Here is a 53652-nt window from a genome sequence, read left to right on the forward strand (position 1 = left end):
CAAGTGGAAGGTCGTCGTCTTCGGCCAGAACCCCTATCCGCGGCCGGAGAGCGCCACCGGTATCGCCATGTTCGACAACACCTTCAACGACTGGAAGGACAGCCAGTTCGGCCGGGTCGTCAGCATCCGCTGCATCATCAAGGCGGCCGCGATGTGGAAGTACGGCATCGTCAAGAAGACCCCGATCGCCGACGTCCGCGCCCTGCTCAAGGAGCGGGACACGGTCCAGCCGCCGGAGTGGTTCCAGGCGATGCTCACCCAGGGCGTCCTCCTGCTGAACGCCGCGCTCACCGCCAGCGCCGACGGCGCGATGGGAGCCGACCGGCACACCGCCTTCTGGCGGCCCGTCGCCGAACGGATCGTCGAGGAGATCCTCAAGGCCAAGCAGGACGCCGACGAGGAGGACCGCAGTGTCGTCTTCGCCTGGTGGGGGGCGCACGCCCGCAGCCTGAAGAAGGTCGTCCTGCGCCTGCAGGAGAAGTACCCCGACGTCGAGGTCCGGCACATCGACCACGCCAACCCCGCGGCCCAGGGCGACATCTTCTGCGAGGGGGACCACTTCGCCACGGTGAACGACGCCCTCGCGTCCCTGGGCGCCGAGCCGGTCGACTGGCTGCCGAGCACCGGCTGGAACCAGGACGCCGCGGGCACCGCGTCCGAGGGCGCGGACGGCGACGTCGCGGCCCGCATGGGGGCCTTCATCGCCTCGACGATGGAACTGCACCAGCTGTACCTGGAGCGGCTCACCAGCGTCAAGGACGAGGGGCTGGTCCTCCCGGCGATCACCGGTGTGTTCGACACCCCGGCGGCGGACTTCCGGACGGCCCTCGCACCGGTCGCCGACGTGCTGCCGGGTCTCGGCAGGCACATCGACCGTTCCCACGAGTTCGGCAAGCGGCGGGCGGACGCGGCGGGCGGCGCGGGCCGCCCGTCCGCCGACGCGATCGCCGCGCTCTACCTCTACACCTGCGAGTCCGCCTTCTACCGGGAGATCAACGCCGTTCTGCGCTCCCCTGACCGCACCAGGCTGACGCCCTATCTCCCCTACCTCCGGCTGCTGTTCTCCGCGGTCTCGGAACTGCCCGCCCACACCCGGCCGCTGTGGCGCGGCGTGTCGCTGGACCTGCGCGCCCAGTACCCGGTCGGGGGGACGGTGACCTGGTGGGGCGTCTCCTCGTGCACCTCGGAGCTGAGCGTGGCCCGTTCCTTCCTGGGCAGCCGCGGCAAGCGGACCCTCTTCGAGGTGGCCCCCGCCCGCGCGGTGGGGATCCGCAGCTTCTCCGCCTTCACCGGCGAGGAGGAGTACATCCTCGCCCCCGGGACCCAGCTCAAGGTGACCGAGGTGAAGACCGAGCGCGGCGGGCTGTGCACGGTCAGGCTGACCGAGGCGGAGGCCGGCCCCCTCGTCTCCTGACCCCGCGGAAACCCGCTGTGCCCCGCGCGGAGGCGGCCCGTAGGGTTCCCGTATGACGGACGAGAACGAACGGGCCGTGCAGGCGGCCGTCGACGCGGAGCTGCGGCTGCTCGACCCCGGCGTACGGATGTCCCCGGACCGGGTCCTTGAGCTCCTGGACCCGGAGTTCAACGAGATCGGGGCCTCCGGACGACGCTGGGACGCCGAGACGATCCTCGCGGTGACGAGCGGCGGCTCGGTGACCCCGGAGTCCCCGGTGGAGGTCAGCGCCATGTCCGGGACCGTGCTGGCTCCGGGCGTCGTCCACCTGACCTACCTGTCCGACCAGCAGGGCCGCCGGGCCTGGCGCAGTTCGGTGTGGCGGCTGACGGAGACGGGCTGGCGGATGTACTTCCACCAGGGCACCCCGGCGGCCTGAGCCCCGGGAAGCCCGCCCGTCCCGGTCCGGGCGGCGGTCGAATGTCAGTGCGACCTCTTAACATCCCCGCATGCGCGGATACTTCACGGCGGACGAGCGGCGGCTGTCGTACCTGGACTTCGGCGGCCCGGGGGAGCCCCTCGTGGCGCTGCACGGGCACTACAACGAGGCCTCGGCCTTCGCCCCGCTCGCGCGGGCGCTGGCGCCACGGTGGCGGGTGGTCGCGCTCGACCAGCGCGGGCACGGAGAGTCCGACCCCGCCCCCCGCTACGGGCGGGACGACTACACGGCCGACCTCCTCGCCTTCCACCGGCATCTGGGGACCGGCCCGGTACCGGTCCTCGGCCACTCCCTGGGCGGGGTCAACGCCTACCAGTTCGCCGGCCGGCACCCCGACAGGGTCGCCAGACTGATCGTCGAGGACATCGGCGCGGTCGTGGACTGCGACTGGTCGTTCACCACGCGCCTTCCGGTCACCGCCCCGACGCGCCGGGCCCTGGCCGAGGCGCTGGGCGCGGCCGCGCCCTACCTGGAGTGCTCGTTCCGGCAACGGGAGCGGGACTGGGGCTTCTCGTTCCGCACGGAGGACACCGTGGCCTCCCAGAAGGCCCTGAACGGCGACCACTGGGCGGACTGGACGGCCGTGGCCTGCCCCACCCTCCTGGTCCGGGGCACGCGCAGCGACGAGCTGACGGCCGGCCACGCCCGGGACATGACCGCCCGCCGGGGCGGCCGGGTCCGCCTGGTGGAGCTGGCCGCCGGCCACGTCGTGCACCACGACGCGGCCGAGCCGTTCGCGGCCGAGGTCGCCGCCTTCCTGGCGGAGCCCGCCTGACCGCCCTGCCGACACCCTTGACAGATGGTCTGGACCAACTCACCGTGGAGCGCGTCACCCTCCCGGTCACTCCGGCCTGCCCGCCTGCCCGCCCACCCCGGCGGGGCGGGCGCGAAGGGAGCACACCCATGCCCCGTCGGACCATCCGCCTCCTCGGACTCGGACTCGCCCTCGCCGCGACCCTGCTGAGCCCGTTGCCGGCCGCGGCGGCCGCCCCGTCGCCCCCCGGCCCGCTCGCACCCGACACCTGCGCCCTCCGGCCGAAGCCCTCCGGCAAGGTCCTCCAGGGCTACTGGGAGAACTGGGACGGCGCCGCCAACGGCGTCCACCCGCCCCTCGGCTGGATCCCCCTCACCGACGCCCGCATCCGGAGCCACGGCTACAACGTGGTCAACGCGGCCTTCCCCGTGATCCGTTCGGACGGCACCGTCCTGTGGGAGGACGGGATGGACAGCACGGTCAAGGTCCCGACCCCCGCCGAGATGTGCCAGGCCAAACAGGACGGCCTCACCGTGCTGATGTCCATCGGCGGCGCCGCGGCCGGCATCGACCTCGGCTCCACCGCCGTCGCCGACCGGTTCGTGGAGACGATCGTCCCCCTCCTCAAGAAGTACAACTTCGACGGGATCGACATCGACATCGAGACCGGTCTCGTCGGGTCGGGGAGCATCACACAGCTCTCCCCGTCCCAGGCGAACCTGATCCGCATCATCGACGGCGTCCTCGCCCGGATGCCGGAGGGCTTCGGCCTCACGATGGCCCCCGAGACCGCCTACGTCACCGGCGGCAGCGTGGCGTACGGCTCCATCTGGGGCGCCTACCTGCCCGTCGTCAAGAAGTACGCGGACAACGGCCGCCTGTGGTGGCTGAACATGCAGTACTACAACGGCAGCATGTACGGCTGCCGCGGGGACTCCTACGAGGCGGGCACCGTCGCGGGCTTCAAGGCGCAGACGGACTGCCTCGACCGCGGGCTGGTCGTCCAGAACACAACGGTCCGGGTGCCCTACGACAAGCAGGTACCCGGACTTCCCGCCCAACCGGGCGCCGGCGGCGGCTACATGGCCCCCGCCCTCGTCTCCCAGGCGTGGAACTCCTACGGGGGCCGGCTCAAGGGCCTGATGACCTGGTCCCTCAACTGGGACGGCTCCCGCGGCTGGACGTTCGGCGACAACGTCAGGACCCTCCAGGGCCGCTGAACCGCCTTCCCGGTCCCGCGCCGGTCCGCCGGTGCGGGATCATGAGGGCTGGAACACCGGCCGGACAGGGAGGGACGCCTTGGCGGAGGGGGAGCACACGCCGCAGACCGCGACCGTCGCGGGGCTGCTCGCGGCGGCTGCCGAGGGGCAGGGCGGGGCGTTGTGGCGGCTGCGGGGGGCCGGGCGGCAGCTCGACGCCAACCTCGTGCGGCATCTGCCCGGGACCGGGGGGGCGCCCTCCACCGAGAACGCCGTCGACGTCGTGATGGTCGTCGTGGCGGGCACGGGCGTCCTGACCCTGGACGGTGAGCAGTCCCACCTCTCCCCGGGATTCCTGGGGCTGCTGCCGCGCGGCGCCGTCCGGGCGCTGCTGGCCGGCCCCCAGGGGCTGGTCGTGCTCACCGTCCACCGCAGGCGCCGGGGGATGAGCATCGCGCCAGCCGCCACGGCCCTCCCTGCCGAGCCCCCCGTGGCCGCCCTCGCCGAGCCGCCCCCGACGTGCGCCCTCCACCTCGTCTGCGCCCACTGCCACCGGCACGCGATCGAGGTCGACGCCCGCTTCTGCTCCGGTTGCGGCACCCCGCTGACCGGCGGGCCGGCCGGAGGCGGATGACCCCGGTCAGTCCGCCGGCGGGCCGTCGACCGGGACGCCCAGCCGGCCGGCCACCGTGGTCAGGGCCGCCCCGAGGGGCAGCGCGACCCGGGTGACCGCCTGCAGGTCGCCCCGGGTCCGGTCCCGGTTGACGATCAGCACCGGCTTCCCCGCCTCCGCCGCCTGCCGGACGAACCGGAGCCCCGACATCACCGTCAGCGAGGACCCCAGGACCAGCAGGGAGGCCGCCTCGCGGACCAGCGTGCGGCAGTGCTCGACGCGCCGCGGCGGCACGGACTCGCCGAAGAACACCACATCGGGCTTGAGGACGCCCCCGCAGGCCGCGCAGGGCACCACGCGGAAGTCCCCGACCTGCTCCCGGGTGAGGTCCGCGTCACCGTCCGGGTTGAGCCCGGCCGCCACGGGCTGGAAGCCGGCGTTGGCCTCCTCCAGCCGCCGCGCCAGCTCACGGCGCGGGCTGAGGGCGCCGCAGGAGAGGCAGACGACCCGCTCCAGGCTCCCGTGCAGCTCCACCACGTCCTGGCTGCCGGCCGCCTGGTGCAGGCCGTCGACGTTCTGGGTGATCACACCCGAGAGCAGGCCGTGGCGCGCGAACGCGGCGACGGCCCGGTGCCCGGCATTGGGCCGGGCCCGGCCGAAGGTGCGCCAGCCCAGGTGGCCGCGCGCCCAGTACCGCTGCCGGGCCCCGGCGTCGGCGGTGAACTCTTGGTACGTCATCGGCGTGTGCCGGCTCAGGCTCCCGCCCTCGCCGCGGTAGTCGGGGATGCCCGACTCGGTGGAGATCCCCGCCCCGCTGAGCACCAGCACACCGCCGGCGCGCAGGGCGTCGGTGACCGGCCGCAGGTCGGTGGTGCCCGGCGGAAGGTCCTCGGCGGGGGTCCAGTCCAGGGTGGGGCGCATGCGCATGCCTCCAGGGTACGAACCCCGGGCACGGGCACGGCGTGCCCCGGCCGGTTCGCCGGGGCACGCCGTGGTCGACCGGTGGCGCGGCCCGTGCGGGGGTGGGCCGGGCCGTGCCACCGGGAGCGGATCAGCCGTGGTGGTGGTGTCCGCGCCGGCCCCAGGACTCGGTGTCGACGACGTTGCCGCGGGCGTCGCGCAGGGTGGCGGTGTCGCGCTCGTCCCAGATCTGCCGGCGGCGGTTCTGGTAGACGTCGCGGTGGGAGTCGCGGCCCGAGCCGGTGTGGACCTTGACGCTGGAGCGGCCGTCCAGGCGCAGGTCGCCGAAGCGGTAGCGGTTGCCCTGCTTGTCGGTCAGCGTGTAGCCGCGCAGGTTGACGCCGTGGCGTCCGGTGTTCTTGACCTCGACCCACTCGCCGTTCAGGGCGCGGTTGTCCCGTCCGCGGCCGGCGTTCTCGACGTCGCCGATGACGACGGCGGAGTGCGCGCCGTGCCGGTCGTGCCGGTGGTCGTCGGCGGCGGCCGGCACCGTGGCGGCGCCGATCAGGGCGCCGACGGCCAGGAGGGCGGCGACGGTGCGGCGGGTGGCGAGGGAAGCGGACATACGGGTGGCTCCTTCAACGGTCGGCACGGCCGCACCCCTTACGGGCCGGACGGGCTCCGAACTGCTCCCGGCGCGGGCCGGGCAGGCCACACTCTGACGTTCCATCACCCCTGAAACCGGGAAGGACATTGCATATTGCCCAATCTAGACATTTCCATGACCCTCCCTTGTGGAGGGCGTGCGCGATGGTGTCGGACGGCGGACGGATAGGGTCGAGGAGGCCGCACGCCGCCGAGGTGGCGGCCGTCGCCCGACGTGCCGGGGCCTGACGCCCACCCCCTGAGCCTGGAGTCGAAACGAGATGTGCGGTCCGCTGTGTCCGAGGCCGGCCCGGACGTGAAGAACACGAACTCCGCCGTGGATCCCGGATGCCGGGCCGTCCCGCCCCTCACCCCACGGGGCGTCGTCGACCTGCGGGGCCGGGACGACGCGGGCATATCCCTGTCCTACCCGCGGGACGCGGTGGTCGTCATAGCCGGTCTCCCGGGCAGCGGCAAGAGCACCCTGCTGCGCGCCTGGGCCGGTCACGGAACCGTCCTGGACCCGCGGGCCACGCGCGCCGCCTGCGAGGCGCGCATGCCCGCCTGGCTCCCCTACGGCGCGTACCGCCCCCTGGCGCGGCTGCACCACATGCGCGGCATACGCAGGGCGATGCGCGACCCCGGCCCGCTGCTCCTCCACGACTGCGGCACCCGCACCTGGCTGCGCCGCTGGCTCGCCCACAGCGCCGGCCGGGCGGGGCGGCAGGCGCACATGGTCCTCCTCGACGTCGGGGCCCGAGAGGCCCTCTCGGGCCAGCGCGCCCGCCGGCGCCTGGCCTCCCCCCGTGTCTTCGCCACCCATGAACGGGGCCTGGCGGGCCTGCTGTCCGGGATCGAAGACGGCGGCCCGGCGCGAGCCGCGGGATTCACCTCCGTGGTCCTCCTCGACCGCCGGCTGCGCGACACCTCGCCCCGCGCCCGCTTCACGGAGCCGCCCACCCGGCCGTAGCGGCACCCCGAGTGGTCCGGGGCCCGCCCCAGGGCCGAGGATGACCCCCATGACCGAGGAACCCCCACCCCATGCGGCAGCCGGCACCGGCGGGACCGGCCCGCGGCACGGGGCGCTGCACCACGTCGAGATCTGGGTGCCCGACCTGGAACGGGCCGCGGGCTCCTTCGGATGGCTGCTGGAGGCCATGGGCTACGAGCCCTTCCAGAGCTGGGACGGCGGCCGGAGCTGGCGGCTCGGCACGGCCTACCTGGTCTTCGAACAGTCCCCCGCCCTCACCGCGGGGCGGCACGACCGCTGCCGGCCGGGGCTGAACCACCTGGCGTTCCACGTCACGGACCACCACGCCGTGGAGGACCTGGCCCGCCGGGCCGGGCGGCACGGCTGGACCCTGATGTTCCCCGAGCGCCACCCGCACGCCGGAGGCGAACGGACCTACGCCGCCTACCTGGAGAACGCCGACGGCTTCGAGGTCGAGCTCGTCGCCGTCACGGCTCCCGCGGGGCCGTGACAGGGTGCGCCGCACACCCCACAATCGACCTGGACCACGGGGTCGGTGGAGGCGCTGATGGGTCGGGCACTGAAGATCGGCATACCGGTGGGTTTCGTGGTCCTCGTGGCCGGCGCCCCGCTGTACGCCCCGTACTACAGCACCGTCCTGGTGTGGGAGCTGCGCAAGCTCCTCGCCTGGCTGGCCCTGCCGCTGCTGGCCGCGGCGTTCTTCGCGCTGGTGTGGTGCGTGCGGTGGCTCGTGCGCCGGCGGCGCGGCAAGGCCGCCGCCGGATCGGGCGGCGTGGCGGGGGCCCTCGGCTGCCTGGGGGCCGTCGCCGGGCTCGCGCTCGCCGTCGCCTGGCTGATCTACGGCGCGTACCTGCAGGACCGCTCCTACATGCAGGCGACGCGGGTGGTGACGGAAGCCGTGCCCGAACTGGCGCCCCGCTCGCCCTATCTCGTCGGGAAGGCGCAGGCCGCCCCGCACCTGGGCGACGTCACCGGTGAGATCGCCGACATCACCTACCTGCCGGACTCGGACCGGTTCGCCACCCTCGTCGAGCGCAGCGGCTGGCTGTCCGGGTACGAGGTGGGGCTCGTGCAGGACGTCCCGCTCGGCGGCACCAGCCGCTCGCAGCAGCGCTGTTCGTTCGACGTGGACGTGGCGGACGCCCGCATCAGCGGCTGGTTCGGCCACAACCTGGGCCGGAAGATCTCCGAACAGAAGCGCTGGGTCCGCTTCGAGGCCGACGACGCCTACGTGACCTGCTCGGGCGACACTCCCGTCGTGGTCGTGCCCCTCAAACGCCAGACCGGGCTCCTGGTCGTGACGGAACGCCCCGCCGGAGTCGCGCTCTACGACGGCCGCACGGGAAAGATCACCTTCACCACCGACACGGAGGAGGTCCCCGGCCCCTCCTACCCCCTGAGCCTCGCCGCCCGGCAGCGGGAATCGGTCGCCGCCGTCGGCGGCTTCGCCGACTGGTGGTTCGAACGCAGCGGCTGGGACGCCTCGGAGGACGGCGCGAACGACGGCAACGACTCGGAGTTCACCCTCCGCTACGGCGACTCCAGCGGACGCAGCGCCTACGTCACCCCCCTCACCCCCCAGGGCGAGGCCAGCTCCGTCGTCGCCGTCTCGACCGTGCCGGCCCGCCACGGGGGCACCGCCCTGGCCCCCCTGACCGTCCACCGGCTCGACCCGACCTGGTCCTCGCCGAAGGCGATCGTCGCGCTGATCAAAGCCGAGTACCGGGACGTCTGCTGCTACAACGACGACCAGGTCTTCGAGGTCGTCCCCACCGGCGGTACCACCTGGACCGCCACCATCGGCAGCGAACAGGACATCCGCTACCGGGTGGTGGGCCGGGGCCAGGTCGCGGGCCGCGAGGCGACCTGCCTGACGGCGGCGGACGGCGCACTGATCCGGTGCGCGTACGCGGCGCCCGGCTCGCCGGAGGAGCAGGAGCTCAAACGGCGCGAGGACCAGAAGCAGAAGGACAAACCCCGGGCCAACCCACCGGACCTCGGGGACCTCACCGCCTACACCCCCGAGCAGCTGGCCGAACTCAACCGCAAGATCGGCGAGGAGGTCAACCGCCGGCTCAAGGGCGGCTGACCGGGCCCGTGCGTCGCGCCGGCCACAGGACGGCGATGACCACCAGCGCGGCGACGGCCGACTCCACGAAGAGCAGAACCCGCGCCCACCGGCCCGCCCCGCTCCGCGCCGGCCTTCCCGCCGTGCCCGGGTCCGGGGGCTTACCGCGTACCCCGGCCCTCGCGTCCGGGGCGGTCCTCGGGTCCGGCGCGGGCCTCGGGGCGCGTCGCCTCCTGGGCCGCGCGCAGCAGCCGGGCCTGCCCGGTGAAGCCGCGCCGTACGGCGTGCTCGTACGCCGTCACCCCCGCGGAGTCCCCGAGCCACGGGTCCGCCCCGGCGCCCAGCAGCAGCCGGACGACCTCCTCGTGGCGGTCGCCGCCGTCGCCGAGGATGACCGCCTCCAGCAGCGCCGTCCAGCCGAGCCGGTTGACGTGGTCGACGTCGACGTCCGTCTCCGCCAGCACCGCCCGCACGTAGCCGACGTGCCCGCGTTCGGCGGCCGGGATCAGGCAGACCCCGCCGAACCGGTTGCGCCGCGTCAGGTCGGGCCCGGCCGGGAGCAGGGCCCGCATCATACGGACGCTCCCGGTCACGCCGGCGACCAGCCAGGGGCTGTCCTCGCGGGAGTCGGGGGCGTCGGGGTCGGCGCCGGCGGCCACCAGGACCTCGGCGACGGCGACGTGGTCGCCGAGCACCGCCAGCAGCAGTGGCGTACGGAGGTCCTCGTCACGGGTCTCGGGAGCGGCACCGGCGGCGAGCGCGGTACGCACCGCCTCCGTGTCCCCGGCCTCGGCGGCATCGAGCAGCAGTCGGTCGTGCGGGTTCATGACCCCATCCTGCTCCGGCCCGCCGGGCCGGGCGGTCCCCCCGCCGTCCCTCCCTCGCCGCACGCCCGGCGGACCCGCCCGTCATCCGATCGGACGATCCGCCCCGTCCCGGGAGCCGCTACCGCACCCCCCGGTCAACCGGGCGCGGGCGCCGCGCCCACCCCGGGGTGAACCGCCCCCGAAGCCCGCCCGGCGGCCCCGCGGGCCCGGCCAGACTGGTCCCGCCCGGCCCCGGGCCTCCGGGGCCCGTGACGGAAGGCGGACGGAACCCATGGCGAACGGCACGGTGTTGCTGGCACTGCGTGAGGACCCCCTCGGCGGCGGGGTGAGCGCGGAGCAACTGCGCCGGATCGGCAAGGAACTGGAGGAACGCGGACTGGAACTGCGCCGGGCGGCCGACTCCCGGGACGCCCGTGCGACGCTCCAGACGGAGGCGGGCATCGCCGCCGCCGTGGTGGCCTGGGACCTGCCCCGCCCCTCCGCCGGCGCCCGCACGGCCGACGCACCCTCCCCGTCCGGGAACGCGCACCTGCCGACCGGCGGCGCCGAGGTCCTGGACCGGATCCGGCACCGCTTCAAGGACCTCCCCGTCTTCCTCCTGATGACCGACAGCTCCGACCACGACCTCGAACACCTGCCGCTGTGGGTCTCGGAGACGGTCGTCGGCTACATCTGGCCGCTGGAGGACACCCCCGCCTTCATCGCCGGCCGGGTCGCGGCCGCCGCGCACACCTACATGAAGGAGATCCTGCCGCCGTTCTTCCGCGCCCTGCGCCGCTTCGACGACGCCCACGAGTACTCCTGGCACACCCCGGCCCACTCCGGCGGCGTCGCGTTCCTGAAGTCCCCGGCGGGACGGGTCTTCTTCGACTACTACGGCGAACGGCTGTTCCGCACCGACCTGTCCATCTCCGTGGGCGAACTGGGATCCCTCTACGAGCACACGGGCCCCATCGGCGAGGCCGAACGCAACGCCGCCCGGGTCTTCGGCGCCGAACGCACCTATTTCGTCCTGCACGGCGACTCCACCTGCAACCGCATGGTGGGCCACTTCAGCGTCACCTCCGACGAGATCGCCCTGGTCGACCGCAACTGCCACAAGTCCGTCCTGCACGGCCTGGTCGTCTCCGGCGCCCGCCCCGTCTACCTCGTGCCCACCCGCAACGGCTACGGACTGGCCGGCCCCGTACCGCCCACCGCGACCGCCCCGGACGCGGTCGCGGCCCGGATCGCCGCCAACCCCCTCACGGCCGGTGCCGTATCGCCCCGGGCCCAGTACGCGGTCCTCACCAACTCCACCTACGACGGCCTGTGCTACGACACCCTCGCCGCCGCCCGCGCCCTCGCGCCGAGCACCCCCCGCCTGCACTTCGACGAGGCCTGGTTCGCCTACGCCCGCTTCCACCCCCTCTACCAGGGGCGTTACGGCATGGCCGTGGGCCCGGACACCTTCGAGGGCGCCGACCGGCCGACGGTCTTCGCCACCCACTCCACGCACAAGCTGCTCGCCGCGCTCTCCCAGTGCGCCATGGTCCACGTACGGCCCGCGCCCCGGGCGCCCGTCCAGCACGACCGCTTCAACGAGGCGTTCATGATGCACGGCACCACCTCCGCCTTCTACCCGGCCATCGCCTCCCTCGACGTGGCGACGGCGATGATGGACGGGCCCCAGGGCCGGTGGCTGATCGACGAGGCCGTCACCGAGGCGGTCCGGTTCCGCCAGGCCGTCGTCCGCACCGGCCGCCGCATCGCCGCCGCGGGGGACCGGCCCGACTGGTTCTTCGGCGTCTGGCAGCCCGACGAGGTCACCGACCCCGCCACCGGCACCCGGATCCCCTTCGCCGACGCGCCGGCCGCCCTGCTGGCCGCCGAACCCTCCTGCTGGCAGCTCGAACCCGGCGCCGCCTGGCACGGCTTCCCGGACCTGACCGACGGCTACGGCCTCCTGGACCCCGTCAAGGTCACCCTCACCTGCCCCGGCGTCACGGCCACCGGCGAGACCCGGCCCTGGGGGATCCCCGCCCGGATCCTCACCGAGTACCTCGCCACCCGCGGCATCGTGGTCGAGAAGACCGACAGCTACACCACCCTGATCCTCTTCTCGATGGGCATCACCAAGGGCAAGTGGGGCACCCTCATGGACGCCCTGATGGACTTCAAGGCCCTCTACGACTCCGACGCCCCGCTCGACCGCGTCCTGCCCGCCCTCACCGCCCGCCACCCCGTCCGCTACCGCGACACCACGCTGCGAGAACTGTGCGCCCGGATGCACGGGCACCTCACCCGCGGCGCCTTCATCGACGCCCTGGACGAGGCCTTCCGCGACCTCCCCGAACCGGTCCACCCGCCCCGCCACTGCTACCAGCAGCTGATCCGCGGCGGGACCGAGCGCGTGCCCCTGGCCGACGCCGCCCACCGGGTCGCGGCCGCGATGGTGGCCGTCACCCCGCCGGGCATCCCCGTCCTGATGCCCGGCGAATCCCTCGGCGCCCCGGACGGCCCCCTGCTGCGCTACCTCGGTGCCCTGGAGGCCTTCGACCGCGCCTTCCCCGGCTTCGGCAGCGAGGCCCACGGGGTCACCGTGGACCCGGAGACGGGCGCCTACCTGATCGAATGCCTCCGCACCACGCCGTAGCGAGTTCCCGGCGGGGGAGCGCGCCCTGACCGGATCCGGGCGCTCCGCCCGGCGGCGTGGGAACGGGTGTCCGCGGCGTACGAGCGTCTTTGCTGGGCACGTGACACCCGACGGGTGTACGGAGCCGGCGAAAGGAACGTGACGGGCAATGCGCAGCGTAGGCGTGGAGGAGGAACTGCTGCTGGTCGACGCCAGGACGGGCGAGCCGCTCGCCCTGTCGGCCGCGGTGATGTCGGCCGCCTCCCGGGAGGGCAACGGCAGCCACCGCCCCGAGGAGGGGGCGCTCGAATCGGAGCTCAAGTGCGAGCAGGTGGAGTTCGCCACCCGGCCCGTCCTGCGGATGGGGGAGCTGGCCGACGAGATCGTCCGCTGGCGTGCCGAGGCGGCCCGGCACGCCGCCGACGCCGGCGGGGCCCTCGCCGCGCTGGCCACCTCCCCGCTGCCGGTGCGGCCGTCCACGATGCCCGGCGAGCGCTACCGCTGGGTGACCCGGCAGTTCGGCCTGACCGCCCAGGAGCAGCTCACCTGCGGCTGCCACGTCCACGTCTCCGTGGCCTCGGACGACGAGGGCGTGGCCGTCCTCGACCGCATCCGCCCCTGGCTGCCGGTGCTGACCGCCCTCAGCGCCAATTCTCCCTTCTGGCAGGGCCAGGACAGCGCGTACGGCAGCTACCGCAGCCGGGTCTGGAACCGGCTCCCGTCCGCCGGGCCGACCGAGGTCTTCGGGAGTGCGGAGCGCTACCACCAGCAGGTGCGCGACATGATCGCCACCGGTGTCCTGCGCGACGACGGCATGATCTACTTCGACGCCCGCCTCTCCGCCGGCTACCCCACGGTCGAGATCCGGGTGGCCGACGTCTGCCTCGAACCCGGCACCCCCGTCCTCCTCGCCGCCCTGGCCCGCGCCCTGGTGGAGACCGCCGCCCGCGACTGGCGCGCCGGGCGGCCCCCGGCCCGCGTCGGCGTCGGCCTGCTGCGGCTCGCCGCCTGGCAGGCGGCCAAGTCGGGCCTGGACGGGCCCCTGCTCGACCCCCGCAGCATGAGCCCGGCACCGCCCGAGGCGGTCCTCGACGTGCTGGTGGAGCACGTACGGGACGCGCTGGAGGACACCGGCGACCTGGAACGCGTCCGCGAGGGCCTCGCTCGCCTCCTGGAACGGGGCAACGGAGCCCGCGTCCAGCGCCGCCTCCTGCGCACCACCGGCGACCTGGGCGCGGTGGTCGCCGAATGCGCCCGCCTCACGACGGCCTCCGCCGGGTAGGCCGTGCCGCCCCGGCCGGGCCGGCCGCGGCGGACCCGCCCGCGGCGCGCACGCTCGCGGAGAGCGGGACGGCCACGTCCTCGAGCGGGCGCCGTTCGGCGTCGACCCCCCAGCGGAACGCGGTCAGCCCGCCCAGGACCATCAGCACGCCGCCGGCCGCGTACCCGGCGAACACCCGCCACGGGTCGTGGCCGGCGCCGATGAGGGTGGCGAACAGCCAGGGGGCCACGACCCCGCCGAACAGCATGGACAGGGCGAAGAAGAAGGAGATGGCCTGGGCCCGCATCTCCACCGGGAAGATCTCGCTGACCGTCAGATAGGCGGAGGAGGCCGCCGCGGAGGCGATGAAGAAGATCACGCACCACAGGAGGGTCTGGGTCACCGCGCTGAGCATTCCTTCGGCGAACAGCCAGCCGGTGACCAGGAGCAGGGTGCCGGAGAGGCAGTAGGTCGTGCCGATCATCCGGCGCCGGCCCAGGGTGTCGAAGGACCGGCCGAGCAGCAGGGGCCCGGCCAGGTTGCCCAGGGCGAAGGGGAAGATGAAGTACGCGACCGCGCCGCCGCGGATGCCGTAGAACTCGGCGAGGATCAGCGCGTAGGTGAAGAAGATCGCGTTGTACAGGAACGACTGGGTCACCATCAGCATGAACCCCAGGACCGAGCGGCGCCGGTAGTCGCGGAACAGGATCCGGGCGAGTTCCCGGTACCCGACGGCCGGCCGTTGCCGGTACTCCGCCGCCAGGCTGTCCGGGACGGGCTCCAGCCGGGTTCCGGTGCGCTCGACATCCCGCTCGATCCCGGCGACGACCCGCTCGGCCTCCTCGGGCCTGCCGTGGGTGAGCAGCCAGCGGGGGCTCTCCGGCAGGTTGCGCCGCAGTCCCCAGATCGCCGCGCCGATCGCGGGTCCGACCAGCAGGCCGAGGCGCCAGCCGGTGTCGAGCCCGAACAGGTCGGGGTTGAGGAAGAGCAGGTTGGAGGCCGCGCCGATCATCGCGCCGAGCCAGTAGGTGGCGTTGACGGCCAGGTCGGCGTGGCCGCGGTGCCGGCTGGGGATCAGCTCGTCGATGGCCGAGTTCAGCGCCGCGTACTCGCCGCCGATGCCGGTGCCGGCGATGAATCGGGTGACGGCGAAGAAGGCGAAGGCGGGGGACAGGGCCGTCAGCGCGTTGCCCAGCAGGTAGATCCCGAGGGTGACGATGAACAGCCTGCGCCGGCCCAGCCGGTCGGCGAGCCGGCCGAAGACGAGGGCTCCGACGACCTCCCCGAGCAGGTAGATGCTGGCCGTCAGGCCCACCTGGGAGGAGGAGAGCCCGAGCGTGTGCTGGTCCCTGAGCCGGTCGGCGATCGAACCGGCGATGGTGATCTCGATCCCGTCCAGCACCCAGGTGATGCCCAGGGCGGTCACCACGCGCCAGTGGAACCCGCTCCAGGGCAGCCGGTCCAGCCGTTGCGGCACGGTGCTCCGCACCGTCCCGGCCCCCGGTGGCACGGCCTCCGCTCCCACCGCCATGGCAACCTCCCCGCAGTCCGCACGGCCGGCCGTGACCCCACCGTCACGGGGCCGAGACCCTGCGTGTGCCCCGGGTGCCCGCCGTCAACCCCTCCCTCCCCCGGACGGCCGCGCCGCCTGACGGCCGAGGGGCGGCAACGGCCGCCGCCACCAGGGCAGCCGCGGATGCGGTCGGGCGGAAGGAGGGGGAGGCTGGGAGGGACGTAGGACGTCCAGGTCCGAAGGAGGACACCATGTCGATCGTCGACAAGCTCAAGGAAATGCTCGGTCAGAACCCGGACAAGGCCAAGAAGGGCGTGGAACGCGGGGGCGACATGCTCGACGAGCGCACGGGCGGCAAATACGCCGACAAGGTCGACATGGCCCAGGAGAAGGCCAACGAGTACATCGACCGCGACCGGCCGCAGCAGCCTTGATTCCCGGGGTCCGGCCCCCAACTCCCATAGAAATTCTGCAAAAATCCTTTTGGAAAGCCTTCGCGGCGCCTAGCCTGCCGTCATGGTCAGCGACGAACAGCGGCGCGTCCTCGATCCCGAGCGCGACGCCGCGGCCCTGAAGGCCCTCACCCACCCCCTGCGCATCCGGCTCCTCGGCCTGCTCCGCCAGGACGGCCCCGCCACCGCCAGTGAACTCGCGGTCAGGACCGGGGAGTCGTCCGCCTCCACCAGCTACCACCTCCGCGTCCTGGCGAAGTACGCCTTCGTCGCGGAGGCCCGGCACCGCGACGGCAGGGAGCGCCGCTGGCGGGCGGCGCACGCGGCGTCCGCGTGGAGCGGCGGCGCGATGGCGGCCACGGCGGAGAGCCGCGCCTACGTCGGGCTTTCGCGCCGGGTCCAGATCGAGCACCTGGAGACCTCGCTCGCCCGGCACGAGGCCGACATGGCCGCCGGGCGGCTGGGGGAGGAGTGGGCGGGGGCGGCCGGGATCAGCGACCTGCTGCCGCGTCTGACCCCCGAGTCGCTCGGTGAACTCTGGGACGCGCTCCACCTCAAGCTCGAGGAACTGACCGCCCGCGACGCGGCGGACCCGCGCGCGGCGCAGGTCGTCCTGGTGACCGCCGGGCTGCCCCTGGCCCCGCACACCCCCGGGGCGGACCCCGAGGCCGGCGCTCGGCCGGACAACGTCCTTCCCGGCGCCGGGAGTTCCTCGTGACCAGGCCGCCGTCGTTCCCGCCGGCCGCCGCCCTCCGCCGCTACGTCGGCCTCTGCGCCCTCTTCTGGCTGCCGTTGGGCCTGACCATCGCCCCCCTGATCCTGCTGTTCACCGGGCGCGGCCTGTCCATGGCGGCCGTCGCCGGCCTGTTCGCCGTGCACTCGGTCACCGCCGCGGCACTGGAACTGCCCACCGGAGGCCTGTCCGACGTGCTGGGACGCCGCGCCGTCCTGGCCACCGCCGGTCTGCTGAACCTGGCCGCCCTGACCCTCCTGGCGCTGGGCACCGCGCTCTGGCCGCTCGTGCTGGGCATGGTCCTCATGGGCACGGGCCGCGCCCTGTCCAGCGGGCCGGCCGAAGCCTGGTACGTCGACACCGTCCGGGCCCACTCCGGCCCCGGCGCCGACCTGCGCACCGGGCTGGCCCGCGGCTCCGCCGTGACCTCCGCGGCGCTCGCCGCCGGGACACTGCTCGGCGGCGCCCTCCCGTGGCTGACCGGACTCGTCCCGGGCCTCGGGGCACGGCTCCGCGAAGCCACCGCCGGGCTCGTGGTGCCGCTCTCCCTCCCGCTGCTGCTGGGCGCGGCCGTCGAGGCGGCCTTCGTGCTGTACGCCGTGGTGTCGCTGCCCGAACCGCCCCGGCCCGGGGCCACGGCGCGCCAGGTCCTGCGGGACGTGCCGGCCACCGTCGCGGCCGGGCTGCGCCTGGGGGGCCGCGACGCGCTGGTCCGCCGGGTGCTCCTCAGCGCGGCGGCCGCCGGCGGCGCCGTGGCCACGCTCGAACTGCTCACCCCGGGCCGCGCCGCCCTCCTCACCGGCACGCCGGAGTCGGGGGCCGTGCTCTTCGCCGCGCTGGCCTGTGCCGGGTTCCTGTGCGCGGCTCTCGGCAGCCACCTCGCACCCCTGGCCGCCCGGATCGCGGGCAGCGGAGAGCGCGCCGTCCTGCTGGGCCTCGGCACCGGCGCGAGCGGCGTGCTCCTGCTCGGCGCCACCTCGGCGGCCACCGGAGCGGTGGCCACGGTCGGCGCGGCCACCGGCTACGGCCTGGTCTACCTCGGGCTCGGCGCGGCGGGCCCGAGCGAGAACGACGTCCTGCACCGCCGTGTCTCCGACCGGGGCAGGGCCACGGCACTGTCGGTCCAGTCCCTCGCGGCCCAACTGGCCGGAGCCCTCGCCGGTCTGATCGTCGGACACCTGCCGCCGGGTCCGCTGCCCTGGCTGGTGGGCGGCGCCGCCCTCCTGACCGGAGCCCTCCTGTGGACCCCCCGACCCGGCCGGCCCGCTCCCGCCGCCGCGAAGGAGGAGGCGTCCGCTGAACCGAGCGGCTCCCTGACCCCCCGGTAAACCGTTTCCGCAACGGTGTCCCCGGCCCTAGGGTGCGGACGTGGAGACCACCTTCGAGCCCTTCGAACCGGGCCAGGCGCAGCAACTGGTCGAGTTCCTCTCCGGCGACACCTGGCCCTTCCACGGCACGGCCGTCGTGGATCCCGCGCAGGCCCGCCGGTGGATCGAGGAGGGCCGCTTCGACGACGAGGACCACCGCTCCTTCTGGATCGACCGGGGCGGCGAGCGGGCCGGGCTCGTCCGGCTGACCGACCTGCGCGACCCCACCCCGCTGTTCGACCTGCGGATCCGCTCCGGGCACCGGGGGCGGGGCCTCGGTACCGCGGCGGTGGCCTGGCTCACCGCCTACGTGTTCGAGGGGTTCCCCGCCGTCCGGCGGATCGAGGCCGCCACCCGGCAGGACAACGCGGCCATGCGCCGCGCGCTCCTGCGGAACGGATACGTGAAGGAGGCGCACCACCGCGACGCCTGGCCGACCCCCGACGGCGGGGTGCGCGACGCCGTCGGGTACGCGATCCTGCGCCGCGACTGGCTGACGGGCACGACGACCCTCCCCGCCTGGGACGACGAGCCCGCCGCCCCGGCCGGCTGAGGGCGGGGCGGCCGCGGCCCGGAAGCGGTTTCCGGCGCGGCGATGAGTTGCGGGGGCGGCGTCGGTCTATCCCTTGACGGAGACGACCGAGCCACCGGGAGCACACCATGGGCCTCATCGACATCGAGATGTTCGCGACCCTCGACCTGGTCGGGCAGGCGCCCGGCGGTCCCGACGAGGACCCGGTGGGGTTCCCGTTCGGCGGCTGGCAGGCGCCCCTGATCGACGAGGCCGTCGGGGCGCAGATCGCCGCCGCGTACGAGGGGACCGACGCCCTCCTGCTCGGCCGGCGGACCTACGAGATCTTCGCCGCCTACTGGCCGCACCAGAAGGGCGGGCAGGACGGCGACATCGCCTCGCTGTTCAACGACGTCCCCAAGTACGTGGCCTCGCGCGGCCGGCCCGACCTCTCCTGGGCGGGGTCCTCCCAGCTCGGCCCGGACCTCGCGGAGGCGGTGCGCGAGGTCCGGGAGCGGCACGAGCACGTGAAGGTGGTGGGGAGCCTGAACCTCGTGCAGACCCTCCTGCGGGAGAGGCTGTTCGACCGGCTCGACCTCTGGCTGCACCCGGTCGTGCTCGGCGTCGGCAAGAAGGTGTTCGACGGCGGCGAGGTGCCCGCCAACCTCACGCTCCTCCAGCCGCCGGAGGCGAGTGCCAAGGGGACCGTGTTCCTCCGGTACGGGCTCGCCGACGGCACGCCCGCCACCGGAGACATGAGCGCACCCGGCCGCGGCGCGGGGGACGAGGGGCGCTGACACGGGCGGACGGGCGGACGGGCGGGCCGGGGCGGCCGGATGCGGGCGATGGTGATCGAGTGCTATAGCGTGCCCACGTCAAAACGACGTAAAGCCCGATCATCGAGGGAATCCCGTATGACCTATCCGCCGCAGCAGGGCCCCGGCCCCTACGGCCAGCCCGGCCCGTACGCACAGCAGCCGCAGGGGTACCCGCCCCAGCCGGGGTACGCGTACCCGCCGCAGCAGGCCCAGCCGCCGTACGGCGCGGCGCCGCAGCAGCAGATGTACCCGAACCAGCCCGGGATGCCCATGCAGCCGGCGCCCCCGCAGCAGTGGTCCGCCCCGCCCGCCCCGCCCGCGCGCAGCGGCGGGGTCGGCGTCATGAAGATCCTCAAGGGCGTCGGCATCGTGGTCGTCCTCATCGCGGCCGCGGTGGGCTACTTCCTCAGCCAGGACGACGCCGACCACGCCAAGGCCGGCGACTGCCTGAAGAACAACGGCACCACGGCGGCGAGCCTGGACCTCCAGGTGGTGGACTGCGGGAGCACCGGCGCCGCCTACAAGGTGGTCGAGGTGATATCCGGCACGCTGGACACCAACCGCTGCGAGGGCAAGTCGGACCTGGGCTACTACGAGCAGACCAGGGGCGGCCGGCGCAGCTCGGGCAAGCAGTTCGTGCTCTGCCTGAACCAGGTCAAGAAGTAGTCCTGCCGCCGGATCCGGCGCCCGCCGTCCCGGGTGCCGGATCCCCGGTCCGCCACGCGGCCATCTGCTCGCGGAACTTCGGACACCGGACGATGTCCTCCTCCCCGCACCTGAGCGCGTGCGTCAGCAGCTGGTGCGCGTGTTCGAGAGCGACCATCCGCTGCTCGATCTCGCCGATCTTCGCGCGGATCATCGTCTCCCTGCGCGACTGCTCCCGCTGGAACTCCGCGATCTCGACCAGGGTCAGCCCGGCCTGCTGGCAGGTGCGCAGCACCGTGATCCGTTCGGCGGCCTCCGGGGGATAGCGCCGCTGCCCGCTCTGGCGCTCGGGCGCGGGCAGCAGGCCGTGCCGCTCCCAGTACCGGATGGCCGAAGCCGGCACGCCGGTGAGCTCCGAGAGCCGGCCGATCGTCATGAGCACGGTCCGCTCCTCCTGTTCCCCGCCCCGCCGTTCAGGCGGCTTGACTTGAACCTTAGTTCAAGTTGAAGAGTGGTCCGCAGGAGGACGGCGGCGGACGAGCCGCCGTCGACGAGGCAGGGGAGATGCCGTCATGAGTGACGCGTACGAACGCGACGAGCGGGCCGGCCGGCTGGTGGCGGCCACGGAGCAGCTGTTCGCGGCGGGGGTGATGTCCCATTCCGGACACGCCAACCTGAGTGCCCGGCTCGACGGGGAGCGCCTGCTGCTGACGCCCGGGCACGTCCGGGGTCTGCGGGCCGGACAGCTCGCGACCGTCGGGTTCGACGGAGAGGTCCTGGAAGGCGAGCTCCGGTCCGTCAGCGCCGAGATCATCGCCATGCACACCGCCGTCTACCGGGCCCGGCCCGGCGTCGGCACGGTCATCCACACCCACTCGCCCTCCGCGACCGCCTTCGCCCTGGCCCACCGGCCGCTGCCCTGCCGCACCGAGCCGATGCTGCGCTTCGGGCAGGCCGAGGACGTCCCCGTGGTCCCCTGGGGCCCCCGCGGATCGGACGTCTCGGTGCGCGGCATCGCCGAGGTGCTCCACCGGCGCCCCACGACCTCCGCGGTCCTGCTGGCCAACCACGGTCTCCTGGTGTTCGGCCCCGACCCGGAGGCCACAGCGCACCTGGTGGTGGCGATCGAGGAGAGCGCCGAAGCGGAGATCGCCGCCGCCGCCATCGGCGGGGCCGTGGACTTCCCGCCCGGCGCCCAGGAGGCCGTGCGCGCCGCGATCGCCGAGGCCGCACGATGACGGACCGCGCCGCCTCGTCCGCCGCCCGCACCGAGGCCGTGCGCGAGCGCTACCGCTCCACCCTCGGAACCGTCCCGGCCGGGGTGCAGGAGCGGCTCAGGCTGGCCGAGCGGTCCGGCCGGCTCGCGACCGAGGAGGCGCTCGCCGCGCTGCGCCACCTCGTACTGACGGACAGCCCGCTGGGTGCGCGGGTGCAACAGCTGGTCCACTTCGGGCAGTTGCTGGCCCTCGGCCGCGCCGAGCCCGCCCGGATCCACGCCCTGGGCGCGCTCCACGCCGGAGCGGGGATCGCCGATCTGGTCGGCGTCGCCGAGACCGCGCTCATCACCGCGGGCGTCCCGGCGTACGCACTCGGCACCGAGATCGTCGCCGGACTCCTGCCGCCCGCGGACGACGGCGAACGGCCGCCCCCGGCCCGTCCGGAGGACGCCCCGGTCCTCCCGCACTGAACCGGAACGCACCCGCGACGCAGCCGGAATGCGCCCGGAATCGGCCCTACCGCTTCATCGGGCCGAGGTGTCCCCCGCGCCGTCCGGGCCGCACCTGCGGAGCGTGGCACGGGTGCGGCCGCCCGCGCCGGGGTCCGGCGGGGCGCCGGGCTTCGGCCACGCCCGCCCGGGTGCCGCGGACGGGGACGTTCCTACCGCCTGGTTGCTGGGCACCCGCTTGGTGCCCATCGACCACCAGCTAGGAGAGCCCCCGATGACCAAGGTCCTCGTCCTGCACAGCGTCAGCCTCGTGAGGTCGGCGCTCGGCGCCCTGCTCAGATCCGAGGGCGGCTTCGACGTGACCTGCGCGGGCTGGCGGTCCGCCGCCCGCGAGGCGGAGTCCTTACGGCCGGACGTGACCGTCGTCGACCTCGACTGTCCGGGCGCCTCCGCCACGCTCGGGCTTCCGGGAGGCACCGCCCGCCCGCTCGCCGATCCGGCCGCCCCGCTGCTGGTGCTCGCCACCTCGGGGGCGCCCGGCGCGCTGCACCGCGGGGTGCGGGCCGAGGCCCGCGGCTACGTGGACAAGGACGGATCCCCCGGCCGGCTGGTGCGGGCCGTCCGCAAGCTCGCCGCCGGGGAGCGGTTCGTCGACCCCTCCCTGGCCTCGGCCCTGCTGGAGTCCGAGCCGATTCCGCTCAGCCCGCGCGAACTGAGCGTGCTGGCGCGGGCCGCGGAAGGCGACTCCATCGCGGAGATCGCGCACGCCCTGCACCTGGCCAGCGGCACCGTACGCAACTACATGGCCGCCGTGACCCGCAAGACCGGCGCCCGCAACCGGATCGATGCCATCCGGATATCCCGGAGGGCGGGCTGGGTCTGAGACCGGCCCCCGCGCCCCCGGTTCCCGCCCGCCCGGCTCCCTCACACCCGGGCGTCCCACACCCCCACCAGCTCCCGGTACAGGGCGGACCTGGCCGGGAGGTCGGCGTGCGTTCCGACGACCGCCCGGCTCCCGTCGAGCACGAGGACCCGGTCGGCCCGGGCTGCGGAGGAGATGCGGTGGGCCACCACGACCAACGTGCCGGGCCGGTCGGCGAGGGCCCGCTCGGCGCGTTCCTCGGCCGCCGGATCGAGGTGGCAGGTGGCCTCGTCCAGCAGCAGCAGGGGAGCGGGGGACAGGTAGGCGGCCACGAGGGCCAGCTGCTGCCGCTCGCCCTGGGAGAGCGCCGCCGGGTCGACCGGCGCGTCCGGCCCGCCCAGCCGGTCCACGAGGGCCCGCGCCCCGAGGGCCGCGACGGCCCGCTCCAGCTGTGCCCCGGGTACCGGCCCGGGGCACAGGTGGGTGAGGTTCTCGCGGACGGAGCCCGTGAACACGTAGGCCTGCTGCGGCAGCAGGGTCCGCCGTGGATCGGGGCCGTGGGCGGGGCCGGGGCGGCGGGCCGGGGAACCGGCCAGCAGCACGGTCCCGCCGCTCGGCGTGAGGAGGCCGGCCAGCAGGGCGGTGAGCGTGGACTTGCCGATGCCGCTCGGGCCCACGACGGCCAGGTGCTCCCCCTCGTACAGGTCCAGGTCGAGCCCGTCGAGGACCGGCTGGGCGTGGACGCCGTACGCGAACCGCACCCGGCGCAGCTGGGCCGCGACACCCCCCGGCCGGGCGGGACCGCACCCGGGCACTCCTTCCCCCGACGCCCCGCCGCCCGACTGCGGCGAAACCGCACCGGGAGCGGCGGGGGCGCCGGGGGCGCCGGGCGTGAGGGCCGTACCGGACCCGCCCGCCGCGTCAGAGGCGCCGGCCGCACCGGGCGTGTCGGCCGTGCGGGGCGTGCCGGACATGCGGGGCGCACCGGCCGCGTCGGAGGCCGTGGCCGGCGGCCCGGCGTGCGGGGGCCGCTCCGGTGGGCAGAAGCGGTCCAGGACCACCAGGAGCCGGGTGCCCGACGACCCGAGGGCTCCCATGAGCGCGTCGAGCGCCGGGAGCAGGGACTGCACCAGGTAGGTGAGCGCGGCGGCCAGCGCCCCCGCGCTCAGCCCGCGGTCGAGCAGCCAGGGCGCGCCCAGGAGCAGCGCGACGACCGGCAGCCGGCCCGCGACGCCCAGTGCCAGCGTGCGCAGGGCGGCCCACCGGGCGAGCAGGCGCATCAGCCGCTCCTGCGCGGCGATCAGCTCCCGCAGCCCGGCCCCGGCCCGCGCACCGCCCCCGCAGGCGACCACGTCGCGCAGGCCGGCCGCCAGTTCCCCGGTCCGCGCGGCCAGCGCCTCGTCGGCGTCGAGCGCCTCCCGCTGCACCCGGGCGACGGGACGGAGGGTCAGCAGGAAGCCGGCCGTCCCCAGGAGCAGCGGCGGCAGCACGAACAGCAGCAGGACGGGTGCCAGCGCCGCCATCCCGGCCAGCGCGCCGGCCGCGGTGAAGACGAAGGAGCGGGCGACGAGCACCAGCCCCGCAAAGGAGTCCCGGGCCATCTCGGTCTGCTGGGCCAGCCGCGACACCGCCCCGTCCCGGCCGGCCCGCGCCGGATCGGCGACCGCCCGCTCCAGGGCCTGGCGCACGGCCCGCCGCACCAGCCCGTCGCGCAGCGGTTCCACCAGGTCCGCGAGCCCGCCGAAGACCCCCCGCAGGGCGAGCCCGCCGAGGACGGCGCCGGCCCCCGCCACCGCCAGCCAGGCGGCGCCGGTGCCGGGGCGGGCGGCGAGGAAGCCGTCGTCGAGGGCGCGGGCCACGGCGTACCCGCCGAGGAAGGTGTGGGCGGACTCCAGCAGCGACCACAGGGCGAGGGTGCGCAGCGTCCGCGTCCGGCCGCGCAGGAAGCGCCGCCCCTCGCCGCCCACCCGCCGCCAGGAGCCGGCGCCGTCCCCGCTCATCGGCCGTCCCCGCCCGGGTCCGGCCCGTCGCCGGGGCCGTGCCCCTCCCCGCCGAACAGCGCGCGGTAGCCGGGCTCGCGCCACAGCTCCGAGTGCGTACCGGTGGCGCGGACCGTGCCGTCCTCCAGCCAGACCACGAGGTCGGCGCGGGCGGCCGTGGCCGCGCGGTGGGTCACCACGAGGCGGGTGCGGGCCCGTACCCCGTGGGCCAGGGCGTGCTCCACCTGCCGGGCGGTGACGGTGTCCAGGCTGGAGGTGGCGTCGTCGAGCACGAGCACCCGCCCCGCCCCGCAGAACGCCCGCGCCAGGCCCAGGCGTTGCAGCTCCCCGCCCGACAGGGGCGCCTCGGCGAGCGGGGTTCCGTAGCCCTCGGGCAGGCGGCGTACGAAGGCGTCGGCCCCCGCCGCCCGGGCCGCCGCGCGCACGGCGTGCCCGCCGGGCTCGCACCGGGTCCCGAAGGCGATGGCCGCGCCGACGCTCTCCCCGAACAGCGCGGGCCGTTCGAAGGCGTGGCCGACCTCCCGGCGCAGCGCCCCGGCGGAGAGCTCCTCCAGCGGGATGCCGTCCAGCAGCACCCGGCCGCCGTCGCAGCCGGTGAGGCGTCCGGCGACGGCGGCCAGCAGGCTCTTGCCGGAGCCCGAGCGGCCCACGACCGCGGTGGTGGTGCCGCCCGGCAGGCACAGGTCCACGTCCCTCAGGACGGTCCGCCCGGCCCGCTCGACGCGGACCGCGCGCAGCTCCAGCGTGCCGGGTCCGTCGGCGGTGTACGCGCGGGCCCCCTGGCGGAGTTCGGGCAGTGCGAGGAGGGCGGCCGTGCGGCGTGCGGCGGCCCGGCCGCGCACCACCGCCGCGAGCCGGCCCGTGACGGCCCCGGCGCCGGCGGCGAGTCCGGCGTACCGGACGGCGGCGAGCAGGCCGCCGACCCCGAGCGCCCCGGCGGCGAGGCGCAGGCCGGCCACGCCGAGGACCACGTACAGCAGGAGCGGCATCAGGGCGCTGGTCCGGGCCATGGTGCCCCCGTAGATCCGCCACGTCTCCCGCCCCTCGCGGCCCAGTTCGGGCAGCGGGGCGAGGACGCGGGCGGCCTCCCGCCGCAGGGTGCCGGCCGCGGCGATGGTGCGGGCACCGGCCAGGGCCTCGGCCAGCCGTCCGGCGAGCGCGAGTTGCACCCGCTGGTAGCGGCCCACACTGGCGCCCGACGCACGGGCGAAGGTCCGTAGCAGCACCACCAGTACGGGCACCCCGGCCAGGAAGGCGAGGCCGGTCCACACGTCGACGAGGAACAGGGCGGCGAGCCCCCCGACGGGCGGCAGCAGCGCCGTGACGGCCGTCGCCGCGGCCGCGGGGACCGTCCCCGCCCCGGCGGCGTGGGCCGTGAGCCGGGCGGAGAGCTCGCCGGGCGAGTGCCGGGCCGCCTGGTGCGGTGCGGTGCGCAGCAGCGCGGTCAGTGCGCGCCGGCGCAGCCACGCGGTGGAACGGGCGTCGACTCCGCCCGTGAGCCGGACGGTCGCCGCGTCCAGCAGCACCTCGGCGGCGGTCAGCGCCGCGCACCCCAGGGCCCACCGGGTCCCCGAGGGGTCGCGGCGCAGCAGCAGGTCGAGGGCGTGGCCGAGCACGGCCGGTTCGGCGAGCGCCGCGCACGCGGCGGCCAGGGAGCAGCCGGCCACGGCGGCGGTGCGGCCGGCGCTGTGCCGGGCGGCCCCCCTCAGCGCCCGGTCGGCATCGGCCGGCGCCGTCTCACCGGGGACGTCGGGCGGGGTCATCGGCGGCGGCTCCTCGTCTGTCCCGGGCCGGAACGGGACGTCCCGGGGATGTGGTGCGGGCCCGGGCGACGTGTCGTCGCCCGGGCCCGAAGTGACCCGATCAGTTACAGGTCGTGACGCTCAGGCTGCTGTCACCGCACAGGAGCAGGCTGGCGCGGCTGCCGCCGCCGTTGAGGTGCGCGGCCTCGGTGTTCTCTTCCTTCGGGGTCTCCATGGACTGCAGGTCGAGGAGCGTCATGGCAGTTTCCTTTCCTTCGGGGTTGTGTCGTGCCCGGTCACGGCCCCCCGGTGGGGGACCGGCTCTGGGGCCGCCGCGGTGCGCGGCGGCGGGAGGAACGGCAGGTGCGCGCGGCCGTCGGTCGCGGCGCTGCCGAGGGCGAGGAGGGCGCCCGCGGTCCCGGTGGACAGGTCCATGGACAGGCGCATCATCTGCTCGCCGGGGAAGGCGAGGTGGCCCTGGTACGGGAGCGCGTGGCGGGCCAGGGCCTCGATCTGCCGGGCGACGTCCTCGGCGCGGCTGCCGGGCCCGGGGGTGGTGGTCCGCGACAGGTGCAGGATCATTCCGGCGGCGCCGCGGAAGAGGCCGGGCTGGGCGTAGAAGGTCGCCTGGGCGGCCCGGACGATCTGGACCCGGGCCTCCTCGAACCGCTCGTCGCGGGCGTGCCGGGCGTGGTCGTCGAGGACCATGCCGATGCCCACGCTGCCCGCCCCGAGGTACGGCATGGTCCGCCACCCCTCGTCCACCTGGAGGGTGCCGAAGGCGCTGGTCACGCAGTGGTCCAGGTCGCGGTGGAGGAAGCGGCCGGCCCGCAGGAGCAGTTCGGGGTCCCCGGTGCGCTCGTACAGGCGCAGGTGCAGCAGGGCGATCCCGCTGTGGCCGTGGAGGAGTCCCGTCCGGGTCAGGGCGGGGGCTGCGGCGTGGGCGAGGTCGGCGCAGCGCAGGGCCGCGTCGTGCAGGGAGCGCTCGCCGGTGGCCGTGCCGAGGGAGTCCAGGGCGAGCCCGATGCCGGCCAGGCCGCCGTTCAGGTCGGGGCCCGCGGACTGCCAGGGCTCGTCCAGGAGGCGCTCCGCCAGGGCGAGCGCGCGGTCGTGGTGGCCGAGCCGGTGGTGGGTCCAGGCCAGTCCGGCGAGGCCGTCGTAGAAGCCGAGCGGGGTGCCCGACGCCGGTTCCTTGGTCCGGGCGAGCAGCCATTCCTCGGCCTCGGGCCAGGGCGCGCATCCCGTCTCGGCGAGGGCGTACAGCACGCCGGCGGCCCCGTGGCCGAAGGCGGTCCCGCCGCCGGCGGTGGCGAACTGGGCCGGGTCCCCGGGGAAGAGGCGGTCCTCGCGGTCCGGGGTGGCGGCGGCGTGGAGGGCCGCGGTCAAGGAGGCACGGGCGGCGGGCCAGTCCTCCGGAGCGGCCGGCAGGTACGGCCCGGCGGGGGCGGGCGGCGGCCCGCCGGGGGCGGCGCCCTCCGGTCCGGCGAGGATCTCCCGTACCGCCGCGTCGAGGAACTCCCGGGGGACGGGGAACTGGGCGGCGGCGATGTCCGCCAGGTGCGCGGCCTTGCCCCGGTCCATCACGAGCAGGCTCGTCAGCGGCAGGAACAGGGCGAGGCGCAGACAGGCCAGGGCGTAGCGGTCGACGGCGAAGCCGCGCCGGTCGGGCGGGGCGACGAAGGCCGGGTTGGCCACCGTCTGGCGCAGGCCCTCGTCGACGGGGGCGGCGGCCTCGAAGTCCAGCAGCGCGACGGAGGGTTCACCCGTGTCCGGGTCCTCCGCGACCATGATGTTGAAGAGGTGCAGGTCGTTGAAGACGATTCCGCGGGAGTGGACCGCGTCGACGGCTTCCGTCACCCGGGCGTGGATCTTCAGGGCCCAGTCGGTGTAGGCGGCGAGCTCGGCGGGGTCGGGGTCTGCCTCGATCAGGGGGTGGCGGCGGGCGAAGTAGGTGTTGAGGGGCTTGCCTTCGAGGTACTGCAGGGCCAGGAAGTGGTGGTCCCCGACGGTGAAGGTGCCGCGGACGGCGGGGACGCAGTCCAGCCCGTCCAGGCGTTCCAGAGCCCTGCGCTCCCGGTGCAGCCGGGCCACCGCGTCCGCCTCGTCGGCGGCGAGCCCGGCGAAGGGGCGGGCCTCCTTGAGGACCACCGCCTCGCCGGTGCGGGTGTCGCGGCCCGCGTACACCCCGCCGCCGTTGGAGAAGTGCAGGGCCCGCTCCACGGTGTAGGGGACGCCCTCCAGGGTGACGGCGGCGCGCCGCTCCAGGTGCGGCCGCAGGAACGCGGGCGGCTCGGCCCAGGCGGGCGGCTGGAACACGGGGCCGCGGGCGTCCGGCACCAGGCGCCCGTCGGGCGTCTCGATCGCGGGGACCAGCTCGCCGCGCTCGTCGTAGCAGTGCCGCAGGGTGAAGCTGCCGTAGCGCAGGTGGACCGGGCCGTCGTTCCAGCGCAGGTCGCTCAGGATGTACGGGCCGGGCTCGCCGGCCAGCAGGGCGTCCAGGTCCTCGGCGATCCGCCGGCAGGCCTCGGTGTCGGCCGGGTAGACGGTGACGAACTTGCCGCTCGCCGCGCGGTCCGCGTACTTGGCGTTGCGCAGGTGCAGCAGGTAGCGGCTGGGCACGAACTTGAAGGCGATCCGCCGCTCCACGCAGTGGGCGTGGACCCGGTCGAGGACGCGCTCCGCGTTGTCGAGGCCGGCCGAGACGTGGATCTTCCAGCCCTGGGAGGGAAGTTCGAGGCCGACGGGACGCAGCGCCAGCCAGTCGCCGCTGCGGTGCGAAGTCCACCCCTCGGGTACGGGGGCGACGGCCGCCGCGAAGCTCTCCCCGGCGCGCCGGTACGGTGCGTCGTAGAACCAGCGGTCGGCGTCGCAGAAGGCCGCGTGCCCGTTGTTCACACCTGCTCCCTCGGTCCTCGGTCGGTGACGGGAGCAAAGGTGGCACGTCGCGGCGAGCCCGCGACAGTCGTGTTTGTCACCAGCCCGGTGTGCGCTCCGCACGGGTCACCGCAGCGATCCGGTCAGCCTGGGCGGGCCGTCCGCACGGCCCGCCGGGGTACGTCGGGGTCGCGACCGGGCGGAACTCCGCTCTCCGATATGCGGACCGGGTGTCCGTAAGCCGATCGTCCATGTGCGGCTGGCCTTCGGATCTGGAAGGCTCGCTCCTGTCCGGGTGCTGGACAGAAGCTCCGGAGCCAGTCAACGCCTGCGATTCGAAGGGAAATTGATCATGCGTCACCGCTTGGCCGCAGTTTCCGCCGCCGCCCTCCTCTGCCTCGGCGGCACCGCGGGCGTCGCCCGGGCCGAGCCCGCGGGCCCCTCCGCCCCGTCCGCACTGGTCCTCACCATCGCCCAGGGGAACGGCGCCGCCGAGGGCACCGTCGTGCGGGCCGCAGTCCTCAGCTGCGCCTACACCGCCGAGGGTACGCACCCGGCTCCCCGGGCCGCGTGCGACGCCGTGAACGCCACCGGCGGCGACCTCGGCCGACTGCTGACCGCGCCGGCGCCCGGCCGCGCGTGCCCGAAGCACTACGACCCCGTCACGATCACCGCGGACGGCGTCCTGCGCGGCGAACGCCTCGCGTGGAAGCACACCTTCCCCAACGCCTGCATGATGTCCGCGGCGCTGCGGGACGACCCGGTCTTCACGTTCTGATCCCCGGACCGGACACCGCACCTCCTAGGGGTGGCCCGGGCGCCCGCCCAGGGCCCTCGCCACCAGGTCGTGGACGAGGTACTCGCCCGGGGCCCGGTTCTCCTTCAGTCGCGGGAGGTCCTCGGGTCCGAACCAGCCGTAGGCGGTGTGCCCGGACCACTCCAGAGCGGGGTGGTCCAGGTCGCCGTCGACCTCCACGAGGAAGTCGGCCTCGTGCCGCGTACCGCCCCCGTCGTCCCCGGTCCACGTCGTGACCCCGAACAGGCTCCGTACGCGGCGCAGCCGCCAGCCGGTCTCCTCCTCCACCTCCCGCGCGAGGGCTTCGAGGAGGCCCTCGCCGGGCTCGACGTGCCCGCCGACGACGTCCCAGCAGTCGGGGAAGAGCCGGCGGCCGGGAGCGCGCTTCTGGGCGAACGCCCGACCCCGGGCGTCGAGGATGACGGCCCCGACCGTCCAGACCTCGCCCTCGGCGGGGACCGGTACCTCGACGCCCTCGTCCAGGGTCACTTCGTGTCGTGAGTCGGTCATGGCCCCACTGTAGGGACGGTCGGCGACAGGCGTCCGTCGGGCCGGTGACACGGGCGCCGGCTTACGGGCGGCCGGCTTCCGGGCGGTAGGGTCCGTGGTGTGCCGTTCCCCTGGAAGACGCGTGGACCGGGCTCCGTACGGGGCCTGCCGTGAGCACGTTCGTGCTGATCCACGGGGCCGGCGACGGCGGCTGGTACTGGCACCTGGTCGCGGCCGAGCTCAGGGCGCGCGGGCACGGCGTTGTGGCCCCAGACCTTCCGGGCGGCGACGGCGCGCCGACGCTCGACGACTACGCCGACGCCGTCTGCCGGGCGGTCGGCGACCGCCGCGAACTGGTCGTCGTGGGGCAGTCGTTCGGCGCGTTCACCGCCCCGCTGGTCGCCGCCCGCCGTCCGGTCGCCGCGCTGGTCCTGGTCGCCGGTATGGTGCCCGCGCCGAGCGAGTCACCGGACCGGTGGTGGGGCGGGACCGGCTACGCCGAGGCCGTGCGGGTCCAGGCCCGCCGGGACGGGGGCCTGACCGGCAGCGCGGACCCGTACGTCGCCTTCTACCACGACGTGCCCCGCGACCTGGCCGAGGAGGCGATGCGCCGGGAACGGGCCCATCCCTCGCCGGCGGCGACCGCGCAGCCGTGGCCCCTGGAGGCCTGGCCGGACGTGCCGACGAGGTTCGTGCTGTGCACCGAGGACCGCTTCCTGCCCCCCGGCTTCCTGCGCCGGCTGGTGCGGGAACGGCTCGGAGTGGTCCCGGAGGAGCTCGCCGCCGGCCACTGCGCCGCGCTCAGCCGCCCCGCCGCACTGGCGGCCCTCCTGGACCGGCCGGGCGGGCAGTGACGGGGCGGGCAGGGGCGGGGCGGGGAGTGGGGGGAGCGGCTCAGTCGAGGCAGAACTCGTTGCCCTCGACGTCCCGCATCACGAGGCACGACTCGTCGAAGCCGTCGGCGCGCAGCAGCTGTACGGGGCTCGCGCCCAGCGCGACCAGCCGGGCGCATTCGGCCTCCAGTGCGGCCACGCGCTCGTCCCCGACCAGGCCCGTGCCGACCCGGACGTCGAGGTGGAGCCGGTTCTTGCCGGCCTTGCCCTCGGGAACGCGCTGGAAGAACAGCCGCGGACCCACACCCGAGGGGTCGACGCAGGCGAACGCCGAGCCCTGCCGTTCGGCCGGCAGCGAGCGGTCGAACTCGCCCCAGTCGGCGAAGCCCTTCGGCGGCGGCGGGACGACGTACCCCAGCACCTCGCACCAGAAGCGGGCGACGCGCTCCGGGTCGGCGCAGTCGAAGGTCACCTGGAACTGTCGGATCGAAGTCACCGGGCCACCGTAGCAGGGCGGTCACCTCGCTCAACTGGTTTGTTCCGCAGGCCCGTTGACGGGGCGCGGCCCCGGGTCTCAGGTGCTGTCCAGGCCGTCGACCAGGCGGTCGAGGAAGCGGGCGAAGGTCTCGTCGGGGGTGGCGGGGGAACCGGCGGAAGCGAGGGCTTCGGCGAGCTCCGGGTGGTGGCCGTCGGCGGCGACGGCGGCCAGGTAGCGGCCCTGGGCCTCGGCCCGGCCGGGCGGCCGTGCGGCCCGCGCCTGCGCGATCTCGTAGCCGACGTGGCCCGCCACGAAGCCCGTGACCTGGGCGAACACCTCCAGCCTCGCGGCGCCGGCCAGCCCGCTCGGCCGCAGGACGCCGAGCACGTGTTCCAGGAAGGCCAGGGTGTGGGGGCCCGGGGAGCGGGGGGTGGCCAGGGCCGCCGGCAGCCAGGGGTGGCGCAGCATGTGGGCGCGCTGGAGGCGGGCGACGGCCTTCAGGTCGGCGCGCCAGTCGCCGGACGGCGGATCCTCGACCGTCAGTTCGGCGCTCACGTGGTCGACCATCAGCTCCAGCAGGGTCTCCTTGTCGGGGGCGTAGCTGTAGAGCGACATCACCCCGGCGCCGACCTCGGCGGCCACCCGCCGCATGGTGACGGCCTCCAGTCCTTCGGCGTCCGCCACCGCGACGGCCGCGACCGTGATCGCCTCCCGGGTGAAGGAGGGGCGGCGGCCCCTGCGGGGCTCGGCCGGGCGCAGCCAGAGGTGTTCCGGGTCGACGCCGGCGCCGCCGGACTTTCCCTCGCCGGGCATGGTCTCGCACTCCCTGTCGGTCGCTGGTCTTCGGGGCGGATGTCGCCAGGTCATCCAAGCATGATCTATTCTCGTACAACGTACGGGAATAGATGGAGGAGAGGCAGACATGCCAGCACGCACCCCCCGCGCCGCATCCGCCGCAGCCGCCGGACCGGTCTGGACCCCGCCGGCGGCCAAGCCGCCGCTGTCCTCCCGCCTGATGAGGGCGACCTGGCGGGGACTGCCGGCCGGACGGCACGCGGTCGGCTGGGAACCGGGACGGGAGGTCCCGGCCGCCGACGGCAGCCCCCTGGTCACCGACCACTACTTCCCCCGGGCAGAAGGCGACTTCCCCACCCTCCTGGTCCGCTCGCCCTACGGCCGGGGCATCCCCTGGGGCCCCATGTACGGGCTCCTCTTCGCCGAACACGGCTTCCACGTGGTCGTGCAGAGCTGCCGGGGAACCGGCGGCTCGGGCGGTACGTTCCACCTGTGGCGCAACGAGGCGGCCGACGGTCAGGCCACGCTCGCCTGGCTGCGCGAACAGCCCTGGTTCGACGGCAGGCTCGGGACGGTCGGCCCCAGTTACCTCGGCTACGTGCAGTGGGCCCTCGCCCTCGACCCGCCGCCGGAGCTGAAGGCCATGGTCGTGCAGGTGGGCCTCCACGACCCCCACGCCTTCCTCCACGCGGACGGCGCGCTGCACCTGGAGAACGCCCTCGTCATGGGCCTCGGCATGACCTACCAGCACCAGGGCGCCCGGCCCTTCCTCAAGGCCACCCTGCGCCTGCGGCGCCGCCTGCGCGAGGCCACCACGGCCCAGCCCCTGCGCGGCGGACACGTGCGCGCCCTCGGCGGCGAAGTCCCCTGGCTGGACGAGGCGATGGCGCACCCCGACGCCTCCGACCCCTACTGGGACGGCGCCTCGCTCGCCGGGGCGGCGGAGCGGCTGCGGGTGCCCACCGCCCTGATCACCGGTTGGCACGACGCACTCGCCGGCCAGACCCTCGACCAGTACGCCCGGCTGCGGCGCGCCGGCTGCGACACCACCCTGCTCGTCGGCCCCTGGACCCACCACTCCGCCCTCCAGCGGGGCTGGCCCGAGGTGTTCGGCGAAAGCCTCGCCTGGCTGCGCGCCCACCTCTGCGCGGAAGCCCCCGCCCCCCGCCCCGCACCCGTGCGGGTCCACACCGGTGGCGACACCGGCGGCGAAGACCCCTGGCGGGACCTGGCGGCCTGGCCGCCGCCCGGGACCGACGCCACCTGGTACGCCGCCCCGGGCGGCCACCTGATCGAGCGGGCCCCCACGGACTCCGCGCCGCTGGCCGCCTTCCGCCACGACCCCGCCACCCCCACCCCCTCCCTCGGCGGGCCGCTGCTCTCCCGCACCGCCGGGCCGCGCGACAACGCCGCCCTGGAGGCCCGTGACGACGTCCTGACCTTCACCGGGCCGCCCCTGGCGGAGCCGCTGGACGTCATGGGGCCGGTCTCCGCGCGGCTGACGGTCTCCACGGACACCGGGCACACCGACGTCTTCACCCGGCTGTGCGACGTGGACCCCCAGGGACGCTCCGTCAACGTCTGCGACGGACTGGGCCGGGTCCGCGCGGAGGCGGGGAAGGAGGCGCGGATCTCCGTCCCGATGGGCTCCACCGCCCACCGCTTCGCCGCCGGCCAGCGCATACGCTGGCAGATCAGCGCGGGCGCCCACCCCCGCTACGCCCGCAACCCCGGGACCGGCGAACTCCCCCTGGACGCCACGGCCTTCACCCCGGTCCGCGTCACCCTCCACGCCGACTCGGCCCTGACCGCGCGGCGGACGGGGTCCCCCGAAGGGTGAACCCGCCGCTACGATGCGGGGCGTCGGCAGAGCGGGACGAGACGGGCGGGACGGGGCAGGATGAGCGGATACCACGGCGGCGGTCACGGGGTCCCGGGAGGCGATCCACCCCCGGGCGGACGGCCCGCCCACGGCACCCCGCCGCCGCAGGGGCCCCCGAACCCGCCCTGGGGGAACCCCTACGCGCAGCCCGTCCCGCCGCAGGGGAACCCCTACGCGCAGCCCGTCCCGCCGCAGCCGGGCCCCTACCCTCCGGGCTCCTACCCCCCGTACTCCGGACACCCGGTGCCGCCCCCGCCCGCCTGGCCCCCGCCCGTCGGGCCCTCGCGCGCCGCCAGGATCCTGCGCGGGATCCGCAACCCCCTCCACGCCGCCCAGCGCACCTTCCGCCCCTCGCGGGAGGGGATCGTGCACGACCCCCAGGTCCGCACGCTCCAGCTGTGGCGGACCGTGCTGGGCCTGGTCGCCTGGGTGGGGCTGACGCTCACCTACAAGGCCGTCGTGAGCGCCGCCGACATCAAGGCCGCGGCGGACGACCGCCTCGACCAGAGCTGGTCCGGCGTCCTCGTCCTCGTCTGCACCTTCCCCGTGGTCGTCGGCGCCTTCGTGGCCGCCGCACGCGGCCCCCTGCGCCGCGTCTACCTGCGCCGGGCCCTGCGCCCGCTCGGCGCGGTCCTGGCCGTCATGGCCTCGATGGCCACCTTCCCCCTGGCGATGGCACCTGAGCTCGCGGGCGTGCGCGACGCCGTCGGGCTGCCGGGGAAGGTCCTCATCGGCGTCCTCTGCCTCTGGTCGCTCGGCTTCGCCCTGTACGGCATCGGCCTCTCCCTCGTCCACGTCTTCCGCACCGCCGACATCCACGAGGTCCTGCCACCGGTCCTCGCCGGCGTCCTGGTGTGGGAGATGGCGGTGCTGGACGTGGTCACGGGCGCCTACCCCCAGGTCCCGACGGCGGTCCGGGCGGTCTTCATCCTCGGCGCCCCCGTCACGGTCACGGCGCTGTCCTGGTGGGAGCTGCGCCGCCTGGCCCGCCACCACGGGCTGACGGTCCGCGGCGCGCTCGGCCGCTGACGCCCCCGCGGGACCTCACACCCCGTCGGCGCGGTGCGTCGGGCGGCCGGGCGCGGAACCCCGGCGCGAGCCGGCCGGCCTCGTGCTCGGCGCCCGCCGCGCAGGTCGGGGCCGTGGTCATCCCGCCAACTGGTTCAGCCCGCTGTTCCTGCTCGCCCTGGTCCTCGGCACGGTCTCCGCCAACGCCCTCACCGCCTACAGCGCGGGCCTCGCCCTCCAGGCCGTCGGCCTGCGCGTGCGCCGCTCCGTCAGCGTGCTCCTCGACGGAGCCGTGGCCGTCGCCCTGACCCTGTACGGGCTGCTCGCTTCGCGCTTCCTCGACACCGTCGGCAACGCCCTTCAGGTCATCGTGGTCCTGATCGGCCCCCTCATGGCCGTCTACGCCACCGACGTCATGCTGCGGCGCGGGCGTTACGACGGCGCGGCCCTCTGCGACGAGACCCCCGGCAGCCCCTTCTGGTACACGGGGGGCTTCACCCGGGCCGGCGCCCTCGCCCTCCTGGCCGGTGTCGGCGCGGCCGCCCTCTGCGCCGACACCCTCTACACCGGTCCGGTCGCCGCGGCGCTCGGCGGCGTCGACCTCTCCCTCCCGGCCGGCATGCTCGTCTCCGCCGCGCTCTACGCGGCCCTGATGCGGGGAGACGACGGGGTGCGCGCCGCCCGGGCGGAAGGCTGGCCGGGCGGCGCGCGGGAGGTCAGCCGGTCTGCGTGGAGAGGCTCACCCCGCTGAAGTCCTGGGTGGCGGCGAGGCTGAAGTAGACCCACCCGGCGGGCGGGTTGTCGATGGTCAGGGTCTCGTCGTTGCCGGCGGTGGCGGACTTGGCCTGGTAGCTGCCGGCGGTGGCCCAGGTGGGGCCGTTGTAGTAGAGGTCGGCGTTGCCGGTGCCGCCGCTGCTGGTGACGGTCAGCTTCTTGACGCCGGCCGGCAGGTACACGAAGTGGTGGCTGTAGTTGCCGGCGGTGGCCGCGAGGCCGTCGCGGCGGCAGTTGCCGTCGAACTGGCGGGAGTCCGGGAGGGTGCACGCCGGGGTGGACGGGGCCTGCGGCAGGGGGCCGCAGTCGGCGCTCGCGCAGGTGGTCGCCAGCCAGGTGGCGAACCCGGCGTCGTAGCGGGTGCCGATGGTCTGCTTCAGGAAGGCGCGGGCGCCGTTCCAGTCACCCGTGCGGTATTTGGCGAGCACGGTGTCGACGTCCGGTCGGTGCGCCTGGAGCATGTAGCGGACCGCGAGGTAGCCCCAGCGGTAGATCCGGTTCGAGTTGACGTCGGGGTTCGGGTCCTGGTTGTAGACCGTGTCGAACAGGTCGCTGAGCTTGTACGTCCCCTTCGCGGCCTCGTTGACCGCGTCGGCGTTGCGCTCGCCCCGGTAGCCGTAGGAGATGTTCTCGGCGATGCCCTCCACCCACCAGATGGTCGGGGTGGTCATGCCGGCCTCGAAGTCACCCGCCATGTCGAAGCGGCCGTCGAGGTAGTGGGTGTACTCGTGGTTGAGGTTCCAGATCTGGAAGGACGGCCGCAGCCAGTCGGCCTCGTGGGCGATGAAGCGGGCCTGGTTGCCGGGGACGGCCGGGTTGCCCTCCTCGTACATCCCGCCGTTGTCCACGTCGATGTCGTAGATGGCCCACGCGTACAGCGAGTACTGGCTGTAGTCGTCGAAGACGACGACCTCCAGGTTGGTGTTGAGGTCGCCGGGTATCGCGCCCTTGTCGCCGATGACCCGGTGGAAGTAGGCGTCCTCGTTGACCAGGCTGGTACACGTGGAGGCCAGCTGGCCGGGGGACATGTCCTGGGCGCGGATCTTCAGGCCCGGGGTGCACGTCTGCTGGATCGGCAGGACCGACGGCAGGACGCGGGCGCCCAGGTCGCAGATGGCGTACGCCGCGCAGTTGCCCTTGTCGTACGCGCGCGTGTACCAGCCCAGGTTCATGGTGATCGGGCCGGTGGGGCCGACGTTCGGGTAGCGGTTGATCAGGTCCTTCAGCAGGGGCCGGACGCGGTCCCTGAGCTCGGGGACGTCGAGCGCGTAGCCGAGGTAGCGGCCCACGTTGCTGACCACGTCCAGCCGGTTGAGCTGCGCGCCGTTGCGGGTGATGAAGCCGGCCCAGGTGTCGAGGACGGACGGGTCGGCCTTGAGGGCGGCCCGCCAGCCGCGGTCGTCGTTCTTGGCCTTGAAGCCGTTCTGCACGACCCACTCGACGTGCTGCATGGCCAGGTCCATCTGGGCCGGCCAGGTGCCGTCGTAGCCGCCGAGCATCCACTTGACGACGCCCGCGTACCGGCCGGCCGTGTGGCTGCTGTCGATCAGGGTGACGGCCTCGTTGAATATCTCGCCGTTGGCGTCGGTGACGTCCTTGCTGTGCGGGGCCGCGAAGAAGGCGTCCAGCGCGCCGCGCGCCGCGCCGTCCAGCGCCGGGCCGTAGGCGCCGACCGCGGCCGCGTTGTTCTCCTGCACGTAGTAGCCGGCCCGCAGGAACATCACCAGCTGCCCGACGGAGGCCCTGTTGTCGCCCGCGTAGGACGCGGAGGCGTCGCGCAGGGCGTTGGCCACGGTCACCATCTGGGGCTCGCGGAAGGCCTTGCGGGCGTTGTCCCCGGTGAGGTTGAACAGCGGGTAGGTGCAGTTGATCCGGGGGAGGGCCGTGAGCTGCTGCACGAGCGCCGGGCCCGTGGCGTTGACCACGCCGGAGAGGTCGTCGCAGTCGGCCGCGGTGGCGGACGGGGACTGCCGCAGGGACGTGGCGGTCCCGGCCTGCCCGGCCGCGGGTGCGGGGGCCGGGGCCGACACCTCGGGGCTGTCCTGCGCGGAGATCCGCAGACGGGGCGCGTTGCGCTGCGCGTCGGGGGACTTGGGGACCGGGATGGCCCGGGGCGCCGCCCCGGTCCGGCCCGCCTGGCTGCGGGCCGGGGCCTGGGCGCCGCCGGAGGCGGCCTGGCTCGGTGGTGCGAACAGGCCGAGCGCGAGGAAGACGGCCGCGCCGAGCGCGGGGAGTCTGAGCGCGCCGGCCTTCGATATCCGGGAGGAACGCATCTGTGGGGGCCTCCGGGGCCGTTGAGCCGCGTGATGGGGACACGGGCTGTTGACATGTGACATGTAAAATTTCACATGTCGCAACGCTCCGGAAGGTTTTTCGCCGGATTACTTCGGCCACTGCGGCTGAGGCACGCTCATCTCAGTCCGCAGGGCCGTCGGTCGGGGCGGTCAGTGGCGGCGCAGCGGGTCGAGCAGGCCCTCCGGCAGGTATTCCCCGAGGGCGCGGCGGGCGGCCTCCGGGTCGTTGGCCCAGTCGGCCGGGAGGTGCTCCGACCAGCGGGGCAGGGGCACCTGCCGATCGTCCCCGAGCCGCCGGGCCACCTCCTGACGCAGCTTCGGCAGCAGCGCGTACAGCTTGTCGCCGGGACAGGCGGTGCTGTTGAAGTCCCGGTGCCCGTAGATCTCCGAGGCGGCGACGCCGTACTGGCGGCAGACGCGGGCGCACAGGTCGGCGAGGGCGGAGAACTGCGCGGCGGGCGGCTCTTCCGCCGTGTAGGTGCCCTCGTTCTCGATCCCGATGGCCACGCTGTTCTGGCCCACGCAGTGGGCGCCCCGCACCATCCGCTCACCGGAGTCCAGTGCCGCCAGGCTCTCGTGGCGGCCCTCCAGGACGAAGGCGCCCCGGCTGACGGTGAAGTGCTGACCGGTGTCGATCCAGCCCTGCCCGTCCATGTGGTAGCTCTGGACGGCACGGGCCAGCGCGTGCGCCCGCTCCCGCGAGTAGTCCGTGACGTTCGCCGTGGCGGTGTGGTGCACGATGATCCGGTCGGGCCGGCTGTCGAGGACCACGACGTCCTCGGACGGCTCCCGGGCGCCCCAGCCGGCGCACCCGGTGATCTCGGGCACCGCGGTGCGCCCGCGGCCCCCGGAGCCTCCCGGGCCCGTGGCGGCGCGGGCCGCGGACGGCAGCAGCGTGGCGGATCCCAGGGTCAGCGCGGCGAGGAACACGCCGCGGCGGGAGAGCCGGGTGAACGGGGTGGAGGTCATGGAGCCGCCTGTTCCGGTCGGGGACGCGCACCCATGGAAGGGGACCGGACCGCGCGGGGCACGCAGGCGCTCCGAGGGCCGCCCGGATGCGCCCTTTCGGGGGAGGGCCGGTCCGCCGCACGCCGACGGCCCGCCCGGGAATACCGGACGGGCCGTCGGTGAGCGGTCAGTTGTTCTGCGAGGCGTCCGTGTCCGCCTGCGCGGCCGCGTTCTCGGCGGCGTCCAGCTTCGCCTGCATGTCCGCGGCCTGTCCGTCGGCCCCGGCCGACTGCTCCGCCTTCGGACGGGCGTCCGCGCCGCCCCCGCATCCGGTCAGCAGCAGCACGGCCCCGGCGGCCAGGGCCGCGAGTGCGACGGCGCCGCGCCGGGGGGAGGTCACTTGGACCCCTGGGCGCCGCACCAGGTGGAGACGGCCTTGAGGTCCTCCTGGCGCTTCTGCAGGGTCGGCACCAGGTTCTTGCGGAACGTCAGACGGTCGTTGAGGTAGTTCTGGACCTCGGTGTGGCCCGCGCTCTTGGCCTCGTTGACGCGCTGCTCCAGGCGGGCGATCGAGCCCGGGACGGTGGCGTCGCCGTTCAGCCGGTTCAGGGCCGTGCCGATCCGGGACTCGGTCTTCGGCAGGCGCTTGCAGATCGACTTGGCGCCGTCGCCCTTCGGCGCCGGCTTGGAGGCCTTCGCCGACGGGGCCGCGCTCGGCGCGGTGGAGTCGGCCAGCGCGGGGCCTGCGGACAGCAGTGCGCCGGCCAGGGCGACGGCGCCGATCGCGGCGGCGGTCCTACGGTTCGCGAGCATGGTGGAATCCCCTTCGGTGCGACGGGCCGGGGCGCGGGTGCGCCGGCCGGACAGGACGTTAGGGAGCCTTTTTGTGGATTCCTTGTGACCGTCCGCCGGGCCGCCGCCCCCGGTGGGGCCGCCGGCCTGGGGTCCGGCGCCCCGTCAGCCGCCCCGGGAGATCCAGTCGCGCCGTGCGGGCAGCCGCAGCGTCTGCTCGTCCCGCGAGACCAGCGGGAGGCGCACCTCGAAGCGCGCGCCCGGCCCGCCGGGCACGTCGCCGAGGGTGACCGTGCCCCGGTGCAGTGCCGCCTGCTGGGCCACCAGCGTGAGCCCCAGTCCGGAGCCCGGGCTGCCGGGCCGGTGGTGGAACCGGCCGAAGACGGCCTCGCGTTCACCGGGCGGCACACCGGGCCCCTGGTCGTCCACGGTCAGCACGGCGAAACCGTCCCGGGAGCGCAGCCGGACCGTGACCCGGGCCGGCTCGCCCGGCTGGTGGCCGTGCACCACCGCGTTGCGCAGCAGGTTGTCGAGCATGATCCTCAGCCCGGAGTCCCAGCCGAAGACCCGCAGCTCGGCCGGTAGTTCCACGTCCAGGACCAGCCCCGTCGCGCCGTGCCGGCGCGCCGCCTCGCCGGCGGCCGCGTCCACCAGCTCGCACAGGTCGGTGGGGGCGAAGGCGGAGACCTCCACCAGATCGCCGAGCGCCAGCATCCGCAGCGCGCCCAGCAGTTCGAGCAGCCGGGCGTGGTCGCTGCGCAGGTCCCGCACCACCTCGGCCCGTTCGGCGGGGGAGAGGTCCGGGTGGGCGGCGAGCACGTCCAGGTCCGTCTGCATGCTCATCAGCGGCGTGCGCAGCTCGTGCGAGGCGGCGGAGGAGAACGACCGGGCGGTCTCCAGCGCCTGCGCCGTCCGCGCGGCCTGCTCGTCGTAGCGGGTCAGGAGCTGGCCGATGGCCGCGGACAGCTCGTCCACCTCGGCGATCCGCACCGGTGTCCCGGCGAACGCCGCCGCCCCGGCCGCCGGGTCCAGCGCGGCGGCCCGGCGGCTCAGGCGCCGCACCGAGGCGGTCGCCCGCCCCGCCAGCCCGTAGGCCAGGAGCCCGGACACGGGGGCTGCCAGCAGGGCCACCAGCAGCACCCGCCGCCGCACGGCCGCGACCTGCGGATCGGTGCTCGACGCCGGACTGTAGATCCACAGGTTCCCCGGCGCGGGGCCGGTCACCGGCACGCTCAGCACCCGCCAAGCGTGCCCCTTGGCGCGGACCGTGACCGGCCCGTCCGGGGTCCGGTCCGGCAGCCGCACCGCCGCGTCGGGCTGCGGGCCGCCCTCCAGCACGGTCGTCCCGTCCGCGCCGCGGACCCGGATCCCCGCGTCGAGGGCGTCGCCGAGCACCTTGCGGTGCTGGTTCTGCTCGGCCTTCGGCCGGCCGCCCCGGTCGGCGGCCAGCAGGGCCCGGGCGTCCGGCAGTACGGCCGCGGCCCGGTCCTGCAGCCCCGCGTCCTGCTGCCGGCGCAGGTCGCGGCTGACGAGCCCGAGCACCAGCAGGCCCGCGGCCAGCACCAGCAGCGGCATGACCACGGTCACCGACAGCGCGATCCGGGTGGCGAGCTTCACGACCCGCTCCCCGCCCCGGGCACCCGGAGCACGAAGCCGACACCGCGCACCGTGTGGATCAGCCGGGGCCGCCCGCCCTCCTCCAGCTTGCGGCGCAGATAGCTGACGAAGGTGTCGACCGCGTCGGTGCGCACCTCGAAGTCGTAGCCCCACACCCGGTCCAGCAGCTGGTCCCGGGTCAGGACGATGCCCGCGTTGCGCACCAGCGCGGCCAGCAGCTCGAACTCCCGGCGGGTGAGGTGCACCTCGGCCCCGCCGTGGTGGACCTGCCGGGTGGCCTGGTCCATCTCCAGCGGCCCGGCGCGCAGCACGTCGCGCCCGCCACGGGCCGGGCTGCGCCGCAGCAGGGCGTGCAGGCGCAGCACCAGTTCCTCCAGCGCGAAGGGTTTGACGAGGTAGTCGTCGGCTCCCGCCTGCAGGCCGGCCACCCGGTCGGCCAGCTCGTCCAGGGCCGACAGCATCAGCACGGGGGTCTCGTCGCCGCGCGCCCGCAGGCTCCGGCACACTTCGGTCCCCGTGAGCCCCGGCATGGACACATCCAGGACGAGCACGTCGGGGGTCCTGGCTTCGGCCCGCGCGAGCGCGGCGGGCCCGTCCTCGGCGAGGACCACGGTGAAACCGCTCAGCCGCAGCCCGCGTTCCAGCGACCGCCGGATCGCGGCGTCGTCGTCCGCCACGAGCACCACTGCCGCGTCCATCCCGCCTCCCGTCGCCGTCCCGGCTGGGACCGGGCACCGACCTTCTCACAGGAGTCGGCCCCGCTCGGACCCGGGTGTGCGGCACAGTGGGTGCATGGTTCACGTACTGGCTGGCAGGATCCTGTTGACTCCGACCGACCCCGAGCGCTCCCGCGCCTTCTACGGCGCCACCCTCGGCCTCGCGGTGTACCGCGAGTTCGGGACCGGTCCCGAGCGGGGCACGGTCTACTTCCTCGGGGGCGGGTTCCTCGAGGTCTCGGGCCGCGCCGACGCCCCGCCCGCGCCGGGTCTGCGGCTGTGGCTCCAGGTGGAGGACGTGGAGGCGGCCCACCGCGAGCTGCGGGAGCGGGGCGCCGAGGTGCTGCGGCCGCCCGTGCGCGAGCCCTGGGGGCTGATCGAGATGTGGGTCGCGGACCCCGACGGCGTACGCATCGCCGTCGTGGAGGTGCCGGCGGACCACCCCCTGCGCTTCCGCCCCTGACCGCCCCGGGTCAGTCCCCGTCCGCGAGGCGCCGTTCCAGCGGGGTGCGGAAGCTGGGGCGGATGCGGGTGTCGCCGAAGAAGGCGGCCAGCCGCTCCGCCTCGGCCGCGACCGCCCGCTCGGCCGCGCGGCCGGTGCGGGCGCCCGGCAGGAGCCGGGTGGCGATCTCCCCGTCCGGGCGCTGGGCCCAGCCGCCGACGATCCGGCCGTCCCACCACACGGTGGGGCCGACGTTGCCGTACCGGTCGAACAGCTCGGGGACGTGGGCGGGGTCGAGGTACCAGTCCCGGTGCCGCCAGCCCATGGGGGTCGGGTCGAGCGCGGGCAGCAGGGCCGCGCCCGGCCGGGGGGCCGCCGGGGCCTCGACGTGCTCGGGCAGGGCGTGGCCCGGGCCGCAGTCCAGCTCCGCCTCGACGGCGCGGGTACGGGCGAGGGCCTTGCGGGTCTCGGTCAGGGTCCAGCCGGTCCACCACCGCAGGTCCTCGGTGGTGACGGGCCCGAAGGCGGTGAGGTAGGCGGTGGCCAGGTCGGCCCGGGCCTGCTCGGCGGGGAGCTCGTCATGCGGCTCGGCGAGCGTCCAGCGGAACTGGGAGGAGGCCCAGGTGCCCAGCGGGCGGCCGCGGCGGATCCGGCCCTCGGCGGCCAGGACCGACAGGACGCGGCTGGTCAGGCGCGGTCTGGACTCGTACGGCTTGCCCGGCGCCACGACGAGCTGCTCGCGCAGCTCGGGCACGGCCGCGGCGAGCTGGGCCGCGGAGGCCTCACCGCGCCCGGCGAGCGCGGCGAGGACGGCCTCCTCGGTGGCCGCCAGCCAGCGCGCGTCGTGGCCGAGCTGCTCGCCCAGCACCTTGAGGAGGTTGCGGCGTTCCCGGGCCGCTACGGCGCGGGCGGTGGAGGCGTCGACCACGGGCGCCAGGGCGCGCGGGACGACGAACATGGTCCGGCGCATGCACAGCATCCGCACCAGGGTGTGGTCGGTGTACAGGGCCCGCTCCACCTCGGCCGCCGACGGGGTCGCCAGGCGGGCGGTCAGGCTGAGGTGGACGGTGGCCGCGTCCGTGGCGTGCAGGGCGACCAGCGCGTCGGCGACCTCCTCGGGCGTCTCGGCCCGCAGCGCCGGGGTGAGCCGGTGGCGGGCGGTGAGCAGGCTCCGGCGGTGCTCGTCGGTGATCTTCGGTCGGGTCGCAGTCATGTCGGGTGCCGGGCGGGCGCGGGGCCGCCGTGGGCCGTCCCTTCGGATCGGAGCGGACAGGACAGGGTCGGGCACCCACGCTAGACCCGATTGCGGACATCCTCCGTCCTTGATGCGCCCGGATCGGCCCGGATCCCTCAGGGCGCTATGCCCGCATTGCGTGGATATCCTGACAGGGTGATCGAGTCCGGACGGCCGCGGCTCCCCCGGCGCTACGGTCGGGGGAGCCTCGTGCGGCTGTCCCCGGTCGTCCTGACCGTCGTGATCGCCGGCCTGGCCTACGCCACCCCGCCGGAGATGGCCTTCAGCCGGCTCCTCCCGGCGGCGCCCGCGCTGGCCGCCGCCATGTGGCCGGTACTCCCCACCGTCCTGCTCGGGACGGTCTGCCTCCTGCTGATGATCGGCCTCAGCCTGGTCTTCCCCGACCTCGGGACGTGGTGGACCGCCGCCGGGATCATCGCCGTCACCGTGGCCGCCGCCTACGGCAGCCACCTGCGCCTCCAGCGGGAGCGCACCCTCCTCCAGGTGCGGCTCGTGGCCGAGGCGGCCCAGCAGGTGGTGCTCAGCCCCCTGCCCCGCCGCCTGGGCGACGTGGAGATCGAGTCGCTGTACCTCGCGGCCGCGGCGGAGGCCCGGATCGGCGGGGACTTCTACGAGGTGGTCGACACCCCGTACGGGGTCAGGCTGCTCATCGGCGACGTGCGGGGCAAGGGCCTGCCGGCCGTCGGAGCGGCCGCGGCCATCGTGAACGCCTTCCGGGAGGCGGCCTACGACGAGGCCGGCCTGGTCGACGTCGCCCGCAGACTGGACGCCAGCAGCACCCGCTACAACGCCGCCTTTCCCCCCGACGGGCCGATGGAGCGCTTCGCCACCGCCCTGCTCGCCCAGATCCCGCCCGGGGGCGGCCGGATCGACGTCCTCAACTGCGGACACCCGCCTCCGCTGCTCCTGAACGGCGCCGGACTCCGTGTCCTCGAATCCGAGACCCCCTCACCCCTGCTCAGCCTCGCGGAGCTGCTCGGCGGCCAGTACCACGTGGACACCTTCGGCACCGGCCCGGGCGACCTGCTGCTCCTCTACACCGACGGCATCGCCGAGACCCGGGCCCGAGACGGCGAGTTCTTCCCGCTGGCCGCCTGGATGGGCCGGCAGCCCCCCACCCCGCCCCGCGAACTGCTCAGGACCCTGCACCGCGACCTCCTCCGCCACAGCAGGGGCCGCCTCGACGACGACATCGCCGCCCTCGCCGTACGCCTGGGCCGGCCCGTGGAGGGCGGCGGCCGATCCGACGGGTGCCCGGCTACCGGTCGGTGACCGCCGGGGGCCGGTGGTGCGACGGCTCGTCCTCCGCCGGGCTCGCGCCGTCCGCGTCCAGGGCCGCGAGCAGCCGCAGCCCGTCCTCGGCGGGGCTGCCCGGGGGCGCCGAGAGCACCACGAGCTCCATGCCGGACCCGTCGGGCAGCGCGAAGTTCTCCTGGTGCAGCTCCAGCAGCCCGACCAGCGGGTGCCGGTACGCCTTGGGCCCGTGCGTGCGGGCCCGCACGTCCGCGCGGGCCCAGAGGCGGCGGAAGCGTTCGCTGCCCATGGCCAGATCGCCGATCAGCGAGGCCAGCCGGGGGTCGTCGGGGTGGGTGCCGGCGGCCAGGCGCAGGTGCCCGACGACGTCCAGGGTGCACGACTCCCAGCCCGCGTACAGACCGTGCTCGCCCTCCTCCAGGAAGAGGTGCCGGGCGATGTTCAGCGACGGCAGCGGCCGCCCGAACAGCAGCCCGGCCAGCCGGTTCCCGGCGAGCACGTCCAGCCGGTGGTCCATGACCAGCGCGGGCGCGCCCGCCACCAGCCCGAGCACGCGCAGCAGTTCCGGCCGGACCCGCCCGCACGGCGCCTTCGCCCGCCGGCGGCGCTGCCGGGCGAGCCGGTACAGGTGCCCCCGCTCGGTCTCGTCCAGGCCGAGGACCCGGGCGAGCGCGTCGAGGACCTGCTCGGAGGGCTGGGTCGCGCGGCCCTGCTCCAGGCGTACGTAGTAGTCCACGCTGACGCCCGACAGGTGCGCGACCTCCTCCCGGCGCAGCCCCTCGACGCGGCGGCGGCGGTCGGTGGGAATGCCGGCGGCAGCCGGGTCGACCCGGGCGCGCCGGGTCCGCAGGAAGCCCGCGAGATCGTCCATGCGCCCCAGTATCGCCGCGCCGCCGCCCGCGAGGGTGGCCCTGCCGGTACCAGGAAGTCCCGTCCTACGGAGACGCAGCCCCTGAACGGCGGGCGGCGCGGCGGCCAGGATCGGGGGCAGCCGAACCGAAGGAGCCGTCATGAAGACGCTGATCGTCCACGCCCACCCCGAGCCGCGCTCGCTCAACAGCGCCCTGAAGGACCTCGCCGTGTCCACCCTGGAGGGCGCGGGCCACGAGGTCCGGGTGAGCGACCTGTACGCGATGGGCTGGAAGGCGGTCGTGGACGCCGGGGACTACGGAGGCCACGCCTCGGACCCGCTGAAGGTGGCCCTGGACTCGGGCCGGGCCTTCGACGCCGGGGAGCTCACCCCCGACGTCCTCGCCGAGCAGGAGAAGCTGCTCTGGGCCGACACGGTCATCTTCCAGTTCCCGCTGTGGTGGTACTCGATGCCCGCCATCCTCAAGGGCTGGGTGGACCGGGTGTTCACCTACCGCTTCGCCTACGGGGTCGGCGAGCACAGCGACACCAAGTACGGGGAGCGGTTCGGCGAGGGCACCCTCGCGGGCCGCAGGGCCCTGCTGTCGGTGACCGCCGGCGGCCCGGAGCCGCACTACGCCGCCCGCGGGATCAACGGCCCCATCGAGGACCTGCTCTTCCCGATCCACCACGGGATCCTCTACTACCCGGGCATCGAGGTGCTGCCGCCGTTCGTCCTCTACGGCACGGACCGGCTGACCGACGAGGAGTACCCCGCCGTCGCCAAGGCCTGGGAGGAGCGCCTGCTCACCCTGGAGTCGACCGAGCCGATCGCCTTCCGGCGGCAGAACTTCGGCGACTACGAACTCCCCTCCCTCCAACTGAAGGAGGGGCTGGAGCCCGCGGGACGCACCGGTTTCGGGCTGCACGTGCGGGGCTGAACGGCCGCCGCGCGGCCCGGGGCTCAGTACGGCCGGGCCCGCTGCGCGAAGGCGGGCGCGAGCTCGTTCCCCGCGGCGCGCGGGAAGGAGACGGTGGCCGGGTCGCCGTCCGAGACGTACCGGCCGCCGCCCGCGGCGAGCTTGTCCAGCCAGCGCGAGGAACCGAACTCGGCGTCCTCGTCCTTCGGGCCCGCCGAGCGGATCCGCGGGATGGCGCCGGGGGTGAAGGACTTCGCGAACGGCGAGACCGACGGGTTGGCCCCCACCAGGTACACCCCGTCGTAGCGGTAGCCCGTCCCCCGTACGGCGGTCCCGGCGGGCTCGGGCATGGCGCCGAAGGGCAGGGCGAGCGAGGTGACGGGCGTCCCGGGCAGGGCCTTCTCGATCGCCTGCTGGCCGGCGGAGATCGCCCGCTCGGCGCCCGCCCGGTCCAGGGAGCGCAGGTTCTCGTGCCGGTCCGTGTGGTTGGCGACCTCGTACCCGTGGTCCTTCAGCCAGCCCAGGGCCTTGGCGGAGCCCGTCGCCGAGAAGGCGTCCGCGTTGACGAAGAAGGTCGCCACCGGCTTGAACGCCGGGTGCTTCCTCGCCGTCTCCGCCAGGATGGCGACGGCGGTGTCCGGCGCCGGAGCGCCGTCCGCGCCGAGCCGCACCTGGCTGTTGGTCGAGTCGTCGAAGGTCAGGACCACCGGGTGCGCACCCGCCGGGATGTCGATGCGGCCCGTCTGGAAGTCCCGTGCGGTCACCGGCACGTAGTCCTCCCGCGCGAGGCGCTCCAGCTCGGCCCGGAAGTCGGCCGGGGTGCGGTCGTAGACACTGGCCGGCTTGTCGGTGAGCTGGTGGTACATCAGCACCGGCACCTGGCCGAGTTCGTTGGCGCCGACCTCGGCCGGGCTCTTGGGGGCGGCGACGGGAGCGGCCGCCGCCGGTGACGCGGCGGGGGGCTGCCCGGCGGCCGGCGCGGACCCGGTCGAACAGCCGGTGGCGAGCAGGGCGGCGGCGCAGGCCAGGGCGCCGAGCGGGACGAGGGGGTGGCGCATCGGGAGCCTCTCCAGGCGGAAGGTGTCACGCCATACCTACCGACCGCGGGAGCCCGCATACCGCACTGTCCCCTGCTTGGCGTAGCCGCCACGCCGGGCCCGTTCGCGGCCGTTCGCGTGAAATGTCGGCGGAACGCGGCGGCCGGGGCGCGCAGCGGAAATGAATGGAGGCACCACCCGGCCACCACCCGGCCCCGGCACGAAGGACGTCAAGATGTCCCGCACCCGCATACCCCGCTCCGGCCACTCCTCCCGCCTCCGTCGCCCGGCCCGCCGACGCGCCCTCATAGCGACGACCGGGGCCCTCGCGCTGGCCGGGGCGGGCTTCGGAGCCTGGACGTTCCTCGCCCCCGGACCCGGCATCGAGGGCGTCAGCGACGGCGCCGTCCTCGGCGGCCGCGCGGCCGCGCAGGTCAGCGCCTACCTCGCCGCGGGCGCGCCCGGCGGAGGCAACGGACTGCACGCCACCCTGGACGGCGCCCCGGTCACCCTCACCCCGGAGGGCGCCCGGTTGAGACTCGCCCTGCCACCCCTCAAGGAGGGCTCCCACACCCTGGTGGTGGACGGCGTCGGCAGTCTGCCCTTCGCCTCGCACCGCACGGTCGTGGGCTTCAGCGTGGACACCACCCCGCCCGAGCTGAAGGTGACCGACCCCCAGGTCAAGGACCCCGCCGCCCCCGTGGCCGTCGCGGGCAGCGCCTCCACCGACGCCGAGGTCACCGTCAACGGCAAGAAGGTCCCCCTCGACAGGAGCGGGGCCTTCCGGGTCACGGTCCCCAAGGGCACCGCCCTCGTCACGGTCACCGCCGTGGACCGCGCGGGCAACACCACCACCAAGAGCGTCTCCGCCCGCGGCCGCCGCCCCATGATCCGGGCCGCGCACATCACCGCCATCGGCTGGGGCGACGACTCGCTGCGCGGCGGCGTCCTGGCCCTGGTGCGCAGCGGCAAGCTGAACGCGGTCGAACTGGACGTCAAGGACGAGGACGGCGAGGTCGGGTACGCCTCGCAGGTCCCGCTGGCCCGTCGGATCGGGGCGGCCAAGGGCTACTACGACGCCCGCAAGGCGATCGACGAGCTGCACGCCGCCGGAGCCCAGGTCATCGGCCGCATCGTGGCCTTCCGCGACCCCAAGCTCGCCGCCGCCTCCTGGAAGGAGGGCAAGTCCGACCAGCTCGTGCTGACCCCGTCCGGACAGCCCTACGACGGCGGCCACTACGGCGCCCTGTCCTTCACCAACTTCGCCAACCCGGTCGTCCGCGGGTACAACCAGGACCTCGCCGTCGAGGCGGCCAAGCTCGGATTCGACGACATCCTCTACGACTACGTGCGCCGCCCGGACGGCCCGCTGACGCAGATGCGCTTCCCCGGCATCGGCGCCGCCACGCCCGAGCAGTCCATCACCTCGTTCGTCGCCGACACCCGCACGGCGCTGCGTCCGCAGGCCAAGTACCTGGGCGTCTCGGTCTTCGGGATCGCCGCGACCCGGCCCACCGAGATCGCCCAGGACATCGGGGCGCTGGTCAAGGTCACCGACTACATCGCGCCGATGGTCTACCCGTCCCACTGGGCGCCGGGGGAGTACGGCGTCGCCCAGCCCGACACCTCCCCGTACGCGATCGTGCAGCGTTCGCTCGCCGACTTCGCCCGCCTGGCCAAGGGGACGCAGACCGAGATCGTGCCGTGGCTGCAGGACTTCTCGATGGGGAGCACCTACGGGCCGGCCGAGGTGGCCGCGCAGATCAAGGCCGCCGAGGCCAACAAGATGGAGTCCTTCATCCTCTGGAACGCGGGCGCCCGCTACCAGGGAGCCGCGCTCCAGCAGATCACCGCGCACTGACGGCCCCGGCCGCCCCCCTCGCGGGGGACGGCCGGCCGTGGACGAGGCGGGCCCCCGCTCCCGGGGGCCCGCCGGCGCGTGTCAGGCCTTGAGGATCCGCCCCGAGACGGCCAGGGTGACGCGCCGGGGCGTCAGGGCGGCGGCGACGGCGGAGACGCGGTTGGCGAGGCCCGCGACGATGCTGGGCGGCGTGCTGCTCCGCTCCAGCGCGCGCCGCGCGGCGGTCACCACCTGCTCGGGGGTGGCCATCCGGCCGACGGCCGCGTCCCGGCTGCCGACGACGTCGAAGAACTCGGTGCTGACCGGCCCCGGCGACACGGCGAGCACCCGCAGGGGGGAGTGGCGGGTCTCGTAGGCGACGGCCTCGGTGAAGCTCAGGACGAAGGCCTTGGTCGCGCCGTAGACCGCCATCGCCGGGGTCGGCTGGTACGCCGCCGCGCTCGCGACGGTGACCAGGGCGCCCCGGCCGTCGGCCGTGAGGTCGGGCAGGAAGGCCCGGGTGAGCTCGGCGACGGCCACGACGTTCAGCTGGATCATCTCGTTGATCTGCGCGGGGTCCTGCCGGGCGACGGGCCCGTGGCTGCCGAAGCCGGCGTTGTTCACCAGGGTCTGCACGGTGATCCCGCGGGAGTCGAGCTCCGCGCGCAGCGCCGCCGCGGCGCCGGGCAGGGCGAGGTCGGCGGCGATCGCGTGCGCCGTGACGCCGTAGCGCTTCTCCAGCTGCGCGGCGAGCGCTTCGAGCCGGTCGAGGCGGCGGGCGACCAGGACGAGGTCCGCTCCGCGCTCGGCCCACTGGCGGGCGAACTCGACACCGAGGCCCGCGCTCGCCCCGGTGATCAGGGCCACGGTTCCCTGGTATGTCATAGGCATCGTCGGCTGCTCCGTTTCCACGTACGCGTGTTCAATGGACTCGAATGTAGGCGGCGCCACCATTGTAGTCAATGACAACATCAGAGAGGGGAGCCCGCCTTGACCGAGGGGCCCTACCACCACGGCAACCTCAGGGCCGCTCTGCTGGAGCGCGCGGAGACCGTCCTCGCCGAGTCGGGCGCGGACGGCCTGTCCCTGCGCGCCCTGGCCCGCGACCTCGGGGTGAGCCACGCCGCGCCGTCCCGGCACTTCCGCGACCGGCAGGCCCTGCTCGACGCCCTCGCCGTCAGCGGCTTCACCCGGCTGAACGAGCGCCTGCGGGGGGCCGCCGAGGGGCCCGGGCCCGTACCGGCGCGGCTGGCGGCCCTGGGCCGGGCGTACGTGGAGTTCGCCGTCGCCCACGCGCCCCTGCTGGACCTGATGTTCAGCGCCAAGCACGCCGAGGACTCCAGTGCCGAACTCAGGGAGCTGGGACACCGCAGCCTCGACACCACCGCCGAACTGATCGCCCGGGCCCAGGCCGAGGGCCTCGTCCGCCCGGGGGACCCGGCCCGCCTCGCCCAGGTCGCCTTCTCCACCGTCCACGGCCTGGCCGTCCTGGCCGTGGGCGCCCTCCTCGACGAGACCCCGCTGGCGGAGGCCACCGACCTGGCCCTGGACGTCCTGCTGACCGGACTCGCGAGCCCCCGCCGTCGATAATGGCTACGCCGCAGGCCATCCCCCTGCGGCAGCGGGCGAGGAGAGGGGCGAGGGGACGATGACCCTGGAGGAAGGTCGGCGGGTGAGGCTCGCCGTGGACGTCGGGCTGGCCGAGGCGGTCACGCGGCCGGGCGACACCGTCGTGGGGTTCCTGTCCCTGGCGGCGGGCACCGAGGGCACGGTCGAGCGGGTGGACGGGCAGCGGCCCCCGAGCCACGCCGTCCTGGAGTACGAACGGCTGAGATCGCTGCTCGGCGACTACGGCCACACGATGCCCGCCGAGAGCAGGAAGCGGCTGGAGGAGGAGGTCGCGGCCCTGGAAGCCGAGTGGACCGCCTTCCACGGCGAGGGGAGCCGGCTCACGGTCCGCGTCCGCTTCGACAACGGCTTCGTCCTCGACGGCGCGCGCGAGGACGTCCTCACCCCCCTCTGATCAGCCGGCCGCGAGCTGGAGCACGGCGATGCCCGCCAGGACCGTGAGGCTGGCGGTGATGCGCCGGTGGCCGAGCCGCTCACGGAACACCACCGCCCCGATCAGGGCGCCGAAGACGATGCTGGTCTCCCGCAGGGCGGCGATCGTGGACAGGTCGCCGCGTGACTGCGCCCAGACGACCAGTCCGTACGCCAGCAGCGAGAGCAGCCCGCCCGCCAGGCCGCGCCCGTACAGCGGGCGCAGCGTGGTGAGCAGGGCGGGACCCCGGCGGACCCGGGCGATCAGCGGGAGGACCAGCCCCTGGCACAGGAACAGCCAGGCGATGTAGCCGAAGACGCTGCCGGAGACGCGCACGCCGCTGCCGTCGACCAGGGTGTAGGAGGCGATCATCACGCCGGTGCCCAGGGCGGCGGCCAGGGCGGGCAGCTGGGTGCGCCCCGGCAGCCCGTCGGCGAGGGCGAGCGCGGCCAGGCCGCAGGAGATCACCGCGATGCCCAGGGCGCGGCCGGCGGGCAGGGAGTGGCCGAGGAGGGTGGTGGAGACCAGGGCCACCACGAGCGGTGAGGTGCCGCGGGCGGTGGGATACATCTGGCCGAAGTCGCCCAGCTGGTAGGCGCGCAGGAGCAGCAGCTGGTAGGCGACCTGCAGTGCGGCGGAGGCGGCGATGTAGGGCCAGGCCGCCGGGTCGGGGAGCGGGGCGAAGCAGACGAGGACGGCCCCGCAGCCGGCGGAGGCGAGGCTGATGAGCGTGAAGCCCGCCAGTTTGTCGCGCAGGCCGTGGGCGAGGCCGTTCCAGACGGCGTGCAGCGCCGCCGAGGCGAGGACGACGAGGGGCACGGCGGCCGCGCCCGTCGTGGACGGCAGGGGTACGGGCACGTTCGCTCTCCACCGGTCGGCGTGGAACACATTTCCTTGTTAGGTTAGCCCCATGGAAATCGATTCCACGGTGGGGGGTGGGCTCGCCGCCCACATCCGGGCCCACCTGTCCGAACTGCGCGACACCGAGGTGCGGGTGGCGCGGGTCGTGCTCGACCAGGGCGCGGAGCTGGTGCGCCTCAGCGTCAGCGACGTCGCGGCCCTGGCCGGCACCGCGCCCTCCTCCGTCGTGCGCGCCTGCCAGCGGCTGGGCTTCCGCGGCTACCAGGAACTGAAGATCGCCGCGGCCCGCCAGGCGCCCGCCCCGGAGCCCTCCCGGGAACGGGACCCGGCCGCCCGCGCCCTGGGCGACACGGTCCGCGCGGCCCGGGAGGCGCTGGACGGCGTGGCGGTGACGGTGACCCCCGAGCGGCTGCGCGCGGCGGCCGCGCTGGTCGGCGCGGCCCCCCGGATCCTGGTGGTCGGCGCGGGGCTGTCCGGCGCGGTCGCGCTGGACACCGCGTACCGGCTGCGCGCACTCGGCTTCGCCGTCGACGCGCCGGCCGACCCGCTGACCGCCCAACTGGTCGCCTCGCAGCTGCCGCCCGACGGGGTCTGCCTGGCCGTCAGCCACACGGGCGCCACACGCAGCACCGTCGACGCCGCCCGCCGCGCCCGGCGGGCCGGGGCCAAGGTCCTCGCCCTCACCAGCTACGCCCGTTCGCCGCTGAGCGAGGCCGGCGACTGCACGCTGGTCGCGGGTGGCCAGGACCTGGTGTTCGGACTCGAGACCGTCGCCAGCCGGCTG

General features: G+C 75.0%; 53 protein-coding genes and 1 pseudogene (2 of these 54 running past the window's edge). 31 read left to right on the forward strand and 23 right to left on the reverse strand.

Annotated elements, in window-relative coordinates:
• The 5 genes from ACFY0O_RS13575 to ACFY0O_RS13595 form a co-directional block, all read left to right on the forward strand.
• Positions 1-1414: the 3' portion of an ADP-ribosyltransferase domain-containing protein gene (locus tag ACFY0O_RS13575; protein ID WP_388946597.1), read on the forward strand. 218 nt of this gene lie to the left of the window's left edge; 1414 of the gene's 1632 nt are visible here — the last part of the coding sequence; the start codon falls outside the window, past its left edge; its stop codon occupies positions 1412-1414.
• A 52-nt stretch (positions 1415-1466) separates the two neighbouring features.
• Positions 1467-1832, forward strand: a complete 366-nt coding sequence (locus ACFY0O_RS13580) for a DUF4440 domain-containing protein (protein WP_388946600.1) — start codon at positions 1467-1469, stop codon at positions 1830-1832.
• Between the two features lie 70 nt (positions 1833-1902).
• Positions 1903-2667, forward strand: coding sequence for an alpha/beta fold hydrolase (locus ACFY0O_RS13585; RefSeq protein WP_388946603.1), 765 nt, complete (start codon positions 1903-1905; stop codon positions 2665-2667).
• A gap of 128 nt (positions 2668-2795) precedes the next feature.
• Positions 2796-3866 (forward strand): chitinase, encoded by a 1071-nt coding sequence (locus ACFY0O_RS13590; protein WP_388946605.1) that lies wholly within the window; start codon positions 2796-2798, stop codon positions 3864-3866.
• A 79-nt stretch (positions 3867-3945) separates the two neighbouring features.
• On the forward strand, positions 3946-4479 hold the full coding sequence (locus ACFY0O_RS13595) for a hypothetical protein (RefSeq protein WP_388946606.1): 534 nt from the start codon (positions 3946-3948) through the stop codon (positions 4477-4479).
• Positions 4480-4485: 6 nt separating this feature from the next.
• Here the strand turns inward: ACFY0O_RS13595 and ACFY0O_RS13600 are convergent, their stop codons facing one another.
• Both ACFY0O_RS13600 and ACFY0O_RS13605 read right to left on the reverse strand, forming a co-directional pair.
• Positions 4486-5385, reverse strand: coding sequence for an NAD-dependent protein deacetylase (locus ACFY0O_RS13600; RefSeq protein ID WP_388946607.1), 900 nt, complete (start codon positions 5383-5385; stop codon positions 4486-4488).
• A 124-nt stretch (positions 5386-5509) separates the two neighbouring features.
• Positions 5510-5983 (reverse strand): lamin tail domain-containing protein, encoded by a 474-nt coding sequence (locus ACFY0O_RS13605; RefSeq protein ID WP_388946609.1) that lies wholly within the window; start codon positions 5981-5983, stop codon positions 5510-5512.
• 336 nt (positions 5984-6319) lie between these two features.
• Between ACFY0O_RS13605 and ACFY0O_RS13610 the strand changes: the two genes are divergently transcribed.
• Genes ACFY0O_RS13610 through ACFY0O_RS13620 form a run of 3 tightly spaced genes read left to right on the forward strand, consistent with a single transcriptional unit; the run spans position 6320 to position 9083 of the window.
• Positions 6320-6973: an AAA family ATPase gene (locus ACFY0O_RS13610; protein ID WP_388946611.1), complete on the forward strand. Its 654-nt coding sequence runs from the start codon at positions 6320-6322 to the stop codon at positions 6971-6973.
• 49 nt (positions 6974-7022) lie between these two features.
• Positions 7023-7484, forward strand: coding sequence for a VOC family protein (locus ACFY0O_RS13615; RefSeq protein ID WP_358893973.1), 462 nt, complete (start codon positions 7023-7025; stop codon positions 7482-7484).
• A 57-nt stretch (positions 7485-7541) separates the two neighbouring features.
• The gene (locus tag ACFY0O_RS13620; protein WP_388946613.1) at positions 7542-9083 is read left to right on the forward strand and encodes a hypothetical protein; all 1542 of its coding nucleotides are present in this window, start codon (positions 7542-7544) and stop codon (positions 9081-9083) included.
• Between the two features lie 140 nt (positions 9084-9223).
• Here the strand turns inward: ACFY0O_RS13620 and ACFY0O_RS13625 are convergent, their stop codons facing one another.
• Positions 9224-9889, reverse strand: coding sequence for an ankyrin repeat domain-containing protein (locus ACFY0O_RS13625; protein ID WP_388946615.1), 666 nt, complete (start codon positions 9887-9889; stop codon positions 9224-9226).
• 271 nt (positions 9890-10160) lie between these two features.
• On the opposite strand from ACFY0O_RS13625, the gene ACFY0O_RS13630 reads away from it, so the two are divergent.
• A complete protein-coding gene (locus tag ACFY0O_RS13630) occupies positions 10161-12524 on the forward strand; it encodes an Orn/Lys/Arg decarboxylase N-terminal domain-containing protein (RefSeq protein ID WP_388946617.1) in 2364 nt (787 codons plus the stop codon).
• Positions 12525-12672: 148 nt separating this feature from the next.
• Positions 12673-13785 (forward strand): glutamate--cysteine ligase, encoded by a 1113-nt coding sequence (locus tag ACFY0O_RS13635; protein WP_388946618.1) that lies wholly within the window; start codon positions 12673-12675, stop codon positions 13783-13785.
• Here ACFY0O_RS13635 and ACFY0O_RS13640 read toward each other — a convergent pair.
• Positions 13763-15295, reverse strand: a complete 1533-nt coding sequence (locus tag ACFY0O_RS13640) for an MFS transporter (RefSeq protein WP_388946620.1) — start codon at positions 15293-15295, stop codon at positions 13763-13765. The two genes, ACFY0O_RS13635 and ACFY0O_RS13640, sit on opposite strands and share 23 nt — an antisense overlap.
• Positions 15296-15528: 233 nt before the next feature.
• Here ACFY0O_RS13640 and ACFY0O_RS13645 point away from each other — a divergent pair, with 233 nt between their 5' ends.
• From ACFY0O_RS13645 to ACFY0O_RS13670, 6 genes are all read left to right on the forward strand, one after another.
• Positions 15529-15711 carry an antitoxin gene (locus ACFY0O_RS13645; protein ID WP_358893979.1) on the forward strand — a complete coding sequence of 61 codons (183 nt, stop codon included), beginning with the start codon at positions 15529-15531 and terminating at the stop codon, positions 15709-15711.
• An 82-nt stretch (positions 15712-15793) separates the two neighbouring features.
• Positions 15794-16447: an ArsR/SmtB family transcription factor gene (locus ACFY0O_RS13650; RefSeq protein ID WP_388946622.1), complete on the forward strand. Its 654-nt coding sequence runs from the start codon at positions 15794-15796 to the stop codon at positions 16445-16447.
• Positions 16444-17790, forward strand: a complete 1347-nt coding sequence (locus ACFY0O_RS13655; protein ID WP_388946623.1) for an MFS transporter — start codon at positions 16444-16446, stop codon at positions 17788-17790. Before ACFY0O_RS13650 ends, ACFY0O_RS13655 begins: the two co-directional genes overlap by 4 nt.
• Before the next feature lie 40 nt (positions 17791-17830).
• Complete coding sequence (locus tag ACFY0O_RS13660) at positions 17831-18382, forward strand: GNAT family N-acetyltransferase (protein ID WP_388946625.1); 552 nt, start codon at positions 17831-17833, stop codon at positions 18380-18382.
• A gap of 107 nt (positions 18383-18489) precedes the next feature.
• Positions 18490-19137, forward strand: a complete 648-nt coding sequence (locus ACFY0O_RS13665; RefSeq protein ID WP_388946627.1) for a dihydrofolate reductase family protein — start codon at positions 18490-18492, stop codon at positions 19135-19137.
• A 117-nt stretch (positions 19138-19254) separates the two neighbouring features.
• A complete protein-coding gene (locus ACFY0O_RS13670; RefSeq protein WP_388946629.1) occupies positions 19255-19824 on the forward strand; it encodes a hypothetical protein in 570 nt (189 codons plus the stop codon).
• Here ACFY0O_RS13670 and ACFY0O_RS13675 read toward each other — a convergent pair.
• Complete coding sequence (locus tag ACFY0O_RS13675; protein ID WP_388946734.1) at positions 19814-20239, reverse strand: MerR family transcriptional regulator; 426 nt, start codon at positions 20237-20239, stop codon at positions 19814-19816. The genes ACFY0O_RS13670 and ACFY0O_RS13675 overlap by 11 nt on opposite strands.
• Positions 20240-20375: 136 nt before the next feature.
• Between ACFY0O_RS13675 and ACFY0O_RS13680 the strand changes: the two genes are divergently transcribed.
• From ACFY0O_RS13680 to ACFY0O_RS13690, 3 genes are all read left to right on the forward strand, one after another.
• The gene (locus ACFY0O_RS13680; RefSeq protein ID WP_388946630.1) at positions 20376-21041 is read left to right on the forward strand and encodes a class II aldolase/adducin family protein; all 666 of its coding nucleotides are present in this window, start codon (positions 20376-20378) and stop codon (positions 21039-21041) included.
• Positions 21038-21490, forward strand: coding sequence for a carboxymuconolactone decarboxylase family protein (locus ACFY0O_RS13685; protein WP_388946631.1), 453 nt, complete (start codon positions 21038-21040; stop codon positions 21488-21490). The genes ACFY0O_RS13680 and ACFY0O_RS13685 overlap by 4 nt, the downstream gene beginning before the upstream one ends.
• A gap of 253 nt (positions 21491-21743) precedes the next feature.
• On the forward strand, positions 21744-22352 hold the full coding sequence (locus ACFY0O_RS13690) for a response regulator transcription factor (RefSeq protein ID WP_388946633.1): 609 nt from the start codon (positions 21744-21746) through the stop codon (positions 22350-22352).
• Between the two features lie 41 nt (positions 22353-22393).
• Here ACFY0O_RS13690 and ACFY0O_RS13695 read toward each other — a convergent pair whose 3' ends face one another.
• The 4 genes from ACFY0O_RS13695 to lanKC all read right to left on the reverse strand — a co-directional run bounded on the left by ACFY0O_RS13695 (position 22394) and on the right by lanKC (position 28968).
• The gene (locus tag ACFY0O_RS13695; protein WP_388946634.1) at positions 22394-24331 is read right to left on the reverse strand and encodes an ATP-binding cassette domain-containing protein; all 1938 of its coding nucleotides are present in this window, start codon (positions 24329-24331) and stop codon (positions 22394-22396) included.
• Positions 24328-26094 carry an ATP-binding cassette domain-containing protein gene (locus ACFY0O_RS13700; RefSeq protein ID WP_388946635.1) on the reverse strand — a complete coding sequence of 589 codons (1767 nt, stop codon included), beginning with the start codon at positions 26092-26094 and terminating at the stop codon, positions 24328-24330. Before ACFY0O_RS13700 ends, ACFY0O_RS13695 begins: the two co-directional genes overlap by 4 nt.
• A gap of 100 nt (positions 26095-26194) precedes the next feature.
• On the reverse strand, positions 26195-26332 hold the full coding sequence (locus ACFY0O_RS13705; RefSeq protein ID WP_358893990.1) for a SapB/AmfS family lanthipeptide: 138 nt from the start codon (positions 26330-26332) through the stop codon (positions 26195-26197).
• Positions 26329-28968, reverse strand: a complete 2640-nt coding sequence (gene lanKC / locus ACFY0O_RS13710; protein WP_388946636.1) for a class III lanthionine synthetase LanKC — start codon at positions 28966-28968, stop codon at positions 26329-26331. The genes ACFY0O_RS13705 and lanKC overlap by 4 nt, the downstream gene beginning before the upstream one ends.
• A 331-nt stretch (positions 28969-29299) precedes the next feature.
• Here lanKC and ACFY0O_RS13715 point away from each other — a divergent pair, with 331 nt between their 5' ends.
• Positions 29300-29725, forward strand: a complete 426-nt coding sequence (locus ACFY0O_RS13715) for a subtilase-type protease inhibitor (protein ID WP_388946638.1) — start codon at positions 29300-29302, stop codon at positions 29723-29725.
• 24 nt (positions 29726-29749) lie between these two features.
• On the opposite strand, the gene ACFY0O_RS13720 is transcribed toward ACFY0O_RS13715, so the two are convergent.
• Positions 29750-30253, reverse strand: a complete 504-nt coding sequence (locus ACFY0O_RS13720) for an NUDIX hydrolase (RefSeq protein WP_388946640.1) — start codon at positions 30251-30253, stop codon at positions 29750-29752.
• Between the two features lie 149 nt (positions 30254-30402).
• Here ACFY0O_RS13720 and ACFY0O_RS13725 point away from each other — a divergent pair, with 149 nt between their 5' ends.
• Positions 30403-31086, forward strand: a complete 684-nt coding sequence (locus tag ACFY0O_RS13725) for an alpha/beta fold hydrolase (protein ID WP_388946642.1) — start codon at positions 30403-30405, stop codon at positions 31084-31086.
• A 40-nt stretch (positions 31087-31126) separates the two neighbouring features.
• Here the strand turns inward: ACFY0O_RS13725 and ACFY0O_RS13730 are convergent, their stop codons facing one another.
• On the reverse strand, positions 31127-31561 hold the full coding sequence (locus ACFY0O_RS13730; RefSeq protein WP_388946644.1) for a VOC family protein: 435 nt from the start codon (positions 31559-31561) through the stop codon (positions 31127-31129).
• A 78-nt stretch (positions 31562-31639) separates the two neighbouring features.
• Positions 31640-32356 carry a TetR/AcrR family transcriptional regulator gene (locus ACFY0O_RS13735; protein ID WP_388946646.1) on the reverse strand — a complete coding sequence of 239 codons (717 nt, stop codon included), beginning with the start codon at positions 32354-32356 and terminating at the stop codon, positions 31640-31642.
• A gap of 202 nt (positions 32357-32558) precedes the next feature.
• Between ACFY0O_RS13735 and ACFY0O_RS13740 the strand changes: the two genes are divergently transcribed.
• The 3 genes and pseudogenes from ACFY0O_RS13740 to ACFY0O_RS13750 form a co-directional block, all read left to right on the forward strand.
• Entirely contained in the window at positions 32559-34178 is a 1620-nt protein-coding gene (locus ACFY0O_RS13740; RefSeq protein ID WP_388946736.1) for a CocE/NonD family hydrolase, read from the forward strand.
• A 60-nt stretch (positions 34179-34238) separates the two neighbouring features.
• A complete protein-coding gene (locus ACFY0O_RS13745; protein ID WP_388946647.1) occupies positions 34239-35249 on the forward strand; it encodes a hypothetical protein in 1011 nt (336 codons plus the stop codon).
• A gap of 130 nt (positions 35250-35379) precedes the next feature.
• Positions 35380-35979: pseudogene (locus ACFY0O_RS13750) on the forward strand (cytosine permease); the annotation flags it as partial.
• On the opposite strand, the gene ACFY0O_RS13755 reads toward ACFY0O_RS13750, so the two are convergent.
• The 6 genes from ACFY0O_RS13755 to ACFY0O_RS13780 all read right to left on the reverse strand — a co-directional run bounded on the left by ACFY0O_RS13755 (position 35945) and on the right by ACFY0O_RS13780 (position 42351).
• Positions 35945-38275, reverse strand: a complete 2331-nt coding sequence (locus tag ACFY0O_RS13755; RefSeq protein WP_388946648.1) for a collagenase — start codon at positions 38273-38275, stop codon at positions 35945-35947. The pseudogene ACFY0O_RS13750 and the gene ACFY0O_RS13755 overlap by 35 nt on opposite strands.
• 171 nt (positions 38276-38446) lie before the next feature.
• Positions 38447-39265, reverse strand: a complete 819-nt coding sequence (locus ACFY0O_RS13760) for a peptidoglycan recognition family protein (RefSeq protein WP_388946650.1) — start codon at positions 39263-39265, stop codon at positions 38447-38449.
• A 166-nt stretch (positions 39266-39431) separates the two neighbouring features.
• On the reverse strand, positions 39432-39644 hold the full coding sequence (locus ACFY0O_RS13765; RefSeq protein WP_388946652.1) for a hypothetical protein: 213 nt from the start codon (positions 39642-39644) through the stop codon (positions 39432-39434).
• Positions 39641-40057: a hypothetical protein gene (locus tag ACFY0O_RS13770; RefSeq protein WP_388946653.1), complete on the reverse strand. Its 417-nt coding sequence runs from the start codon at positions 40055-40057 to the stop codon at positions 39641-39643. The genes ACFY0O_RS13765 and ACFY0O_RS13770 overlap by 4 nt, the downstream gene beginning before the upstream one ends.
• A gap of 144 nt (positions 40058-40201) precedes the next feature.
• Positions 40202-41653, reverse strand: coding sequence for a sensor histidine kinase (locus ACFY0O_RS13775; protein WP_388946655.1), 1452 nt, complete (start codon positions 41651-41653; stop codon positions 40202-40204).
• Positions 41650-42351: a response regulator transcription factor gene (locus ACFY0O_RS13780; protein WP_358899051.1), complete on the reverse strand. Its 702-nt coding sequence runs from the start codon at positions 42349-42351 to the stop codon at positions 41650-41652. Before ACFY0O_RS13780 ends, ACFY0O_RS13775 begins: the two co-directional genes overlap by 4 nt.
• A 94-nt stretch (positions 42352-42445) precedes the next feature.
• Between ACFY0O_RS13780 and ACFY0O_RS13785 the strand changes: the two genes are divergently transcribed.
• Positions 42446-42832, forward strand: a complete 387-nt coding sequence (locus tag ACFY0O_RS13785; protein WP_388946657.1) for a VOC family protein — start codon at positions 42446-42448, stop codon at positions 42830-42832.
• Between the two features lie 10 nt (positions 42833-42842).
• Here the strand turns inward: ACFY0O_RS13785 and ACFY0O_RS13790 are convergent, their stop codons facing one another.
• Positions 42843-44024 (reverse strand): winged helix DNA-binding domain-containing protein, encoded by a 1182-nt coding sequence (locus tag ACFY0O_RS13790; protein ID WP_388946659.1) that lies wholly within the window; start codon positions 44022-44024, stop codon positions 42843-42845.
• A 177-nt stretch (positions 44025-44201) separates the two neighbouring features.
• Here ACFY0O_RS13790 and ACFY0O_RS13795 point away from each other — a divergent pair, with 177 nt between their 5' ends.
• Entirely contained in the window at positions 44202-45338 is a 1137-nt protein-coding gene (locus tag ACFY0O_RS13795) for a PP2C family protein-serine/threonine phosphatase (RefSeq protein ID WP_388946661.1), read from the forward strand.
• Here the strand turns inward: ACFY0O_RS13795 and ACFY0O_RS13800 are convergent.
• On the reverse strand, positions 45325-46191 hold the full coding sequence (locus ACFY0O_RS13800; protein ID WP_388946663.1) for a helix-turn-helix transcriptional regulator: 867 nt from the start codon (positions 46189-46191) through the stop codon (positions 45325-45327). The genes ACFY0O_RS13795 and ACFY0O_RS13800 overlap by 14 nt on opposite strands.
• A gap of 139 nt (positions 46192-46330) precedes the next feature.
• On the opposite strand from ACFY0O_RS13800, the gene ACFY0O_RS13805 reads away from it, so the two are divergent.
• Positions 46331-47110: an NAD(P)H-dependent oxidoreductase gene (locus ACFY0O_RS13805; protein WP_388946665.1), complete on the forward strand. Its 780-nt coding sequence runs from the start codon at positions 46331-46333 to the stop codon at positions 47108-47110.
• A 23-nt stretch (positions 47111-47133) separates the two neighbouring features.
• Here ACFY0O_RS13805 and ACFY0O_RS13810 read toward each other — a convergent pair whose 3' ends face one another.
• Positions 47134-48147 carry a polysaccharide deacetylase family protein gene (locus ACFY0O_RS13810; protein WP_388946667.1) on the reverse strand — a complete coding sequence of 338 codons (1014 nt, stop codon included), beginning with the start codon at positions 48145-48147 and terminating at the stop codon, positions 47134-47136.
• Between the two features lie 214 nt (positions 48148-48361).
• On the opposite strand from ACFY0O_RS13810, the gene ACFY0O_RS13815 reads away from it, so the two are divergent.
• Entirely contained in the window at positions 48362-49987 is a 1626-nt protein-coding gene (locus tag ACFY0O_RS13815; RefSeq protein WP_388946669.1) for a putative glycoside hydrolase, read from the forward strand.
• Between the two features lie 81 nt (positions 49988-50068).
• Here the strand turns inward: ACFY0O_RS13815 and ACFY0O_RS13820 are convergent, their stop codons facing one another.
• On the reverse strand, positions 50069-50857 hold the full coding sequence (locus tag ACFY0O_RS13820; protein ID WP_388946671.1) for an SDR family NAD(P)-dependent oxidoreductase: 789 nt from the start codon (positions 50855-50857) through the stop codon (positions 50069-50071).
• Positions 50858-50956: 99 nt separating this feature from the next.
• Here ACFY0O_RS13820 and ACFY0O_RS13825 point away from each other — a divergent pair, with 99 nt between their 5' ends.
• Entirely contained in the window at positions 50957-51556 is a 600-nt protein-coding gene (locus ACFY0O_RS13825) for a TetR/AcrR family transcriptional regulator (protein ID WP_388946672.1), read from the forward strand.
• 58 nt (positions 51557-51614) lie between these two features.
• Positions 51615-51989: a hypothetical protein gene (locus ACFY0O_RS13830; protein ID WP_388946673.1), complete on the forward strand. Its 375-nt coding sequence runs from the start codon at positions 51615-51617 to the stop codon at positions 51987-51989.
• Here the strand turns inward: ACFY0O_RS13830 and ACFY0O_RS13835 are convergent, their stop codons facing one another.
• Positions 51990-52865, reverse strand: a complete 876-nt coding sequence (locus ACFY0O_RS13835; protein ID WP_388946675.1) for an EamA family transporter — start codon at positions 52863-52865, stop codon at positions 51990-51992.
• A gap of 52 nt (positions 52866-52917) precedes the next feature.
• Here ACFY0O_RS13835 and ACFY0O_RS13840 point away from each other — a divergent pair, with 52 nt between their 5' ends.
• Positions 52918-53652, forward strand: partial view of a MurR/RpiR family transcriptional regulator gene (locus ACFY0O_RS13840; RefSeq protein WP_388946677.1) — the 5' portion only. It continues 114 nt past the right edge of the window; the window shows 735 of its 849 coding nt (coding positions 1-735); the start codon lies at positions 52918-52920; the stop codon falls past the right edge of the window.

Origin of the sequence: Streptomyces sp. NPDC001594 (assembly GCF_042893675.1) — a bacterium.
Lineage (GTDB): Bacteria > Actinomycetota > Actinomycetes > Streptomycetales > Streptomycetaceae > Streptomyces.

Excerpts from the sequence above, each read along its gene's own strand:
- ACFY0O_RS13700 (WP_388946635.1), bottom strand. The coding sequence starts at position 26,094 with ATGACCCCGCCCGACGTCCCCGGTGAGACGGCGCCGGCCGATGCCGAC.
- ACFY0O_RS13785 (WP_388946657.1), top strand. The coding sequence starts at position 42,446 with ATGGTTCACGTACTGGCTGGCAGGATCCTGTTGACTCCGACCGACCCC.
- ACFY0O_RS13690 (WP_388946633.1), top strand. The coding sequence starts at position 21,744 with ATGACCAAGGTCCTCGTCCTGCACAGCGTCAGCCTCGTGAGGTCGGCG.
- ACFY0O_RS13620 (WP_388946613.1), top strand. The coding sequence starts at position 7,542 with ATGGGTCGGGCACTGAAGATCGGCATACCGGTGGGTTTCGTGGTCCTC.
- ACFY0O_RS13820 (WP_388946671.1), bottom strand. The coding sequence starts at position 50,857 with ATGCCTATGACATACCAGGGAACCGTGGCCCTGATCACCGGGGCGAGC.
- ACFY0O_RS13770 (WP_388946653.1), bottom strand. The coding sequence starts at position 40,057 with ATGCTCGCGAACCGTAGGACCGCCGCCGCGATCGGCGCCGTCGCCCTG.
- ACFY0O_RS13630 (WP_388946617.1), top strand. The coding sequence starts at position 10,161 with ATGGCGAACGGCACGGTGTTGCTGGCACTGCGTGAGGACCCCCTCGGC.
- ACFY0O_RS13755 (WP_388946648.1), bottom strand. The coding sequence starts at position 38,275 with ATGCGTTCCTCCCGGATATCGAAGGCCGGCGCGCTCAGACTCCCCGCG.
- ACFY0O_RS13615 (WP_358893973.1), top strand. The coding sequence starts at position 7,023 with ATGACCGAGGAACCCCCACCCCATGCGGCAGCCGGCACCGGCGGGACC.
- ACFY0O_RS13625 (WP_388946615.1), bottom strand. The coding sequence starts at position 9,889 with ATGAACCCGCACGACCGACTGCTGCTCGATGCCGCCGAGGCCGGGGAC.
- ACFY0O_RS13810 (WP_388946667.1), bottom strand. The coding sequence starts at position 48,147 with ATGCGCCACCCCCTCGTCCCGCTCGGCGCCCTGGCCTGCGCCGCCGCC.
- ACFY0O_RS13720 (WP_388946640.1), bottom strand. The coding sequence starts at position 30,253 with ATGACCGACTCACGACACGAAGTGACCCTGGACGAGGGCGTCGAGGTA.
- ACFY0O_RS13645 (WP_358893979.1), top strand. The coding sequence starts at position 15,529 with ATGTCGATCGTCGACAAGCTCAAGGAAATGCTCGGTCAGAACCCGGAC.
- ACFY0O_RS13695 (WP_388946634.1), bottom strand. The coding sequence starts at position 24,331 with ATGAGCGGGGACGGCGCCGGCTCCTGGCGGCGGGTGGGCGGCGAGGGG.
- ACFY0O_RS13680 (WP_388946630.1), top strand. The coding sequence starts at position 20,376 with ATGAGTGACGCGTACGAACGCGACGAGCGGGCCGGCCGGCTGGTGGCG.
- ACFY0O_RS13745 (WP_388946647.1), top strand. The coding sequence starts at position 34,239 with ATGAGCGGATACCACGGCGGCGGTCACGGGGTCCCGGGAGGCGATCCA.
- ACFY0O_RS13670 (WP_388946629.1), top strand. The coding sequence starts at position 19,255 with ATGACCTATCCGCCGCAGCAGGGCCCCGGCCCCTACGGCCAGCCCGGC.
- ACFY0O_RS13740 (WP_388946736.1), top strand. The coding sequence starts at position 32,559 with ATGAGGGCGACCTGGCGGGGACTGCCGGCCGGACGGCACGCGGTCGGC.
- ACFY0O_RS13780 (WP_358899051.1), bottom strand. The coding sequence starts at position 42,351 with ATGGACGCGGCAGTGGTGCTCGTGGCGGACGACGACGCCGCGATCCGG.
- ACFY0O_RS13665 (WP_388946627.1), top strand. The coding sequence starts at position 18,490 with ATGGGCCTCATCGACATCGAGATGTTCGCGACCCTCGACCTGGTCGGG.
- ACFY0O_RS13605 (WP_388946609.1), bottom strand. The coding sequence starts at position 5,983 with ATGTCCGCTTCCCTCGCCACCCGCCGCACCGTCGCCGCCCTCCTGGCC.
- ACFY0O_RS13760 (WP_388946650.1), bottom strand. The coding sequence starts at position 39,265 with ATGACCTCCACCCCGTTCACCCGGCTCTCCCGCCGCGGCGTGTTCCTC.
- ACFY0O_RS13585 (WP_388946603.1), top strand. The coding sequence starts at position 1,903 with ATGCGCGGATACTTCACGGCGGACGAGCGGCGGCTGTCGTACCTGGAC.
- ACFY0O_RS13590 (WP_388946605.1), top strand. The coding sequence starts at position 2,796 with ATGCCCCGTCGGACCATCCGCCTCCTCGGACTCGGACTCGCCCTCGCC.
- ACFY0O_RS13715 (WP_388946638.1), top strand. The coding sequence starts at position 29,300 with ATGCGTCACCGCTTGGCCGCAGTTTCCGCCGCCGCCCTCCTCTGCCTC.
- ACFY0O_RS13650 (WP_388946622.1), top strand. The coding sequence starts at position 15,794 with ATGGTCAGCGACGAACAGCGGCGCGTCCTCGATCCCGAGCGCGACGCC.
- ACFY0O_RS13635 (WP_388946618.1), top strand. The coding sequence starts at position 12,673 with ATGCGCAGCGTAGGCGTGGAGGAGGAACTGCTGCTGGTCGACGCCAGG.
- ACFY0O_RS13640 (WP_388946620.1), bottom strand. The coding sequence starts at position 15,295 with ATGGCGGTGGGAGCGGAGGCCGTGCCACCGGGGGCCGGGACGGTGCGG.
- ACFY0O_RS13800 (WP_388946663.1), bottom strand. The coding sequence starts at position 46,191 with ATGGACGATCTCGCGGGCTTCCTGCGGACCCGGCGCGCCCGGGTCGAC.
- ACFY0O_RS13790 (WP_388946659.1), bottom strand. The coding sequence starts at position 44,024 with ATGACTGCGACCCGACCGAAGATCACCGACGAGCACCGCCGGAGCCTG.
- ACFY0O_RS13705 (WP_358893990.1), bottom strand. The coding sequence starts at position 26,332 with ATGACGCTCCTCGACCTGCAGTCCATGGAGACCCCGAAGGAAGAGAAC.
- ACFY0O_RS13580 (WP_388946600.1), top strand. The coding sequence starts at position 1,467 with ATGACGGACGAGAACGAACGGGCCGTGCAGGCGGCCGTCGACGCGGAG.
- ACFY0O_RS13815 (WP_388946669.1), top strand. The coding sequence starts at position 48,362 with ATGTCCCGCACCCGCATACCCCGCTCCGGCCACTCCTCCCGCCTCCGT.
- ACFY0O_RS13685 (WP_388946631.1), top strand. The coding sequence starts at position 21,038 with ATGACGGACCGCGCCGCCTCGTCCGCCGCCCGCACCGAGGCCGTGCGC.
- ACFY0O_RS13830 (WP_388946673.1), top strand. The coding sequence starts at position 51,615 with ATGACCCTGGAGGAAGGTCGGCGGGTGAGGCTCGCCGTGGACGTCGGG.
- ACFY0O_RS13675 (WP_388946734.1), bottom strand. The coding sequence starts at position 20,239 with ATGACGATCGGCCGGCTCTCGGAGCTCACCGGCGTGCCGGCTTCGGCC.
- ACFY0O_RS13805 (WP_388946665.1), top strand. The coding sequence starts at position 46,331 with ATGAAGACGCTGATCGTCCACGCCCACCCCGAGCCGCGCTCGCTCAAC.
- ACFY0O_RS13735 (WP_388946646.1), bottom strand. The coding sequence starts at position 32,356 with ATGCCCGGCGAGGGAAAGTCCGGCGGCGCCGGCGTCGACCCGGAACAC.
- ACFY0O_RS13600 (WP_388946607.1), bottom strand. The coding sequence starts at position 5,385 with ATGCGCATGCGCCCCACCCTGGACTGGACCCCCGCCGAGGACCTTCCG.